Origin of the sequence: Mesorhizobium sp. CA15 (genome assembly GCF_020165215.1) — a bacterium.
Lineage (GTDB): Bacteria > Pseudomonadota > Alphaproteobacteria > Rhizobiales > Rhizobiaceae > Mesorhizobium.
The window spans coordinates 1-56,372 of sequence record NZ_JAIUHQ010000024.1; the positions used below are offsets into that span (position 1 = coordinate 1).

At 63.8% G+C, this 56,372-nt stretch carries 54 protein-coding genes (1 of these 54 running past the window's edge); 27 read left to right on the forward strand and 27 right to left on the reverse strand.

Going from position 1 to position 56,372, the window contains the following annotated elements; translation table 11 throughout:
- Positions 1-116: 116 nt before the first annotated feature.
- The 3 genes from LB515_RS25825 to LB515_RS25835 all read left to right on the forward strand — a co-directional run bounded on the left by LB515_RS25825 (position 117) and on the right by LB515_RS25835 (position 3,288).
- Positions 117-1,040 (forward strand): sulfite exporter TauE/SafE family protein, encoded by a 924-nt coding sequence (locus tag LB515_RS25825; protein ID WP_095765915.1) that lies wholly within the window; start codon positions 117-119, stop codon positions 1,038-1,040.
- A complete protein-coding gene (locus LB515_RS25830; RefSeq protein WP_095765916.1) occupies positions 1,040-1,831 on the forward strand; it encodes a TIGR02186 family protein in 792 nt (263 codons plus the stop codon). Before LB515_RS25825 ends, LB515_RS25830 begins: the two co-directional genes overlap by 1 nt.
- A gap of 200 nt (positions 1,832-2,031) precedes the next feature.
- Complete coding sequence (locus LB515_RS25835; protein ID WP_224709395.1) at positions 2,032-3,288, forward strand: Hsp70 family protein; 1,257 nt, start codon at positions 2,032-2,034, stop codon at positions 3,286-3,288.
- On the opposite strand, the gene LB515_RS25840 is transcribed toward LB515_RS25835, so the two are convergent.
- Positions 3,289-4,194: a LysR substrate-binding domain-containing protein gene (locus tag LB515_RS25840; protein ID WP_224709396.1), complete on the reverse strand. Its 906-nt coding sequence runs from the start codon at positions 4,192-4,194 to the stop codon at positions 3,289-3,291.
- Positions 4,195-4,317: 123 nt separating this feature from the next.
- On the opposite strand from LB515_RS25840, the gene LB515_RS25845 reads away from it, so the two are divergent.
- Genes LB515_RS25845 through LB515_RS25860 form a run of 4 tightly spaced genes read left to right on the forward strand, consistent with a single transcriptional unit; the run spans position 4,318 to position 9,075 of the window.
- Positions 4,318-4,476, forward strand: coding sequence for a hypothetical protein (locus LB515_RS25845; RefSeq protein ID WP_224523418.1), 159 nt, complete (start codon positions 4,318-4,320; stop codon positions 4,474-4,476).
- Entirely contained in the window at positions 4,473-7,403 is a 2,931-nt protein-coding gene (locus LB515_RS25850) for a molybdopterin oxidoreductase family protein (RefSeq protein WP_224709397.1), read from the forward strand. The genes LB515_RS25845 and LB515_RS25850 overlap by 4 nt, the downstream gene beginning before the upstream one ends.
- Complete coding sequence (locus LB515_RS25855) at positions 7,400-8,134, forward strand: 4Fe-4S dicluster domain-containing protein (RefSeq protein ID WP_224709398.1); 735 nt, start codon at positions 7,400-7,402, stop codon at positions 8,132-8,134. The genes LB515_RS25850 and LB515_RS25855 overlap by 4 nt, the downstream gene beginning before the upstream one ends.
- A gap of 2 nt (positions 8,135-8,136) precedes the next feature.
- A complete protein-coding gene (locus LB515_RS25860) occupies positions 8,137-9,075 on the forward strand; it encodes a dimethyl sulfoxide reductase anchor subunit family protein (RefSeq protein WP_224709399.1) in 939 nt (312 codons plus the stop codon).
- 3 nt (positions 9,076-9,078) lie between these two features.
- Here the strand turns inward: LB515_RS25860 and pdeM are convergent, their stop codons facing one another.
- The 5 genes from pdeM to LB515_RS25885 form a co-directional block, all read right to left on the reverse strand.
- Positions 9,079-9,795, reverse strand: a complete 717-nt coding sequence (pdeM, locus tag LB515_RS25865) for a ligase-associated DNA damage response endonuclease PdeM (RefSeq protein ID WP_224709400.1) — start codon at positions 9,793-9,795, stop codon at positions 9,079-9,081.
- An 18-nt stretch (positions 9,796-9,813) separates the two neighbouring features.
- On the reverse strand, positions 9,814-12,345 hold the full coding sequence (locus tag LB515_RS25870; protein WP_224709420.1) for a ligase-associated DNA damage response DEXH box helicase: 2,532 nt from the start codon (positions 12,343-12,345) through the stop codon (positions 9,814-9,816).
- A gap of 269 nt (positions 12,346-12,614) precedes the next feature.
- The gene (locus tag LB515_RS25875) at positions 12,615-13,475 is read right to left on the reverse strand and encodes a C40 family peptidase (RefSeq protein WP_224709401.1); all 861 of its coding nucleotides are present in this window, start codon (positions 13,473-13,475) and stop codon (positions 12,615-12,617) included.
- A gap of 37 nt (positions 13,476-13,512) precedes the next feature.
- Complete coding sequence (locus LB515_RS25880; RefSeq protein ID WP_040985896.1) at positions 13,513-13,863, reverse strand: MarR family winged helix-turn-helix transcriptional regulator; 351 nt, start codon at positions 13,861-13,863, stop codon at positions 13,513-13,515.
- A gap of 68 nt (positions 13,864-13,931) precedes the next feature.
- On the reverse strand, positions 13,932-15,296 hold the full coding sequence (locus LB515_RS25885; protein ID WP_224709402.1) for a leucyl aminopeptidase family protein: 1,365 nt from the start codon (positions 15,294-15,296) through the stop codon (positions 13,932-13,934).
- Positions 15,297-15,418: 122 nt separating this feature from the next.
- Here LB515_RS25885 and LB515_RS25890 point away from each other — a divergent pair, with 122 nt between their 5' ends.
- Entirely contained in the window at positions 15,419-16,246 is an 828-nt protein-coding gene (locus tag LB515_RS25890; RefSeq protein WP_224709403.1) for a tetratricopeptide repeat protein, read from the forward strand.
- Between the two features lie 151 nt (positions 16,247-16,397).
- Here LB515_RS25890 and LB515_RS25895 read toward each other — a convergent pair whose 3' ends face one another.
- The 9 genes from LB515_RS25895 to LB515_RS25935 form a co-directional block, all read right to left on the reverse strand.
- Complete coding sequence (locus LB515_RS25895) at positions 16,398-17,414, reverse strand: type II secretion system F family protein (RefSeq protein WP_140845674.1); 1,017 nt, start codon at positions 17,412-17,414, stop codon at positions 16,398-16,400.
- Between the two features lie 13 nt (positions 17,415-17,427).
- Positions 17,428-18,441: a type II secretion system F family protein gene (locus LB515_RS25900; protein ID WP_095765926.1), complete on the reverse strand. Its 1,014-nt coding sequence runs from the start codon at positions 18,439-18,441 to the stop codon at positions 17,428-17,430.
- Between the two features lie 155 nt (positions 18,442-18,596).
- Entirely contained in the window at positions 18,597-20,093 is a 1,497-nt protein-coding gene (locus tag LB515_RS25905; protein WP_224709404.1) for a CpaF family protein, read from the reverse strand.
- Positions 20,094-20,123: 30 nt separating this feature from the next.
- Positions 20,124-21,407 carry a CpaE family protein gene (locus LB515_RS25910; protein ID WP_176476963.1) on the reverse strand — a complete coding sequence of 428 codons (1,284 nt, stop codon included), beginning with the start codon at positions 21,405-21,407 and terminating at the stop codon, positions 20,124-20,126.
- A 45-nt stretch (positions 21,408-21,452) separates the two neighbouring features.
- A complete protein-coding gene (locus tag LB515_RS25915; RefSeq protein ID WP_224523399.1) occupies positions 21,453-22,184 on the reverse strand; it encodes a CpaD family pilus assembly protein in 732 nt (243 codons plus the stop codon).
- A 14-nt stretch (positions 22,185-22,198) separates the two neighbouring features.
- The gene (locus tag LB515_RS25920) at positions 22,199-23,734 is read right to left on the reverse strand and encodes a type II and III secretion system protein family protein (RefSeq protein WP_224709405.1); all 1,536 of its coding nucleotides are present in this window, start codon (positions 23,732-23,734) and stop codon (positions 22,199-22,201) included.
- The gene (gene cpaB / locus LB515_RS25925; protein ID WP_224709406.1) at positions 23,731-24,543 is read right to left on the reverse strand and encodes a Flp pilus assembly protein CpaB; all 813 of its coding nucleotides are present in this window, start codon (positions 24,541-24,543) and stop codon (positions 23,731-23,733) included. Before cpaB ends, LB515_RS25920 begins: the two co-directional genes overlap by 4 nt.
- A gap of 223 nt (positions 24,544-24,766) precedes the next feature.
- The gene (locus tag LB515_RS25930) at positions 24,767-25,285 is read right to left on the reverse strand and encodes a prepilin peptidase (protein ID WP_095765932.1); all 519 of its coding nucleotides are present in this window, start codon (positions 25,283-25,285) and stop codon (positions 24,767-24,769) included.
- 158 nt (positions 25,286-25,443) lie between these two features.
- A complete protein-coding gene (locus LB515_RS25935) occupies positions 25,444-25,623 on the reverse strand; it encodes a Flp family type IVb pilin (RefSeq protein ID WP_095765933.1) in 180 nt (59 codons plus the stop codon).
- A gap of 345 nt (positions 25,624-25,968) precedes the next feature.
- Here LB515_RS25935 and LB515_RS25940 point away from each other — a divergent pair, with 345 nt between their 5' ends.
- The 3 genes from LB515_RS25940 to LB515_RS25950 all read left to right on the forward strand — a co-directional run bounded on the left by LB515_RS25940 (position 25,969) and on the right by LB515_RS25950 (position 27,782).
- Positions 25,969-26,391, forward strand: coding sequence for a pilus assembly protein N-terminal domain-containing protein (locus LB515_RS25940; protein WP_224602962.1), 423 nt, complete (start codon positions 25,969-25,971; stop codon positions 26,389-26,391).
- Positions 26,392-26,533: 142 nt separating this feature from the next.
- Positions 26,534-27,127, forward strand: coding sequence for a TadE/TadG family type IV pilus assembly protein (locus tag LB515_RS25945; RefSeq protein ID WP_411909004.1), 594 nt, complete (start codon positions 26,534-26,536; stop codon positions 27,125-27,127).
- A 37-nt stretch (positions 27,128-27,164) separates the two neighbouring features.
- On the forward strand, positions 27,165-27,782 hold the full coding sequence (locus LB515_RS25950) for a TadE/TadG family type IV pilus assembly protein (protein WP_224709407.1): 618 nt from the start codon (positions 27,165-27,167) through the stop codon (positions 27,780-27,782).
- Positions 27,783-27,785: 3 nt separating this feature from the next.
- Here LB515_RS25950 and LB515_RS25955 read toward each other — a convergent pair whose 3' ends face one another.
- On the reverse strand, positions 27,786-28,724 hold the full coding sequence (locus LB515_RS25955; RefSeq protein WP_224709408.1) for a phosphate/phosphite/phosphonate ABC transporter substrate-binding protein: 939 nt from the start codon (positions 28,722-28,724) through the stop codon (positions 27,786-27,788).
- 134 nt (positions 28,725-28,858) lie between these two features.
- On the opposite strand from LB515_RS25955, the gene LB515_RS25960 reads away from it, so the two are divergent.
- The 5 genes from LB515_RS25960 to dnaA all read left to right on the forward strand — a co-directional run bounded on the left by LB515_RS25960 (position 28,859) and on the right by dnaA (position 34,652).
- Positions 28,859-30,097 carry a phosphopentomutase gene (locus LB515_RS25960; RefSeq protein ID WP_224709409.1) on the forward strand — a complete coding sequence of 413 codons (1,239 nt, stop codon included), beginning with the start codon at positions 28,859-28,861 and terminating at the stop codon, positions 30,095-30,097.
- Positions 30,090-30,980, forward strand: coding sequence for a bifunctional DNA-formamidopyrimidine glycosylase/DNA-(apurinic or apyrimidinic site) lyase (gene mutM / locus LB515_RS25965; protein ID WP_224631216.1), 891 nt, complete (start codon positions 30,090-30,092; stop codon positions 30,978-30,980). The genes LB515_RS25960 and mutM overlap by 8 nt, the downstream gene beginning before the upstream one ends.
- A gap of 46 nt (positions 30,981-31,026) precedes the next feature.
- The gene (locus LB515_RS25970; protein ID WP_224631217.1) at positions 31,027-31,800 is read left to right on the forward strand and encodes an enoyl-CoA hydratase; all 774 of its coding nucleotides are present in this window, start codon (positions 31,027-31,029) and stop codon (positions 31,798-31,800) included.
- 194 nt (positions 31,801-31,994) lie between these two features.
- Complete coding sequence (rpsT, locus tag LB515_RS25975; protein ID WP_095765940.1) at positions 31,995-32,261, forward strand: 30S ribosomal protein S20; 267 nt, start codon at positions 31,995-31,997, stop codon at positions 32,259-32,261.
- A gap of 843 nt (positions 32,262-33,104) precedes the next feature.
- Positions 33,105-34,652, forward strand: coding sequence for a chromosomal replication initiator protein DnaA (gene dnaA / locus LB515_RS25980; RefSeq protein WP_095765941.1), 1,548 nt, complete (start codon positions 33,105-33,107; stop codon positions 34,650-34,652).
- Here dnaA and LB515_RS25985 read toward each other — a convergent pair.
- Positions 34,636-34,854 carry a hypothetical protein gene (locus LB515_RS25985; protein ID WP_224709410.1) on the reverse strand — a complete coding sequence of 73 codons (219 nt, stop codon included), beginning with the start codon at positions 34,852-34,854 and terminating at the stop codon, positions 34,636-34,638. The two genes, dnaA and LB515_RS25985, sit on opposite strands and share 17 nt — an antisense overlap.
- Between LB515_RS25985 and dnaN the strand changes: the two genes are divergently transcribed.
- From dnaN to LB515_RS26015, 6 genes are all read left to right on the forward strand, one after another.
- Positions 34,853-35,971 (forward strand): DNA polymerase III subunit beta, encoded by a 1,119-nt coding sequence (gene dnaN, locus LB515_RS25990; protein ID WP_095765942.1) that lies wholly within the window; start codon positions 34,853-34,855, stop codon positions 35,969-35,971. The genes LB515_RS25985 and dnaN overlap by 2 nt on opposite strands.
- A gap of 83 nt (positions 35,972-36,054) precedes the next feature.
- Positions 36,055-37,215: a DNA replication/repair protein RecF gene (gene recF / locus LB515_RS25995; RefSeq protein ID WP_224709411.1), complete on the forward strand. Its 1,161-nt coding sequence runs from the start codon at positions 36,055-36,057 to the stop codon at positions 37,213-37,215.
- A gap of 91 nt (positions 37,216-37,306) precedes the next feature.
- Positions 37,307-38,062, forward strand: a complete 756-nt coding sequence (locus LB515_RS26000) for a molybdopterin-synthase adenylyltransferase MoeB (protein ID WP_224709412.1) — start codon at positions 37,307-37,309, stop codon at positions 38,060-38,062.
- A gap of 4 nt (positions 38,063-38,066) precedes the next feature.
- Positions 38,067-38,555 carry a GNAT family N-acetyltransferase gene (locus LB515_RS26005; protein WP_224603045.1) on the forward strand — a complete coding sequence of 163 codons (489 nt, stop codon included), beginning with the start codon at positions 38,067-38,069 and terminating at the stop codon, positions 38,553-38,555.
- Positions 38,552-39,805, forward strand: a complete 1,254-nt coding sequence (locus tag LB515_RS26010; RefSeq protein ID WP_224603047.1) for an aconitase X — start codon at positions 38,552-38,554, stop codon at positions 39,803-39,805. Before LB515_RS26005 ends, LB515_RS26010 begins: the two co-directional genes overlap by 4 nt.
- A complete protein-coding gene (locus LB515_RS26015; RefSeq protein ID WP_224603049.1) occupies positions 39,802-40,215 on the forward strand; it encodes an aconitase X swivel domain-containing protein in 414 nt (137 codons plus the stop codon). The genes LB515_RS26010 and LB515_RS26015 overlap by 4 nt, the downstream gene beginning before the upstream one ends.
- 7 nt (positions 40,216-40,222) lie before the next feature.
- On the opposite strand, the gene LB515_RS26020 is transcribed toward LB515_RS26015, so the two are convergent.
- Positions 40,223-41,224 carry a 2-hydroxyacid dehydrogenase gene (locus tag LB515_RS26020; protein ID WP_140546041.1) on the reverse strand — a complete coding sequence of 334 codons (1,002 nt, stop codon included), beginning with the start codon at positions 41,222-41,224 and terminating at the stop codon, positions 40,223-40,225.
- 270 nt (positions 41,225-41,494) lie between these two features.
- Between LB515_RS26020 and LB515_RS26025 the strand changes: the two genes are divergently transcribed.
- Entirely contained in the window at positions 41,495-42,052 is a 558-nt protein-coding gene (locus LB515_RS26025; RefSeq protein ID WP_224709413.1) for an SH3 domain-containing protein, read from the forward strand.
- Between the two features lie 140 nt (positions 42,053-42,192).
- Here the strand turns inward: LB515_RS26025 and LB515_RS26030 are convergent, their stop codons facing one another.
- Positions 42,193-42,573, reverse strand: a complete 381-nt coding sequence (locus LB515_RS26030; protein ID WP_224709414.1) for a DUF4260 family protein — start codon at positions 42,571-42,573, stop codon at positions 42,193-42,195.
- 9 nt (positions 42,574-42,582) lie between these two features.
- On the reverse strand, positions 42,583-43,014 hold the full coding sequence (gene irrA, locus LB515_RS26035; protein WP_095766194.1) for an iron response transcriptional regulator IrrA: 432 nt from the start codon (positions 43,012-43,014) through the stop codon (positions 42,583-42,585).
- A gap of 249 nt (positions 43,015-43,263) precedes the next feature.
- Between irrA and fabA the strand changes: the two genes are divergently transcribed.
- The 4 genes from fabA (at position 43,264) to LB515_RS26055 (ending at position 47,614) form a co-directional block, all read left to right on the forward strand.
- Positions 43,264-43,779 carry a 3-hydroxyacyl-[acyl-carrier-protein] dehydratase FabA gene (fabA, locus tag LB515_RS26040; protein WP_224709415.1) on the forward strand — a complete coding sequence of 172 codons (516 nt, stop codon included), beginning with the start codon at positions 43,264-43,266 and terminating at the stop codon, positions 43,777-43,779.
- A gap of 115 nt (positions 43,780-43,894) precedes the next feature.
- Positions 43,895-45,115 carry a beta-ketoacyl-ACP synthase I gene (gene fabB / locus LB515_RS26045; RefSeq protein ID WP_224709416.1) on the forward strand — a complete coding sequence of 407 codons (1,221 nt, stop codon included), beginning with the start codon at positions 43,895-43,897 and terminating at the stop codon, positions 45,113-45,115.
- Positions 45,116-45,145: 30 nt separating this feature from the next.
- A complete protein-coding gene (fabI, locus tag LB515_RS26050) occupies positions 45,146-45,958 on the forward strand; it encodes an enoyl-ACP reductase FabI (RefSeq protein ID WP_224548708.1) in 813 nt (270 codons plus the stop codon).
- 102 nt (positions 45,959-46,060) lie between these two features.
- On the forward strand, positions 46,061-47,614 hold the full coding sequence (locus LB515_RS26055) for a putative bifunctional diguanylate cyclase/phosphodiesterase (protein ID WP_224709417.1): 1,554 nt from the start codon (positions 46,061-46,063) through the stop codon (positions 47,612-47,614).
- A gap of 88 nt (positions 47,615-47,702) precedes the next feature.
- Here the strand turns inward: LB515_RS26055 and LB515_RS26060 are convergent, their stop codons facing one another.
- From LB515_RS26060 to infB, 7 genes are all read right to left on the reverse strand, one after another.
- The gene (locus LB515_RS26060; RefSeq protein ID WP_224709418.1) at positions 47,703-48,713 is read right to left on the reverse strand and encodes a class I SAM-dependent methyltransferase; all 1,011 of its coding nucleotides are present in this window, start codon (positions 48,711-48,713) and stop codon (positions 47,703-47,705) included.
- Between the two features lie 133 nt (positions 48,714-48,846).
- Complete coding sequence (gene pnp / locus LB515_RS26065) at positions 48,847-50,997, reverse strand: polyribonucleotide nucleotidyltransferase (RefSeq protein WP_095765957.1); 2,151 nt, start codon at positions 50,995-50,997, stop codon at positions 48,847-48,849.
- A gap of 381 nt (positions 50,998-51,378) precedes the next feature.
- Positions 51,379-51,648 carry a 30S ribosomal protein S15 gene (gene rpsO / locus LB515_RS26070; RefSeq protein ID WP_095765958.1) on the reverse strand — a complete coding sequence of 90 codons (270 nt, stop codon included), beginning with the start codon at positions 51,646-51,648 and terminating at the stop codon, positions 51,379-51,381.
- Between the two features lie 189 nt (positions 51,649-51,837).
- On the reverse strand, positions 51,838-52,932 hold the full coding sequence (corA, locus tag LB515_RS26075) for a magnesium/cobalt transporter CorA (RefSeq protein ID WP_095765959.1): 1,095 nt from the start codon (positions 52,930-52,932) through the stop codon (positions 51,838-51,840).
- Positions 52,933-53,038: 106 nt separating this feature from the next.
- Positions 53,039-53,998, reverse strand: coding sequence for a tRNA pseudouridine(55) synthase TruB (gene truB / locus LB515_RS26080; RefSeq protein WP_224523372.1), 960 nt, complete (start codon positions 53,996-53,998; stop codon positions 53,039-53,041).
- The gene (gene rbfA / locus LB515_RS26085; RefSeq protein ID WP_095765961.1) at positions 53,999-54,415 is read right to left on the reverse strand and encodes a 30S ribosome-binding factor RbfA; all 417 of its coding nucleotides are present in this window, start codon (positions 54,413-54,415) and stop codon (positions 53,999-54,001) included. It abuts the gene before it with no gap.
- A 123-nt stretch (positions 54,416-54,538) separates the two neighbouring features.
- Positions 54,539-56,372: the 3' portion of a translation initiation factor IF-2 gene (gene infB / locus LB515_RS26090; RefSeq protein WP_224523370.1), read on the reverse strand. The gene runs 734 nt beyond the window's last position; 1,834 of the gene's 2,568 nt are visible here — the last part of the coding sequence; its start codon lies beyond the right edge, outside the window; the stop codon is at positions 54,539-54,541.

The window sequence follows — 56,372 nt, forward strand, 5'->3', positions numbered from 1 at the left end:
CCCCCCCCCCCCCCCCCCCCCCCCCCCCCCCGGCGCAAGAAAAAATTGGCTTTTCGGTGCTTTACTGTCCGGGGACGGCACTGTGCGCCGGCAGACAAACTGATCGAGACAGACGGGTGGGCATCTATCTCCCGATCGCGGAAATTTCCGTCAACATCTTCGTGCTGCTCGCGATGGGCGCCGCGGTGGGTTTCCTGTCGGGCATGTTCGGGGTCGGCGGCGGCTTCCTGATCACGCCGCTTCTGATTTTCTACAACATCCCGCCGGCAATCGCCGTCGCCACCGGCGCAAACCAGGTCATCGCCTCCTCCTTCTCCGGCGCGCTTTCGCATTTCAAGCGCGGCACGCTCGACTTCAAGCTGGGCGGCGTGCTTTTGGCCGGCGGCATCGTCGGCTCGACGGCCGGTATCTTCGTCTTTGCGCTGTTGCGCCGGCTCGGCCAGCTGGACCTGTTCATCTCGCTGCTCTACGTCGTGCTGCTCGGCACGGTCGGCGGGCTGATGCTGTTCGAAAGCGTCAACGCGCTGCGCGCCAGCCGCAGCGGCGCCGCACCCGTGCTCAAGAAATCCGGACAGCACAACTGGATTCATCGGTTGCCGTTCAAGATGCGCTTCCGCGCCTCGAAGCTGTTCGTCAGCGTCATCCCGGTGCTTGGGCTCGGCGCCGGGATCGGCTTCCTGTCGTCGATCATGGGCGTCGGCGGCGGCTTCATCATGGTGCCGGCGCTGATCTATCTGCTCAAGGTGCCGACCAATGTCGTTATCGGCACCTCGCTGTTCCAGATCATCTTCACCTCGGCCTATACGACGCTGGTGCATGCCACGACCAACCAGACGGTCGACGTGATCCTGGCCTTCCTGCTGATGGCCGGCGGCGTCGCCGGCGCGCAATATGGCGCCAAGGCCGGCCAGAGGCTACGCGGCGAACAGCTGCGCGCCCTTTTGGCGATGCTGGTGCTGGCCGTCGCCATCCGCCTTGCCGCCGATCTCTTCGTGACGCCGCCCAATCTCTATTCTCTGTCCGCCGCGGGGCTCAACTGATGGCGGCGCGACGAGCATTTGCAGCCGCCGTCTCGTTGTCGATGCTCTTTGCCCTTTCCCCGGCGACGGCGCAGACGCCGCCCGCCGAAAGCATTCAGATCGGCCTGTCGACGGATGCCATTTCCATCACGGCGGGCTTCTCCGGCGCCGACCTGACGATCTTCGGATCGCTGGAGAATCCCGATCCGCTGATCGCGCGCCAGGGGCGCTACGACGTGATCGTCGTGCTCGAAGGGCCGCCAAGGCCGGTCGTCGTCCGGCGCAAGGACCGGGTGCTCGGCGTCTGGATCAATCTGGATTCGGAGACGTTCGAGAACGTGCCGGTTTCCTATTCCGTCGCGACGACGCGACCGCTGCAGGACATCGCCGAGCCCGCCAAATACAAGCAGCTCTCGCTGGGCGCGCAGAACCTCTACATGAAGCCCGCCGACGAGACCGACAGCCCGGCGACGATCGAGGAATTCACCGCCGCGCTCCGCGACCGCAAGGCAGCGACCGGCCTCTACAGCGAGAATGTCGGCGGCGTGCAATTCCTGTCGCAGAACCTGTTTCGCGCCACCGTGCGCCTCGCGCCCAACGTGCCGGTCGGAACCCATAAAGCCCGCGCGTTCCTGTTCAAGAGCGGCATGTTCGTCAAGGAAAGCTCGGCCCAGCTCGAAATCCGCAAATCCGGCTTCGAGCAATCGGTCTTCCGCGTCGCGCATGACGATTCGTTCCTCTACGGTGTGTTTGCGATATCGCTGGCCATGCTGACCGGCTGGCTGGGCCGGCTCATCTTCCGCAAGGACTGATGCTTCGGGAAGAATCGGAAGACCCGTTTTCCGTTCGAAACAGGGTTTCCCTTTTCCCGGTTTTGCGATACATCGCCGCCTCCCAGCCCTAGGGATAAGCACACACATTTCGACTTCGGCAGAGCGGTCCGGCACTCGGATGACGGCGCGCAACGCGTCGCCGACGATCTGCCGCCATGAAGCAAAGACAGGAGGCTGCGATGCGATCGGCATTCGGCGGCATCGATTTCGGCACGTCCAATTCGACCGTGGGCGTGATCCGCGACGGCCGGGCGCGGCTGGTGGCGCTGGAGGGCGAGCAGCCTACTCTGCCGAGCGCCGTGTTCTTCAACTTTGAGGACGGCTACACCTATTTCGGCCGCCGTGCGATCAGCGACTACACCGACAGCATCGAAGGCCGGCTGATGCGCTCGCTGAAGAGCGTGCTTGGCAGCTCGCTTGCCAACGAGAAGACGCGCATCAAGGCACGCCAGATCGGCTTCATCGACATCGTCGGCCTGTTCATCGACCACCTCAAGAAGCGGCTGGAAGAAGATGCCGGCGGTCCGGTCGACAACGTCGTGCTGGGCAGGCCCGTGCAATTCGTCGACGACGACGCGGCTGCCGATGCGAAGGCGCAAGGCGAACTTGAAAAGGCCGCCCGCGCGCAGGGCTTCAAGCACATCGCCTTCCAGTTCGAGCCGATCGCGGCGGCGCTCGACTACGAGCAGAAGGTTTCCCGCGAGGAGCTGGCGCTGATCGTCGACATGGGCGGCGGCACCTCCGATTTCTCGATCGTACGAGTCTCACCGGAGCGCGCCCGCTCGACCGACCGCAAGGCCGACATATTAGCCAACCGGGGCATCCATATCGGCGGCACCGATTTCGACCGGCTGCTCAGCATCGCCCATGTCATGCCCGAGCTCGGCTATCTGACGCGGACCAAGGACCACAAGCGGAACCTGCCCGCGGCCTACTTTATCGACCTTGCGACCTGGCAGCGCATCAACCTCGTCTACACCGCCAAGGCGATGAACGACCTGCGACAGATCCGCTACGAGGCCGAGCGGGCCGACCTCGTCGACCGCTTCATCCACGTCGTCGAGCATCGCTACGGCCATGCGATGGCGGGCTTGGTCGAAAGGGCCAAGATCGCGCTCACGGACCAAGCCTCGGCCGAAGTGAAGGTGTCGCTACCCGGCGCGCGCTTCGCGGCCGAGATCACACGCGCCGGCCTGGAGGAAACGATCAGCGGCGACATCGAACGCGTGGCCGCGACGGTCAAACACACGATCGCCGACGCGGGCATCCCTGCTTCGGCCATCACCGCCGTGTTCCTCACCGGCGGTTCGACCGCCATCCCGCTGGCGAAACGGCAGATTCTGGCGCTGGTGCCGCAGGCCGCGGTCATCGAAGGCGATATGTTCGGCTCGGTCGGCCTGGGCCTCGCGCTGGATGCGCAGCGCAAATATGCCTGATTATTCCGCGCGCGCCGAGGCATCCGCCTTGCCGGTGAGATGCGCCTTCAGCGCCATCTGCGCGAGGCTCGCCTGGCGGTCGCGGTGGGTGATCATGGCGAAGTCGCGCTTCGGCAATTCGACCGGCACGGCCCTGAGGCTGCCTTCCGCCAGGGAGCGCGCGACCACCAGTTCCGAGATGATCGTCGCCCCCGCGCCAGCCTCGACGGCCTGGCGCACCGCCTCGTTGCTGGGCAGGACGAGGAAAATCTGGAGCTCCGCCGGCGGGACCCCTTGGCTGAGCGCGAAATCCTCCAGCGCCTCGCGCGTGCCCGACCCGCCTTCCCTGATGATCCAGCGCAGCGCCCTGATGTCGAGGTTCCCCGCCCGCGTCATCGGGATTTCGGGATGCGCGCGCGCGACGACCAGCATCGGACGGTCTTCGTCGACCGTGGCGCGGCGCAGGATGTCGGACTCGGTGCGGCCCTCGACCAGTCCGAAATCGGCCCTGCCGTCCAGCACATTGGTCTCGACCTGCCTGGTGTTGCCGATTGTCACGCTGAGCTTCACGGCAGGATAGGCCTCGTGGAAGGACGCCAGGCGGCGCGGCAGCCAGTAGCTGGCGATGGTCTGACTGGCCGCGATCGACAGGCTGCCGGCGACGGTCTGCGAGACATCCTCCAGCACGCCACGGGCCGCCGCGGCGCGATCCAGAACCGCCTTCGCCTCCGGCAGGAAGCGGTGGCCGGTCTGGGCCAGCTCGATGTTGCGGCCGACCCGGTTGAACAGGCGCACGCCGTGCTGGCTTTCGAGCGCCCGGATGGCGGCCGACGCCGCCGACTGCGAGATGCCGAGCCGCTCGGCGGCCTTGGTCATATGGCCGTGCTCGGCGACGGCGACGAAGATGCGCAACTGATCGAGGGTCATGGCTAACTAAGAAGCAAAATCGATCGGAATTACAAGAGCTGCTTGTTAGACGCATCAATAGCTTTGTTCTAAGTTTTTGCAGGAAATTGGAAAAAACTGGTCGTCAGAGGCCAAGAGCGGGAAATGGCAGGGCGCTTCAAATCCCTATTCGCGCATTGGAGCCGCCGGCTGAAGCGGCAGCTCGCCGGTGAGCGCTATCATCCCGAGCTCCACTACATGCGCGGCCCCGGCCCCAAGACGAAGGCCAAGATGGCGAGCGGCAAGAGCGTTCGCGGATCATGAGCAGGGCCGAGCCGCGCGGCGCCAATTCCGCCCCCTCGCAACGGCCGCTGGCGGACAGCCGAGCGCCGGAGGAGGGCGATGGCGTCGAGACCTCGCCAAGCGTCTCCGACCGCATCGCCAAGACCACCTGCTACATGTGCGCCTGCCGCTGCGGCATCGACGTCCACATCAAGGACGGCAAGGTGCGCTACATCAACGGCAACAAGGACCATCCGGTGAACCGCGGCGTGATCTGCGGCAAGGGCAGCGCCGGCATCATGCAGCATTACAGCCCGGCGCGGCTGAAGAAGCCGTTGCTGCGCACAGGTCCGCGCGGCTCCGGCGAATTCCGCGAGATCGAGTGGGAGGAAGCGCTGACCATCGCCACCGAGAGGCTGTCGGCGATCCGCCGCACCGATCCGAGGAAGCTTGCCTTCTTCACCGGGCGCGACCAGTCGCAATCGCTGACCGGCTGGTGGGCGTCGAAGTTCGGCACGCCCAATTTCGCCGCACATGGCGGTTTCTGCTCCGTCAACATGGCGGCCGGCGGGCTCTATACGATCGGCGGCTCGTTCTGGGAGTTCGGCGAGCCCGACTGGGACAACACGAAATATTTTATGCTGTTCGGCGTCGCCGAGGACCACGATTCCAACCCGATCAAGATCGGCCTCGGCAAGCTCAAGGCGCGCGGGGCCAAGGTGGTTTCGATCAATCCCTGCCGCACCGGCTACAATGCCATCGCCGACGACTGGATCGGCATCAGGCCAGGCACGGACGGGCTGTTCGTTCTGGCGCTTGTCCATGAATTGCTCAAGGCCGGCCGCATCGACCTCGACTATCTGCTGCACTACACCAACGCGCCGGTGCTGGTCGTGCAGGAACCGGGGACCGCCGACGACGGGCTGTTCGTGCGAGACGGCGACGGCAATCCGCTTGCTTGGGACAGAGTGGCCAAGCAGCCGGTCAACGCAACCGACCCCGAAGCAAAACCGGCGCTGACCGGCAGCTATCAGATCGGCGGACAGCGCTGTGTGCCTGTGTTCCAGCTCATCGCCGAACGCTATCTTGACGAGACCTATTCGCCGGACGCGGTAGCGGCGCGCTGCGGCGTCACCGCCGACACGATCCGGCGGATCGCGGCGGAGCTGGCGCATGTCGCCTTCGAGCAGCCGATCGAGCTGCCGATCGCCTGGACCGATTGGGCCGGCCGGCGACACGAGACGATCAAGGGACGACCCGTCTCGATGCATGCCATGCGCGGCATCTCGGCCCATTCCAACGGTTTTCACACCTGCCGCGCCATCCACCTCCTGCAGGTGCTGCTCGGCACGGTGGACGTTCCGGGCGGCTTCCGCTTCAAGCCGCCCTACCCGCGCCCGGCGCCGCCGGAGCCGAAGCCATGCGGAAAAAATGTTCGGCCGATGACGCCGCTGGACGGCATGCCGCTCGGCTTCGTCTGCGGCCCGGACGATCTTCTCGTCGACGAGGCCGGCCGACCCACCCGCATCGACAAAGCCTATTCCTGGGAAGCACCCCTGGCCGCGCACGGGCTGATGCACTCGGTGATCCGCAATGCCTGGGCCGGCGATCCTTATCCGATCGACACACTGATGATGTACATGTCGAACATGGCGTGGAACTCGTCGATGAACACGGTCGAGACGATTGCCATGCTGACCGACAAGGACGAGGCGGGGGCCTACAAGATCCCCTTCATCATCTATTCCGACGCCTATTATTCCGAGACGGTGGCGTTCGCCGACCTGGTGCTGCCAGACACCACCTATCTCGAGCGGCATGACTGCATCAGCCTGCTCGACCGGCCGATCAGCCATGCGGACGGTCCGGGCGACGCCATCCGCCATCCCGTGGTGCAACCGGACCGCGACGTGCGGCCGTTCCAGTCGGTGCTGATCGAGCTCGGCGCGCGGCTTGGCCTGCCCGGCTTCGTCGACGAGGACGGTTCGGCGAAATACCGCGACTATGCCGATTATATCGTCAATCACGAACGCACCCCCGGCATCGGCCCTTTAGCCGGCTGGCGTGGCGAGAATGGCGACTCGATCGGCAGGGGCGATGTCAACCCCGACCAGCTGCAGCGGTACATCGACAATGGCGGCTTCTGGCACCACGATTTTTCCGACGACCAGCGCTATTACAAGATGGGCAACCGCGCTTATCTCGATTTCGCGGTCGAGATGGGTTTCATTTCCAAGGCCGAGCCTATCGTCTTCCAGCTCTACTCGGAGCCGATGCAGCGGTTCAGGCTTGCCGGGCGCGGCCATGGCGAGGTGCAGCCGCCGGACGCCGAGCGCGGCCGCATCGAGGCCTATATGGACCCGCTGCCCTTCTGGTACGCGCCCTTCGAGGACAGTACCGTCGACCTGCAAAAATATCCGCTGCATGCGCTGACGCAGCGGCCGATGCACATGTACCATTCCTGGGGCTCGCAAAATGCGTGGCTGCGGCAGATCACCAGCCAGAACCGGCTGTTCGTGCATAGGCAGACCGCCACCGAGCTTGGCCTTTCCGACGACGACTGGGTGTGGATCGAAAGCGCCAACGGAAGGGTGAAAGGCCAGATTAAGCTGATCGACGGCGTGAACCCGGATACGGTGTGGACCTGGAACGCGATCGGCAAGCGGCGCGGCAGCTGGGGCCTGAAGGACGATGCGGCGGAGAGCAATCGCGGATTCCTGCTCAACCATATCATCGGCGACCAGACGGCGGCCGATGCCAACGGCAAGCGCTATTCGAATTCCGATCCGGTCACCGGACAGGCCGCGTGGTTTGACGTGCGCGTGCGGATCGTCAAATGCGCGGCGCAAGAAGCCGGCTTGACGGAGCCGCAATTCGAGCGTTTCGCCCAGCCGCCGCATTTCGAGCCTTCGCCGGACGTGCTTCGCTTCGGCGCGGAATTCCGCATGAAGAGGGAAGCCGCCGAATGACCTGTCTTCCCGCTCGAACCGAGAAAAAACTCGGCCTCGTCATCGACCTCGACACCTGCGTCGGCTGCCAGGCCTGCGTCACCGCCTGCAAGGAGTGGAACACTGGCGGCCACATGGCGCCGCTGACCGACATCGATCCCTATGGCGGGCATGTCGACGGCGTCTGGTTCAACCGGGTGCATAGTTATGAGCACACGACGGAACAAGGCGGCCGCACGGTGAACTTCCCGCGCTCCTGCCTGCATTGCGAGCAGCCGGCCTGCGTCACCGTCTGCCCGACCGGCGCCTCCTACAAGCGCGCCTCGGACGGCATCGTGCTGGTCGACGAGGACAAGTGCATTGGCTGCAAATTGTGCAGTTGGGCCTGTCCTTACGGCGCGCGTGAATTCGACACCGATGTCGGCGTGATGAAGAAATGCACGCTGTGCGTCGACCGGATCTACAACGACAATCTGGCTGAGGAGGACCGGGTGCCCGCCTGTGTCGCCGCCTGCCCGACCAGCGCCCGGCATTTCGGCGATTTCGGCGATCCGGCCTCGGCGATTTCGCAGCTTGTCGAGGAGCGTGGCGGCGTCGCGCTGATGCCGGAGCTCGGCTACCAGCCGACCAACAGATATCTGCCGCCGCGCGCCCGCAGCCAACGCCCGGCGAAGGTGGACGCGCCGGCGCTGGAGCCGATCCGGGCCGAGGGCGGTTTCCTCGGCTGGATCGACCGCATGCTTTCGAACTGATCATGCATCCCGCCTTCTCGGTCGTCTTCTTCACCACTGCCACCGGCGCCGGCTACGGCCTGCTGGCACTGCTCGGCCTGCTTGGCGGATTTGGCGTGATCCCGGCCGATTTCTGGCTTGGCCTTGTCGGCATGGGGCTGGCGCTCGGCCTTGTTGTTGCAGGCCTGCTCTCCTCGACCGGCCATCTCGGCCGCCCTGAGCGAGCCTGGCGCGCTTTCTCGCAATGGCGCAGCTCGTGGCTGTCGCGCGAAGGCGTGGCGTCGGTCGCAACCTTCATTCCGGCCGCGCTGTTCGGCATAGGCTGGGTGCTTCTCGGGCAGAGCGGCGGATGGGTGGCGGTCGCCGGACTGCTGGCGGCGGCAGGCGCGGTCATGACAATCTGCACGACAGGCATGATCTATGCTTCGTTGAAGCCGATCGCGCAGTGGCACAGTCGCTATACTTTGCCGGCCTATCTCATCTTCGCGGCGATGACCGGTAGCGTTCTCGCCAACGCCTTACTCCAAGGATTCAGGCAAGGTTCGACGGCGATGCTGGCCTGGGCTCTGCTTGCCACGCTCGCCGGCTGGGGCTGGAAGCTTGCGACCTGGCGCTACAATGACCGGCTGGAAATCCCGACCACCGCCAACACAGCGACCGGCCTTGCCGGCGGCACGGTGCGTTCCATCGAGTGGCCGCATACCGAAGAGAACTACCTGCTGAAGGAAATGGGCTTTCGCATCGCGCGCAAGCATAGCGCCAAGCTGCGGCTGATCACGCAGGTGCTGGCATTCGCAGTGCCAGCCATTCTGCTGGCGATCGCGTACTTCCTACCAAGGCCCTTAAGCGCAATTGCATCCATGCTTGCAGCCGTCGCGCAACTCGCCGGCATGCTGGTCGAGCGCTGGCTGTTCTTCGCCGAGGCGAAGCATACGGTCACCCTCTATTATGGCAGGGAGTAAGCTTCAGCCCGGCCTGAGCATCGAGCCGGAGATAGCAAAAATGCGCTCGGCGCCCAGCATATAGGCCATCAGCGTCTCCAGCCGGAACAGGCCGGCATAGGCGCGGTCGAGCACGTTGAGCGAGCCGGTATAGGCGCCGAAGGCCGGCATGATCATGCGGCCGCCGTCGCCGGCAAAGCAGCGCCGCCTGACCGAGCGCCCGCGCTGGACGATGCGCGCGCACGGATGGAGATGGCCGGCGATCTCGCCCTCCACCCGGACCTTCGACGGCTCGTGACGGAAGAGCAGCGAGCCGATGGCGAGTTCCCGCACGGTCTCGCCTGGCAGGTCGGCTGGCGCATCCGGGTCGTGGTTGCCGGCGACCCAGAACCAATCGCGGCCGGCCATCATCGCCTCCAGCCTTTCGCGGAAACTCAGATGCATGCGCTCGGCACCGCCGCCGTCGTGGAAGGAATCACCCAAGCTGACGACGATCCGCGGCTGGTAATCGGCGATCACCGCCTGAAGCCGCAGCAAGGTCGCGCCTGTGTCATAGGGCGGGATCAGCGCGCCGCGCCTGGCGAAGGACGAACCTTTTTCGAGATGCAGGTCGGAGACCGCGAGCAGCCGCAGATCGGGGAAATAGAGCACGCCGCGCCGGTCGCAGACCGCGCGCTCGCCGGCGATGCCGACAGTGTCGGCCTCGGCGATCAGCGTTGCGCGCGACAGCGAAAAATTCATCCCCTCTTAGGCCTTCTTTCAGTCCGCCATCTCCGGCCCCATGGCCTCTTCGACGAGAGTGGCGGCATCCATCAGCAGCGTCTCGTCCGCCTCGCCATTCACCGGCATCTTGCCGATCTCGAGCATGATCGGCACGGCCAACGGCGATATCTGCTCAAGATTCTTATGCATGATTCGACCGCGGATGCGCGAGAGCATCTCGGCAAGTCTGCTGACATCGAGCAACCCGGTCGCGGCATCCGTACGGGTGGCCTGCAGCAGAATATGGTCGGGTTCATGGCTGCGCAACACGTCATAGATGAGGTCGGTCGAAACGGTCACCTGGCGGCCGCTTTTCTCCTTGCCCGGGTGGCGCTTTTCGATCAGTCCGGAAATCAGCGCGCAGTTGCGGAAGGTGCGCTTCAGCAGCCAGCTGTCGGCGAACCAGGCTTCGAGATCATCGCCCAGCATGTCCTGATCGAACAATGTGGCCAGCGACGGTTTTCTGTTCTTGAACATCCAGCCCATGTCAGCCAGCGACCAGATGGCCAGCGCATAATCGGTGGCGACGAAGCCGACCGGCTTGGCTCCCGCCCGATCCAGCCGGCGGGTGAGCAGCATGCCGAGTGTCTGATGCGCGAGCCTGCCCTCGAACGGATAGGCTACGAGGTAGTAGCGGTTGCCGCGTGGAAAAGTCTCGATCAACAGGTCGTCGCGTTTCGGCAAAACGGACTTGTCCGCCTGAAATCTTAACCAGTCAGCGACCTGCTCAGGCAGTTTCTTCCAACGTTGCGGGTCATCGAGCATGGCCCGCACCTGCTCGGCGAGATAGGTCGAAAGCGGGAATTTGCCACCGCCATAATAGGGCACCTTCGCGTCGCTGCCGGGCGCGTTCGAGACGAAGCACTCGTTCTCGCGAATGCCTTCGAAACGCAGGATCTTGCCACCGAACATGAAGGTGTCGCCGTGGGTCAAGGTCTCCAGAAACGCTTCCTCGATCTTTCCCAGCACCCTGCCGCCGCGCGAGGCCGCCCCTCTGCTGCCGGCCTGGACGTAGCGCACATTGAGCGCCGGCACTTCGATGATGGTGCCGACATTCAGCCTGTATTGCTGGGCGACGGCCGGATTTGAAACCCGCCATAAGCCTTCCTTGGTCTGACGGATGCGGGCATAGCGCTCGTAATTTCTCAGCGCGTAGCCGCCGGTGGCGACGAAGTCGATGACCCGATCGAATGTCGGCCTGTCCAGGCTGACGTAAGGCGCGGCCGTCCGTATCTCCTCGAAGAGCACATCGGCATGGAACGGCGCGCCGCAGGCGCAGCCCAGCACATGCTGGGCCAGCACGTCGAGCCCGCCATTGACCAGCGGCGGCGTGTCCTGGGCGCCGAGATAATTGGCATCGAGCGCCGCCCGGCATTCCAGCACCTCGAAACGGTTGGCCGGGATGAGAATCGCCTTTGAGGGCTCGTCCATACGATGGTTGGCACGGCCGATGCGCTGCGCGAGCCGGCTGGCGCCTTTCGGCGCACCGACATGCACGACCAGGTCGACATCGCCCCAGTCGATGCCGAGATCCAATGTCGAGGTGGCGACGATGGCGCGCAAGGCGTTTTCGCCCATGGCCTTCTCGACGCGGCGGCGCTGGGCGACATCAAGCGATCCGTGATGAAGCGCGATCGGCAGCGTGTCTTCATTGACGCGCCATAGCTCCTGGAACAACAGCTCGGCCTGGCTGCGCGTGTTGACGAACAGCAGCGTGGTCTTGTGCCGCTTGATCTCGCGGTAGATCTCAGGCGTGGCGTAGCGGGCGGAGTGACCGGCCCAGGGCACCCGCTCTTCCGAGTCGAGGATCGATATCTCGGGCTTCGCGCCGCCGGTCACGACGATGAGCTCGGACATGGCGCCTGGAGAAGCCTGGCTTACCAGCCAGCGACGCAACTCGTCCGGCTCGGCCACGGTCGCCGACAGGCCTATGGTCTGCAACCCGGGCACAAAAGCGCGCAATCGTGCAAGGCCAAGCGCCAGCAGATGCCCGCGCTTCGAGGTGACAAGCGAATGCAATTCGTCGAGCACGACATAGCGCAGGTCCTCGAAGAAGCGCTTTGCGTCGTTTGAAGCGATCAGCAAGGCGAGTTGCTCGGGCGTGGTGAGCAATATGTCGGGCGGCGCCAGTTTCTGCCGCTGGCGCTTATGCGAAGGCGTGTCGCCGGTGCGCGTCTCGATGGTGACAGGCAGGCCGATCTCCTCGACCGGCTTGCCGAGATTGCGCTCGATGTCGACGGCCAGCGCTTTCAGCGGCGAAATGTAGAGTGTGTGGATGCCGCGGCGGGCTTCGCCCGGCTTTCGCTTGGGACGGCTGGCCAGTTCGGTCAGCGAGGGCAGGAAGCCGGCCAATGTCTTGCCGGCGCCGGTCGGCGCGATCAGCAGCACCGACTGGCCGCTTTGAGCCTTCGACAGCAGCTCGAGCTGATGGACGCGCGGCGACCAGCCCTTTTCGCCGAACCATCTGACGAATGGCTCAGGCAGCAGGACGGCGGCATTCTGCTCGGCAAGGCGCGGCTGCTCGGTCACGCGCAAGAGGTAGCGCGGCAGCAAGCAATCGCCAAGGAAAATCGGAACAAAAGGGGATCAGCGCGATTCTTCCTTCCCCTCTTGTGGGGGAAGGTGGATTGCCGCGTAGCGGCAAGACGGATGAGGGGTGTTCCAGCGGAGTGAGACGCGGGGGCTTGGGACGACGATGAAGCTTGACGCCAAGCTACCCCTCACCCGGATTGCCATCCGATTTGTGAAGGACAAATCGGGGCAATCCGACGTCTCCCACAGGGGGAGAGGTGAAGGCGCTACGGCCTCCGAAACCCAGTCGGACCGCCATAAAGATAGCCGATGCGGTCGACAGCCTCTTTAAGGCCCTCGCGCGAGACCAGCATGGTGTGGCCGTTGGCGTGGATCATGTCTCTTTCGTCGGTCATGATCGCGACGTGGCCTTTCCAGAAGACGAGATCGCCGCGCCGGAGACCTGAATAGTCCGGACCCGGCTCAAACGGCGTGCCGATCGACGCCGCCTGCATATCGGAGTCGCGCAGGACATCCTTGCCCGTCATGCGCATCGCCAACTGCACGAGGCCGGAGCAATCGATGCCGAAGCCGGAGGCACCGCCCCAGAGATAAGGCGTGCCGAGGAAGCTTTCGGCGACCGTGACGTAATCCTTGGCCAGCTCGGCGATCGGCCGCAGATGGCGGGCGACGATCGCCTGGCCGGAGGGCAGCAGCGCATAATGCGTGCCGCGCGTTTCGGCCGAGCCGGTTACCGTCACTGTCGAGCCCATCGACAGCTGCCCGTTGATCGGAAAGCGCAGATCCGGTCCGGGATAGAGGAAGGTGCGCGGCACGGAGACGACATGCGTGGGCGCTTGTTCGCGTGCCCCAATCAGATTGTCGGCCACATAGCCGACATAACCGTCGCGCTCGGCCTGCACCCAGGCCCAGCCTTCCGCGTCCTCGAAAACGAGCACGTCGTCGCCGAACAGCGCCTGCGTGTTGACGCCCGCGTCGGGGCGCGGCGCCTTGCGCAGGTCGGCGACAGCGGCCGTGATCCGCGCCGGGCGGCCGGTGACGAAGCGGTCGGCGGCGACCTCGCCCTTCAGCCTCGCATCGGCAAGGTCGGAGCGGAAGGCATGAAGGCGGGCATCCCTGGCGGTCAAATCGATAATCCAGTCATATCAGATAAGGGCAATGAGGTCAGATGGGCAGTTCGTGCGCCCTGGCGACGATACCATCGCCGAAGCGCTCGACAAAGAGCGCGCCTTCCACCGTGCGCCGGATCAGCACGTTGCGCTTGTCGAGCTCGTCGCGGTGGCGCGAGACCAGCTTCAGCGCGCCCATCGTGTCCAGCGCCCGGGTGATGACCGGCTTGGTGACGTTGAGCTTGGCGGCCAGCCCGCGCACCGTATGGGGCGGCGGATCGAGATAGATGGTGAACAGGATAGCCGTCTGGCGCATGGTGAGATCGGGCTCGCCGTCGCGCACCTGCGCCAGCATCACCTGCTGCCACAGTCGCAAGGCCTGGCTCGGGCGCATCGAGATCGACATCGCCCAAGCATGCCGGCAAATTGTTTCGGTTCCGTTTCAGTGACGATCTGCCACCTTGGTCTTCCGGCCTAGGCAAATCGCTGCGTAATTATCCGCTCCAGCGCGCGAATGCCTTGCGCTTCGCCGCCGGTCAGGCCGTAGGGTCGGTCGGCCGGGTTCCAGGCGAAGATGTCGAAATGCGCCCAGCTGTCAGTCTTCTCGACAAAGCGCTTGAGGAAAAGCGCGGCGGTGATCGATCCGGCAAAGCCGTCCGTCGTCACATTGTTGATGTCGGCGATCTTCGAGGAAAGCTTTGCATCGTAGGGTCGCCACAAAGGCATGCGCCACAGTGGATCCTCGACCGCGACCGACGCCGCGGCCAGGTCGGCGGCAAGCGTCTCGTCGTTGGTGTAGAAAGGCGGCAGATCGGGCCCCAGCGCGACGCGGGCGGCTCCGGTCAGCGTCGCCATGTCGACCAGCAAAGCGGGCTGCTCCTCGTCGGCCAGCGCCAGCGCATCGGCCAGGATCAGCCTGCCTTCGGCGTCCGTGTTGCCGATTTCGACCGTGATGCCCTTGCGGCTCCTGAGCACGTCGCCGGGCCGGAAGGCATTGCCGGCGATCGAATTCTCGACGGCGGGGATCAGCACGCGCAGCCGGACATTCAGTCTCGCCGCCATGATCATGGCGGCGAGGCCCAGCACGCTGGCGGCGCCGCCCATGTCCTTCTTCATCAAAAGCATGCCCGACGACGGCTTGATGTCGAGGCCGCCGGTATCGAAGCAGACGCCCTTGCCGACCAGCGTCACCTTCGGCGCGTCGCCCGGTCCCCAAGTTATGTCGATAAGCCGCGGCGCGCCGGTCGAGGCCCGGCCGACGGCGTGGATCATCGGGAAATTCCGCATCAGGAGATCGTCGCCATGGATCACCGAGATATCGGCGCCATGGGCGGTCGCCAGTTTTCGGGCGGCTTCTTCCAATTCGACCGGACCGAGGTCGCTGGTCGGCGTGTTGACGAGGTCGCGTGTCAGAAACACGCTGTCGGCGACACGGCGGACATGCGCCGCGTCGGCGCCCTCCGGAAGCGCGAAGCGCAAAGCCTTGCCGGGCTTCTTGCCGTAGCGAGTAAAGACATAGCCGCCGAGGACAAGCGCGAGCGCCGCGAGATCGGGTTGCGCCGGGCGCGACGCGAAATGCCAGTCGCCCTCCGGCAACGCCCTTGCGAGCGCGCCGAGGGCAAGAACGCTCTCGCCATCGCCTGTGCCGAACAACGCGCCGGCAAGGCCGCCACCCTCGCCCGGCAAGACCAGCGTGCGCCCTGCTTCGCCAGAAAAACCGTTGGCCCTTGCCCAGGCGATGGCGGAGGGCGGCAGTGCCGCGGCTTCAAGGGCGTCCTTCGCCACCAGATAGACAGGCAAGGCGACTTCCGGCTTCTGCTCAACGAGTTCGACAGGCATGCGATGATCTCCGGCCGAACCGTTCGAGTCGGCGCTTCTTAACGGTCCGTTAGGGTTAACAGAATATTTCTGCCGGAGGGAAGACGGCCAGCCAATGGCCGCACAGGAATGGAGACCGGGCGATGCCGACCGAAGCGTTGAACCTTACAGCCAAGCGTCTGATCACCACGGCTTTCATGGCGGCGCTGGCGGCCAGCGTGGCGGGTTGCGGCAGCACCAGCAAGTTCACCACGGGCTCCATCTCCCGCTCCGACAACAGGCCGCTGGAAACGATGTCGTCCGGCGAATTGCGTACCGCCACGTCCAGGCTCGGCCAGTCCTATGCCCGCAATCCGGGCGACAAGCGCATCGCGATGAATTTCGCGGCGGCACTGCAGATGGATGGCGATGCCGACCAGTCTCTGGCGGTGATGCGCAAGCTGGCGATCGCCTATCCCAAGGATCGCGAGGTGCTTGCGGCCTATGGCAAGGCGCTCGCCGCCAACGGCCAGTTCGAACCGGCCCTCGATGCCGTGCGGCGCGCGCAGACGCCCGAATATCCGGACTGGAAGCTGGTGTCGGCGGAAGCCGCCATTCTCGACCAGATGGGACAGAAAGACGAAGCGCGGCAAGACTATCGCAAGGCGCTGGAACTGAAGCCGAACGAGCCTTCGGTGCTGTCCAATCTCGGCATGTCCTATGTGCTCGAAGGCGACCTGCGCACGGCAGAAACCTATATGCGCTCGGCCGCGCAGCAGCCCGGCGCCGACAGCAGGGTGCGGCAGAACCTCGCGCTGGTCGTCGGCCTGGAGGGCCGCTTCGACGAAGCCGAGAAGATCGCCTCGCAGGAACTGTCGCCCGAACAGGCGCAGGCCAACGTCGCCTACCTGCGCCAGATGCTTGCCCAGCAGAACGCCTGGAGCCAATTGAAGGATCAGGACAAGAACAAGGCGAAGGTCGCCACGAACTGACCGCGGACGGCATTGCCAATCGACCACCGTTGAAATCAAAAAAGCCGCGCGGATCCAGCGCGGCTTTTTTGATTTGAAGCGAACGGCCCTATCTCTTTGTTCTTACGCAATTCCGGGCGGAAAACCGCTCGACACTTTTCCTGGAATTGCTTTACTGGCTCGAGGAGCTGTGCTGGTCGCCGAAGATGCCGCGCTGGCTGACCTGGATGCCGGCCGGTCCCAGAATGATGGCGAACAGAACCGGCAGGAAGAACAGGATCATCGGCACGGTAAGCTTCGGCGGAAGTGCCGCGGCCTTCTTCTCGGCGGCGTTCATGCGCATGTCGCGGCTTTCCGAGGCGAGCACGCGTAGCGCGTGCGCCACCGGCGTGCCGTAGCGTTCGGCCTGGACCAGGGCCTGGGACACCGACTTTACCGATTCCAGGCCGGTGCGGCTTGCCAGGTTCTCATAGGCGTTCTTGCGGTCCTGCAGATAGGACAGCTCCGCATTGGTGAGCACGAATTCCTCGGCAAGCGCAACCGACTGCGTGCCGATCTCGTCGGCAACCCTGCGCAGGGCCGCTTCCACCGACATGCCGGATTCCACGCAGATCAGCATCAGGTCGAGCGCATCCGGCCACGCCAGCTGGATCGACTGCTTACGCTTGGTCGCGCGGTTGTTGACGTAGAGGATCGGCGCATAGAAGCCGCCATAGGCGACAACGACACAGACGAACAGCTTGATGAAGGCCGGCTGCTGCGGCAGGCCGCCGAGCATGAACAGATAGATGGCCGCCAAGGCAAAACCGACGAATGGCAGGACCAGGCGGAAAAAGAGGAAGCGCGTCAGCGGGTTCTGGCCGCGGAAGCCCGCGACCTTGAGCTTCTGGATCGTGCTTTCATCGGCAAGCGCCCGCCTGAGATCCAGGCGGTCGACGATGTTGCGCATGCCGATGGACTGTTCCTCGCGCAGGCCCTTGCGGCGGCGGTCGGCCTCGTTGGCCAACCGCGCACGCTGCTCGGCGCGCATTTTGTCGCGTTCGAGCGCCACGCTTTTCATGCGCGACTTGAGCGACGTGCCGCCGAACGCCGGCATGAGCGTGAAGACGGTCGCGAACACGGCGATGCCGACCAGCATCGCGATCAGGAAAGAAGGGTCGGTGAGTGTTTTGACGACCTGCTCTGTCACCGGATCCGCACCCCTACACCTCGAAGTTCATCATCTTGCGCATCACCAGGATGCCGATCGACATCCACACACCCGAGCAGCCGAGGATCAGGTTGCCGACGTTGGTGGTGAACAGCGGCATGATGTAGTTCGGGCTCGACAGATAGACGAGGAAGGCGACGACGAAGGGCAAGGCGCCGATGATGACGGCCGATGCCTTGGCTTCCATCGACAGCGCCTGGACCTTGGCCTTCATCTTCTTGCGGTCGCGCAGGACGCGCGAAAGGTTGCCCAGCGCCTCGGACAGGTTGCCGCCGGCCTGCGACTGAATCTGGATGACGATGCCGAAGAAGCCGGCTTCGCTGCACGGCATCGTCTCGGGCATGCGCATGGCGGCGTCGGGCACCGACATGCCCATCTGCTGGGAATCGACGATGCGGCGGAACTCGGACCGGACCGGTTCGGGCGATTCGTTGGCGATCAGGCGGATCGCATCGTTGAGCGGCAGGCCGGACTTGACCGCGCGCACGATGATGTCGAGCGCGTTCGGAAATTCTTCCAGGAAAGCCTTGGTGCGACGTGTGCGGCGAAACGACACGAACCAGCGCGGCAGGCCGAGGCCGCCCACCAGCAGGGCCCCGGGCAGCGCCCATAGAGGCGCGCCGAGGAAAAAGAGAACGGCCGTCAGGATGATCCCGCAGACAGCGGAATAGATATAGAAACGCTCGATTGGAACCTGCATGCCGGCTTGGCGGATCTGAACCTTCAGCGGCGGTTTCTTGACGTTGCGATCATTGGCCTTCTGCTTCTCGTCGAGCTGCTTCAGCGTGTCCTGAACATTTTTTCGCCGCTTGACCGCCTCCGCGGCGCGGTCGCGCGTCGCTTTCACCACCGACCGGTCCGTCTCGGCTGTCTTGATGGTCTGAAGCCGCTTGCCGGCCTGCTTCTCGTTGTCGATGCGCGTGAACAGGAAAGCATAGGCCACCGCGCCGGCGCTGAAGCCGGCAAGCACGATAAAAGCCAGTACGGTGGTGTCAATTCCGAACATCGACCGGGGTCCCTAGGGCATTTCGCCGTTCCAAGGAAACGGCGAACCGTCCTGTCTCTTTGCCTTGACGCAATTGCGGACGGAAAGTTACGGAGAAGTCACCGAACCCGACCGCATCACGCCTTTCCTGGAATTGCTTCCAACCTCCAGATGCATCAGTCAGCGCGTTTCTCCATCGCCTCGAGCGCATTGGCGAGGCGCTGCTCCTCGCCATAGTAGCGGGCGCGGTCCCAGAAATGCGGGCGGCCGATGCCTGTCGACACATGCTCGCCGACTAGCCGGCCGCCGGCGTCTTCACCCTTGATGTTATAGAGCACAAGATCCTGGGTGATGATGACGTCGCCTTCCATGCCGACCACTTCGGTGATGTGGGTGATGCGGCGTGAGCCATCGCGCAGGCGAGCCGCCTGGATGATCACGTCGATCGAGCCGACGACGATCTCACGCACCGTCCGCTGCGGCAGGGAATAGCCGCCCATGGCGATCATCGATTCGATACGATTGAGGCATTCGCGCGGGCTGTTCGAGTGGATCGTCCCCATCGAGCCGTCGTGACCGGTATTCATCGCCTGCAGCAGGTCGAACACCTCCGGTCCGCGCACTTCGCCGACGATGATCCGCTCCGGCCGCATGCGCAGGCAGTTCTTGACCAGGTCGCGCATGGTCACCTCGCCTTCGCCCTCCAGATTGGGCGGCCGGGTTTCGAGACGGACCACATGCGGCTGCTGCAGCTGTAGTTCCGCCGAATCCTCGCAGGTGATGACGCGCTCCTCGCGGTCGATGTAGTTGGTCAGACAGTTGAGCAGCGTCGTCTTGCCGGAGCCCGTGCCGCCCGAGATGACGACGTTGCAGCGGACGCGGCCTATGATCTTGAGGATTTCCGCGCCTTGCGGCGAGATGGCGCCGAACTTGACCAGTTGGTCCAGCGTCAGCTTGTCCTTCTTGAACTTGCGGATGGTGAGCGCGGTGCCGTCGATCGACAGCGGCGGCGCGATGACGTTGACGCGCGAGCCGTCGGGCAGGCGCGCGTCGCAGATCGGGCTCGATTCGTCGACGCGGCGGCCGACCTGGCTGACGATGCGCTGGCAGATGTTGAGCAGCTGCTGGTTGTCGCGGAAACGGACGCCGGTCTGTTCGACCTTGCCATTGACTTCGATGTAGACGTTCTTGGAGCCGTTGACCATGATGTCGGCTATGTCGTCGCGGGCAAGCAACGGCTCCAGCGGTCCATAGCCCAGAACGTCGTTGCAGATGTCCTCGAGCAGCTCTTCCTGCTCGGAGATTGACATCGCGAAGTTCTTGATCGCGATGATGTCGTTTACGATGTCGCGGATTTCTTCGCGCGCGCTTTCGGGATCGAGCTTGGCGAGCTGCGACAGGTCGATCGTGTCGATGAGCGCCGAAAACACCTGGCTTTTGGTGTCGTAATAGGTCTCGGAGCGCTCGCGCTGGACCCTTCTCGGCGGCTCCGGCGCCATAGGCGGCGCCTCGACGGGCCGGCGCGCCGGCGGCGTGGCCGGCGTGCCGGACGGCGGCGCGACCGGTCGTTCGGCCGTCATCGTCCCGGTTGGAGCGGCGGCGGGAGCGGATGCCGGCGGACGGAATTCGGGCGTTGCCCGGCTGCCGTCGTCTTTGCCTCTTTTACCAAACATGATCGACTACCCGATGCCGCTCAATCAGCGTCACTTCTTGTTGCGCGAGAGCTTGCCGAGGATCGAGCCCAGGCCTGCTTTCTTCCTTGTCTTGATTTCGCTGCGTCCGGTCAGCACATGCGCTATTTCATTGATGGTGGTCACGACCGGGCTCTTGGCGTCCATCTCGGAGAGCATGCGGCCGTTGTTGGCGGCATTGCCGAACAGCAGCGGTTCGAAGTTGATCACCGCCATCGGCGTGATGCCGAGCGGTTCGGCGAAATCGGACGCCGCGATCTCGGGCCGTTTCGGCACGCCCGCCTGGTTGATGATCAGCTTCGGCGGCGGATCGTTCGGACGCAGCCGCTTCAGCATGTCCACCATGTTCTTGGTGTTGCGAAGATTTGCGAGCTCTGGCGTGGCCGTGATGACGATCTCGTCCGCCTTGATCAGCGTGCTCTTGGTCCACCCGCTCCAGACGTGCGGGACATCGAGGACCAGCAGAGGCGCGCTGCGCTGCGCTGTCTCTATGATCTGCGCGAAGGCCTCGGACTCGAAATCGTAGACGCGCTCAAGCGTAGAGGGAGCTGCGAGCAACGACAGATGCTCGGCGCATTGCGCAAGCAGACGGTCGAGATAGACCTCGTCGACCCGCTCTGGTGAAAACACCGCCTCGGCGATGCCTTGCGCCGGATCCTGATCGAAATTGATGTTGGCGGTGCCGAAGGCGAGATCGAGATCGGCGATGACGACCTCGGACTTGAACAGGGAAGACATCGCCCAAGCGACATTGTGAGCGATGGTCGAGGAGCCGACGCCGCCCTTGGCGCCGATGAACGCGATCGAGCGGCCGATCGGCTCCGAATCCGGATCGACGAAGATCGACGACACGACACTGACGATGTCTGTCATCGAGACCGGCGCGATGACATATTCGGAAATGCCCGAACGGATCAGCTCGCGGTAGAGCCCGACATCGTTGTAGTGGCCGATAACCACCACCTTGGAGGACGGATCACAATATTCCGAGAGGTGGCCGAGCTGTTCGAGCAGCTGCTGCGGTTCGCTGCGCGATTCCAGCAGGATCAGGTTCGGTGTCGGCGCGGACTGGTAGAACTCGATCGCGGTCGGGATGCCGCCCATATGAACCTTGAGATGGGCCTTGGCCATCCGGCGATCCTCGCCGGCGCGCTCGACGGGGTTGGCGACCCCCTCGGTCTCGCAGAAGGCCTGGATTGAAATGCGCGGCACGGGGCGCAGCGCCTGCATGGCGGCGATGTCCTGCTGCGAAAGGTCGCCGGTTTCCGCGGGCGTGTCGTAGGCAAGATTGCTCATCGTCATGCTCTTTCCGTGACTGCTTTCTTCGTCGTCCGGCGCAACTCAGTAGGTTACTTCCGAATTGGCGAGGAACTCGTCCGAGATGCCCCTGCTCCGATAGATATCGATCACCGCGCCGCGATTTTCGGCGTCGATGTCGGACTGTTTGCGCGGCCCGATCAGATCGTTGGGATTGGCGATTTGAGCCGCGAGGTTGTTCTGATAGGAGCAGCCGAAGTCGGCGTAGTGCTTGTTCTGCGACGTCTCCAGGATGTCCTCGGGCCAACGCCCGCATTTGTCGGTCTGGGCCCTCACCGCGACGAAGGCGACGCGCACCGGCGCTGACGCCTCCGGCACCGCCGACTGATAGGATGTCATGACGATACGGTTGCGCTTGACGCCTGCTGCCATGGCGAGCCTGGCAAAATCGCGACCGGCGGCACGGGCGGCAAGCTCATTGGCGGACCCGGCCGGCATCGCGATCGTCAGCGCCGGCGCGGCGCTCTTGTCGTAGCGGTCGAGAAAACCGAGCAGCGTATCGCGCTGCGCACCGGTCATGCCGCGATCACCGGCGCCGACCGGCAGGTCGATCTTCTGGTTCTTCTCGGCAATGACGATCGGATGGGTCGTGCGGTAGTCGTCCGGGATCGACCCGACGGTTACGCTGTCGCGGTTGGCGCAACCTGCGAGCGACGCGGCAAGCATGACCGCCAATGCCGGGACCACCTGCCGACCGATCCTTGCGATACCGGATGCTGTCCGGACCGTCATGACCTTCGATGCTGACTTGGACATATCCGCATTCCCACTCATTTGTAGATGAAGCCCACGACACCGTGGTAGCGGCCGGCCGGCCTGTCGGTCTGCATGGTGCCGTAGACGCGGTTGACGCGGCCGAGAAACATGCCGGCGCCGTCGCTTGCCGCATTGAAGTTGTCGTCCGGCTTGGCCAGATCGTTGCGCGCCACCGGCCGCGTCAGATAGGGCGTGATGATGATGATGAGCTCGCTCTCGTTGCGCACAAAATCGCGGCTGCGGAACAGCGTGCCGAGGACGGGGATCTTGCCCAAGCCAGGGAACTGGCTGATAGCCTGGCGAACATCGTCGCGGACAAGGCCTGCGATCATCATCGAGCCGCCCGAAGGGAGCTCGACGGTGGTGTCGGCGAGACGCTTGCGAATAGAGAGAATGTTCGCGGCGGGAACGTTCTTTGAGCCGGTCGAAAATGCGGCGGAGCCTTCGGTCGTCGGCTCGGAAACCGCCGTCCGGACCTTCAGGCTGATGCGACCGGCGGACAGGACGACCGGTTGAAATTCCAGTCCGATGCCGTAATCGACCTTGTCGAGCTGGTACGTCAGCTTCGCAGGAATGCCTTTGGTGATGTCAGGATCGGTAATGGCCTGGCTGGAGACAATATTGTACTCGCCACCAACCTTGAATGTGGCTTTCTCGCCTGAAACTGCCGTCAAAGTCGGCTCGGCGAGCGTCTTCATCACCCCCGACTGTTCCATGGCGTTGACATAGGCCTGCAGCGAGGACGAGCCGATGTTAAATCCCGAATTGCTGAGGGGCTTGCCGAGCCCCATCGGGTTGTCGCCTGTCGACATCCAGCTGATGCCGTTGCTCTCGCCGCTGCCAAACATGTTGACGCCGAGCTGCTTCATCACCGAGCGGCTGACTTCGGCGACGGTCACCTTGAGCGTCACCTGGTCGTCGCCGATGATCTGCAAGAGGTTGACGATCTTGGAGGTCCGGCGCTCCTGGTCGGGATTGTTTATGTCGACGCCGCCATTGACCGAGCCGCCGGCGGCGGTCTGCGAATATTGGCCCGTCGTCGCTTCACCGCCGGACACGAAGATGGTGGCCAGGTCGACGGCACGCTTGGAATCGAGCGGCGTGTCGACCATGCCCGTCAGCACGACGTTGTCATTGAGAAGCTCGACCTTGATCTGCGAGGACGGGATGAAGCGCTTGAGATAGTCTTCCAGCCCTGCGACGTCGCGCTCGACGGCCAGATCCAGGCTGACGATCTGCTCGCCATTGGGGCCGAAGACGAAGATGTTGGTCTCGCCGACCGTCTTGCCGAACAGGTAGATGCGCCGCGCGGTGCGCGTCACGGCATCGGCAACCGCCGGATTGGCGACGAGGATATCATAGGCGTCGCTCGGCAAGTCGATGACAACGGATTTGTTGAGGCCGAGCTTGACGCGCTGCGTGGCAACGGAAGCCGACACGCCGGCTCCCGCGGCTTTGGCTTCGACCAGCCCCGGGGCGCCGGTGCCGAGCACGAAAAAAGCGATCGCCGCGGCGGCCAGGAAGGGCAGCAGTTTACCGTTCAGCCTCATTTCCTTGCTCCCACCTCGGAAACCTCGCCGGACTTGATCAGCCGCACGGTTCCGCGTCGGCCGTTGCCGTTGACCAGATAGTCGGCCTCGCCCGTATTCTTTTCATGGATGTCGGTGATCGGGCGCAGCGCCAGCGTCAGGCGGTCGGCCATCTGCTGCGCCACTGTGATGATTTCCGCCTGCTGCGGCGTCAGCTCCAGCGTCGCGGTCTGGCCGACTCTGGTCTTCTTGCCTTCCTCGTCTTCCTGGATGGTCTGGTCGATGGCCAGCACGCGGATGTTCTTGAGGATCGTCTCGGTGTTGAAGCCGCTGCCGCCGTTGCCGGTGTCGGAGCGGCGGGTCATGATGACGTCGACGAAGTCGTTGGGCAGGATGAAGCCGCCGGCGGACGTGTCGGCCGATATCGCGGTCGCGACGGCGCGCATGCCGGAAGGCAGGATCGACGACATGAAGCTCTGCCCCTCGCCGACCAGCTTGGAGCGCCGCAACGGCTCGCCGGTATACAAGGCTACGCGGGCGACCGAGCCCTTGAGCTTTTCGATCGCGTCAGGCTCGGCGGCGCGCGTGATGAAATTGGCGTTGACGCCATCGGCCGGCCATTCTTCCCAGCTGATGTTGTTGCCGAGCTGGCTGCCCATTGACACGTCACCGGAAAGCACCAGCACGTCCTGCAATGCGATCGCCGGCTGCTTGGGCGCATCGACAATGACCTGAGGCGGCGGCGCTACGACCATGTTCTTCGCCACGTAGCCCGCGCCACCCGCCGCGACCGCAGCCACGCCCAGAATAATCAATCGGGATGCTGGCATTCGTCCGAAACCCTTCGCCTCGTGGCAAACCACCTCGCCAGGCCGGACTTTGCAGCTGCAATCGTCAAAACAAGGTTAATGTAATGCTTACGATCGTGATTAATTTAAGGTTTACTCAAATTGGATTAAACGGTGCGCCGTTAACAGAAAAAGCGGCCGGGGCCGCCTTCCGATTCTGATAAAAGGCGGCCGCCTGGGATCGCCCACGCCGAGATCGCCGGGCCTATGTCGTGAGCCTCTCCAGCGCCCAGACCATCAGCGGCGAATCCGGGAAAGTGATCAGTCCGCCGGCGCCAAGCGCGATGCCATATGGGATGCCAACATTCTCGTCCGCGAAATGGCGCAGAAATCGGCTGTGGCCGGTGTACGTGACGAGCGGCGATTTCCGGTAGGCAAGGATTGCGAGGGTAAGCAGACCGCCGATGAAAGCCGACGTCACCAGATAGCCGACCAGGTTGATGTTGAGGCCCATCCACAGAGCGGTCGCGGCCAGAAGCTTGGCGTCGCCGCCGCCCATGCCGCCGAGCGCAAAAAGGCCGAAGGTCGTGGCAAGCACGAGGGCGCCGGCGGCGAAATGCCAGCCATAGGTTGCCCAGTCCATACCGGCGAGCGGCGCAACAAGCGCGAATGTCGCCACCAACAGCACGGGAACGCGGTTGGCGATCGTCATCGACAGCGTGTCCGAGATCGCAGCAAACAGCATGCAGAAAGGAAAAACGACGAAGATCACGGCTTCAAGCATGGATGCGGCCTGCCTGTGGCATGTTTTCAGCGTCATCCTAGGCGCGCTGGATTAACGATCGATGAGGCCGGACGATCAAATCGGCCGACTGCATAAAAAAGGGCCGCCAGCCGGCGGCCCTTTTTCTTTCTGTCGAAAAGGCGCGATACGCAGCCTTATTACGGAGCAGTGGCGCCGTTGAGGGTGGCGGCGATGTTGGCGAACTTGGCGTTCAGCGCGCCGCCGAGCTGGGTAGCACCAACCATGATGGCAAGCGCGATGAGAGCGGCGATCAGACCGTATTCGATGGCGGTCGCGCCGGATTCGTCCTTCACGAAACGTGCGATGAGATTAGACATTCGAGAGCTCCTACTCCACGTGTTACAGCACTACCGTCAACTTCTCTTCCGGGTTGATCGGATGGCGCAAATCTAGGGAGAAGCCGTTTCGATCGGCTTAATAAACAGCCTTACCGATTCCTTTCCGGTGGCGAACGCACTGCGTGGTTAACCGTGGCCTAAACATCGCCAGAGGTCCGAGTTCCCGAGAAACCGGCGCTTGTGCAATATTCCTAAAACAGTAAGCGCCATGGACGCATGGCGCATCGTGCAGGCGATCCTTAATCATGGCGGGCCCGGTTTAACCGTTACTTCACCAATCTCGTTCATGTTCCGTTGAAGAATCTGCCTGCCGGGAGCGCTTCAATGACATTGTCGAGATTGCTGTTTCCAGTCGCCGCGCTGCTGGCAACTGCTGCCTTGGTCATGCCGGCCAGGGCCGGCGCCGGTATTGAAGTCACCATGAACCAGGCCAAGATCGTCAAATTGTCACGCGGGGCCGACACGGTCGTCATCGGCAACCCGGCAATCGCCGATGCCTCCGTGCAGGACGCCTCGACCATCGTTCTCACCGGCAAGGGCTTCGGTGTCACCAATCTGGTCGTGCTCGACTCGGAAGGCAGCCCGATCATCGACGAACAGGTGACCGTCGTGCGACAAGCCGCCTCCTCGGTGCGCATCTACCGACGCGCCGAAGTCCAGACCATGTCCTGCACGCCCTATTGCGAGAGCGCGTTCAAGAGCGAGGCCGAGAAAACTTCCGAAGCCGAAATGAGCGCCGGGCACTGAGCTCTGCGAGGGCGCGAACCCACGGGCATTAAAGACGGCTTAAAGCTTGCCCGACGAATTTAACGATCATCAAAACCGGAACTCAATGGGTTATCGCTAACCTTACCGCCGGTACCGCCAAGGGGATCGGCAGGAAAGCAATATGAGCAAGGATGCCACATCCGGCGGCGGCATGGACAACAAGACGCGGGTCAAAGTCCGCCCCGGCTTCTTCAGCGACAGGCGCGGCAGCACGGCGATGGAATTCGCGATGCTCGCCATCCCGTTCGCGCTTCTCGTCTTCGCCATCCTCGAGAGCTGCATTTCGTTCGCCGGCCAGGAGGTGATGGCCAACGTCGCCGACGATGTCGCCCGCCAGCTGCGGACCGGGCAGTTGCAGAAGACGAACGTCACCGAAGCCTCCATCAAGCAGCTGATCTGCAGCAGGCTTGAGATCATGGTGGCCAAGGACTGCCCGGGATTGCTGGTGGATCTGCGCGAATATCCGAGTTTCGCCGACGCCGCCACGGCGGGCTTCAAGATCGTCAATGGCGATATCGTGCTGGTGCAAGGCACCAACTCGATGAATTTCACGGTGTCGCCCGGACTGGCGGAGTCCATCAACATGTTGCGGGTGTTTTACAAATGGCCGGTGATGACCGATTTCCTGGCCAAGTCGATGGCCAATCTGAAAGACGGCAACACACTGCATTTCGCATCGGTGACCTGGCAGAACGAGCCGTTCGACGACAATTGAGACTGCTCGACGGCTAAGCCGCGGCGTGGAGGACGATATGCATAGTGCGGGGGCACTCCGGGGCATTTCGGCGAAGGTGAAGCAGTTTTGCCGCGATCGCCGCGGCATCGCGGCGATCGAGTTCGCGTTCATCGTGCCGGTGCTCCTGATCATGTATTTCATCACGATGGAGGCCTCGCAGGCCATCGAGACCGGCAAGAAGGTCAGCCGCATCGGCAGCATGGTCGCGGACCTCGTCACGCAGCAGCAGGCCGTCGTGAAGGCTAACCTCGATGCAATGATGAAGATCGGCATATCGACGCTTCGGCCCTACAATCGCTCAAGTCCAACGATCATCATCACCGGCATACAGATATCCGACGAGGCGTCGCCGACAGTGAAGGTGGCGTGGTCGCGCAAGCTGGTGGGCAACACCTACAGCGTCGATGCCAGTCCCGGCGACACCACGACCGTCCCTTCGACGCTGAAAATCCGCAACACTTTCCTGGTCCGCGTGGAAAGCGACCTCGGCTATGTGCCCGTCATCGCCTGGAGCGAGAACAACAACCAGCAGAAGGCGCTTGGATTGTTGTCGACCTTCAGCCACATAAACATGAGCGAGACCTACTATCTCCGGCCTCGCCGGAGCCCAACGATCCCCTGCAGCGACTGCTGACGGTCAGTCCCGGCCGTCGGACGCCTGCCGCACAATGGCCGTGGCCATAGCGTAGTCCTTGGACGCCGCCGGCACAAAGCCACCGGTATGCGCGGCCTCCAGCAGATCGTATATGTCGGGCGTCTGGGACTTGAGATTGGTCAGGAAGACCGTCAGCCGGCGCTTTGCCTCGGGATCGATATCGTTGCGGACGGCGTGCGGGCCGTAGCGCAAGACGCCCGAGGTCCACAACACCCGAAGCGACGCCTCTGGGACGCCGGCAGCCTCCAGCCGCGCGACGGTGCCCCCGGAACGGGTGGATCGGCCGTCGGCATCGGCCGGTTCCCAGCCGAACAGGGCATCCGCTTCGCCGCCGGCGAGCATCGTCTCGGCCGCAGTGGCTGAAGCGGCGCGCGCCAGGAAGGGCGAACCCCGGGTGATGTTGACGCCTTCGGCCGGCAGCGCCGTCAGCGGCAGCAGCGCGCCGCCGGCATTTTCGGCCGGCGCTATCGCGATCCGGTGCGAAGCCATGGCGGCAAGGTCCGCAAGCCGGCCGTCGCGCGTCACCAGGACGGACCGGATGCCGACGGCGCCGTCGGTATCGACCGGCGCCACCAGCGGCTCGACGCAGCCGCAGCGCTCCGAGGCCGTGGCATAGGCGAGAGCGGAATAGATCGCATATTGCACGCGCCCGCTCGCCTGCGCCTCGATCAGCGCCGCGTAGTCGCGCGCAACGACGAACTCGACCGTCATGCCGAGCGCATTGGCATAGGCGTCGGTCAGGCGCGCGAGCCCCGGGACGGTGTTGCCGCCGCCTGGTTCGGCAACGATGCCGATGCGGAACGTGCCGATGTCGCCACGCCAGTCGGCGCGTGCCGGCGAGGAGGCGGCACCTAAGGCCGCGAGAGCGGCCGCGCACATCTTCACGGCTTGCCTTGTCGCGGTTTTGCCGCGCCTTGCCATACCTGCCACGCTCCCGCCCCGCATCCGCGCCTCGCCGCAACTATGGCGCCAAGCCGTTGCAGTTTGGTTTCCGATTTGCCAACGCCGCCGGGGAACCTTATGTCTGGCGATCAAGGCTGACAACAAAGATACCCATGGCGCGCGCGTTCCTGTTCGTTCTCGATTCTTTCGGCATCGGCGGCGCGGCCGACGCCGAACGCTATGGCGATGCCGGCGCCGACACGTTCGGACATATTTTTCAGGCCTGCGCCGATGGTCGTGGAGATCGGCAAGGTTTGCGCAAAGGGCCGCTCGCGGTGCCCAACATGATGTCGCTCGGACTTGGCCGGGCGGCGCAAACCGCGACGGGACTGAAAACCGGCATCGACGCGCCGCCGGTCGCCTCGGCCTTTCATGGAGCCGCACAGGAAGTGTCGAGCGGCAAGGACACGCCCTCCGGCCACTGGGAGATCGCCGGCCTGCCGGTGCGTTTCGACTGGGGCTATTTCCCCGATACGGTGCCCGCCTTTCCGGCCGACCTGACCGACGCCATCATCCGCGAGGGCAAGCTGCCGGGTATCCTCGGCAACTGCCATGCACCCGGAACCGAGATCATCGAGCGGCTCGGCGAAGAGCATATCCGCACCGGCAAGCCGATCTGCTACACGTCGGTCGATTCCGTGCTGCAGATCGCCGCGCATGAGACGCATTTCGGCCTGGAGCGGCTTTATGAGCTTTGCCTCACGGTGCGTCGGCTGGTCGAGCCGCTCAAGATCGGGCGGGTGATCGCTCGGCCATTCGTGGGCGAGACGCCGGCCACGTTCCAGCGCACCCACAATCGCCGCGATTATGCGGTGCCGCCGCCGGAGCCGACCCTGCTCGACCGGCTGACCGGGCGCGGCAACAAGGTCATCGCCGTCGGCAAGATCGGCGACATCTTCGCTCATCGCGGCATTTCGGAAGTGCGCAAGGCCGGCGGCAACATGGCAATGTTCGACAAGGCGCTCGGCGCGATGGACGATGCCGGCGACGGCGACCTGGTTTTTGCCAATTTTGTCGATTTCGATACCGAGTTCGGTCACCGGCGCGACGTCGCCGGCTATGCCGGAGCGCTCGAAGCGTTCGACCGCCGGCTGCCGGAGGCGCTGTCGCGGATAAGGCCTGGCGACCTGCTCATCCTCACGGCCGATCATGGCAACGATCCGACCTGGCGCGGCACCGACCATACGCGCGAACGCATTCCGGTGATCGGTATCGGGGCGGGACTGACGGGCGGCGACATCGGGCTCAGGCCGACCTTCGCCGATATCGGCGAGACCGTCGCGGACCACCTCGGCCTGGCTGCCGGTCGCCACGGAACATCGTTCCTTGCGATGATCGGCGGCCATGCCTGAGCTGCCCGAAGTCGAGACCGTCCGGCGCGGGCTGCAGCCGGTCCTGGAAGGGGCGCGGCTCGTCGAGGTCAAGGCGCGCAGGGCCGACCTTCGCTTTCCTTTCCCCGAACGCTTTTCGGAACGGCTTGCCGGCAAGACCGTTACGGCGCTTGGCCGGCGCGCCAAATACCTGACGATGCATATCGAAAACGGTCCGGTTCTCATCTGCCATCTCGGCATGTCGGGGTCGTTCCGGATCGAAGCCGCGGAAAGCAGCGACGTCCCCGGCGCCTTCCACCACGACCGCTCGAAAAGCGTGGCGCACGACCATGTCGTGTTCGACGTCATCTCTCCGAGGGACGAGCGCTCCCGCGTCATCTTCAACGACCCGCGCCGCTTCGGCTTCATGCTGTTTGCCGAAGGAGCGCCGGACACGCATCCGATGCTGGCGGGGCTCGGCATCGAGCCAACTGGCAACGCGCTTGACGGTCCCCTGCTCGCCTCGCTGTTGAAGGGTCGCAGATCGCCGCTCAAGGCAGCGCTGCTCGACCAGCGGCTGATCGCCGGACTCGGCAACATATACGTGGCTGAGGCCTTGTGGCGCGCCGGCCTCTCGCCGCTGCGCGAAGCCGGCACCATCGCCGGGTCGGCCAAGAAGGCGAAAGAGCAAAGCGCGCGCCTTGCCGAAGCGATCCGCTCGGTCATCGCCGATGCGATCGCCGCCGGCGGCTCCTCGCTGCGCGACTATGTCCAGGCCGACGGGTCGCTCGGCTATTTCCAGCATTCCTTCGCAGTCTACGATCGCGAGGGGGAACCATGCCCGAAGCCGGGCTGCCGCGGCCACATCGAGCGCATCGTGCAAAGCGGCCGCTCGACCTTCTATTGCCGGACCTGTCAGCGGTAAGCTAGGAACGTATCGATCGTCCCACTGCCGCGGAAGGAAGCGAACCATGGCCTATGAAACCGTTATCGTGGAAACACGCGGCAAGGTCGGGCTGATCACGCTGAACCGGCCTAAGGCGCTCAATGCGCTGAATTCGCAGGTCCTTGCGGAGGTCGTGGCGGCCGCGCGCGCGTTCGATGCCGATCCCGAGATCGGCGCGATGGTGCTTACAGGGTCGGAGAAGGCATTTGCCGCCGGCGCCGACATCAAGGAAATGCAGGCGATGTCCTTCGCCGACGCCTACACGCAGGACTTCTTCGTCGGCTGGGAGGAATTCACGCGCACGCGCAAGCCCATCATCGCGGCGGTCGCGGGCTATGCGCTCGGCGGCGGCTGCGAATTGGCCATGATGTGCGACTTCATCATCGCCGGCGACAATGCCAAGTTCGGCCAGCCCGAAATCACGCTCGGCGTCATGCCGGGCATGGGCGGCTCGCAGCGGCTGACCCGCTTCGTCGGCAAGTCGAAAGCGATGGACATGTGCCTGACCGGGCGGATGATGGATGCTGCCGAAGCCGAGCGCAGCGGACTGGTCTCGCGGGTGGTGCCGGTCGCCGAGCTCGCCGAGGAGGCGCTGAAGGCGGCGGCCAAGATCGCCGAGTTCTCGCTGCCGTCGGTGATGATGACCAAGGAGGCCGTCAACCGCGCCTACGAGACGACGCTCGCCGAAGGGCTGCGCTTCGAGCGCCGCCTGTTCCATTCGCTGTTCGCGCTCGACGATCAGAAGGAAGGCATGGCCGCGTTTGTGGAGAAGCGGAAGCCGAATTTCACCAACCGCTAGAGCATGATGCCGAATGACTGAAGGCGGGTCACGACGTGACGCGCTTTCAGTCTCCAAAAAGACCGCCAAGTGGCGTTGACGCGCCGGAAAAGCTGAACTATAAGCCGCACCAACCGAGGCGGCCTGTGGCTGCCCGTTTGTTTTTTGCGCCCTGCGGCACCCGCTGGCGCCCACCAGATCGGAAGAGAGGCATCATGGCCAATACGTCTTCGGCCAAAAAGGCAACGCGTAAGATCGCCCGCCGGGCGGCGATCAACAAGAACCGTCGCTCGCGTGTCCGCACTTATGTGCGCCAGGTCGAAGAGGCGCTGGCCGCCGGCGACAAGGCCGCGGCGGTGGCAGCCTTCAAGGCGGCGGAGCCTGAATTGATGCGCGCCGCCACCAAGGGTGTCGTTCACAAGAACACGGCTTCCCGCAAGGTTTCGCGGCTGGCCCAGCGGGTCAAGACGCTGTCGGCCTGACCGACTATTCCTTACTCCATCGATGTTGAACCCGGTCGCATAGACCGGGTTTTTTTCGTTTGCCGGCAAGTACTTAAAAAAATTGCTCGTGAGCAACGCTCGCGACGTGATTCCAACGCCAGTAATGTTTTGCCGGCATATTCAACGCCGCTGACAGCGGAACGCCCTCCCCGCGGCAACTGCCTAAATTTGCCTGGCAAAAAATCCGCAGTTTTTTCAGAGACTTACAGCCGGTCGTCCACAGCTTGTTCAGCTCAAGGTCGAGCGGCGGGGGAGAAGTAGCTGTCAAGACAATTATTTCAGAATATTTCGTTTCGGGCGACCTTTTTCATATTCGCCGGAAAAGGGTTTGAATCACAATGGCTTTGTCAAAACGTGCCGGCGCAGCTCCCGATTTTGAGCCCCGTCCGGTAACCAGATTCGTTAAAAAACCGTTAGATGTGGCCTTGCCCTATCCACAGCGATTTCGGTAATGTCCATCCATCGAAGGGACGGGCTCTAGCCCCTGACCCAGCCTGAATCGGCCAGCACAAAATGGCGGAATTCATGACGTGGAGCAATTCCGCGTACGGCTTGGTTTGTCTCTTCGGTGCGGGTAGGGGACTGGCGTAATTGTACATGGCAGTCGATGTCTCGCCGGCGTTTTCGCCGGAGGGTGAGGTATTGACTTGTCTTTGTCGGAGGCCGGCGTGCGGAGCCGGCAGCTGGTCCCTTGCGCGAGTTGCGACGATCGTTGCCGGCGGCGGCAATGGCATCGCGACTGAATGAGGGTCGCCGGACCAAGGATGCAGGAGGCGCATCCCCGGCGGAAAAAGGGTACGAGAAGACAAAGGGACTTTGATCATGCAGAGCGGCATTGAAAGGGAGATAGCGGGCGAGCTCCCATTTCCAGCAACTTTTGTCGGAGGGGGCGACGTGGCGGTATCCAGCGACGCGGAACAGAAGTTCGAACGGGTCAAGGCCCAGCTGAAGGCGCGTCTCGGAGCTGAGGTCTATTCGAGCTGGTTCGGTCGCATGAAGGTCGCCGAGGCTTCCCGCGGCGTCGTTCGCATCTCCGTGCCTACAGCCTTCCTGCGGTCCTGGATCAACGGCCATTACCTCGAGCTTATCGCGGAGCTCTGGCGGCATGAGGATGCGGACGTCCTCAAGATCGAGATCGTCGTGCGCACCGCAACGCGCCAGGGGCGCAATCCTGTCGAGCCCGAGATCGCGCCGGCGCGCAAGATGACCAAGCAGACGCATACCGCGCTTGCCAACGGCACCGCGAGCGCCGGGCGTGTGGAGCAACGGGCGCCGGCGCCCCGCCAGGGCGTGTCAGCGGAACCGGAGTTCCGCCACAATGTGCTGGGGTCGCCGCTTGACCCGCGTTACACATTCTCCTCCTTCATCGAAGGGCCGTCGAACAGGGTGGCCTTCGCAGCGGCCAGGGCGGTGGCGGAATCGCAGTCGAGCGCGGTGCGTTTCAACCCGCTTTTCCTGCACGCGACCGTCGGGCTCGGCAAGACGCACCTCCTGCAAGCGATCGCCGCGGAATCGCTGCGGCAAAACCCGAAGTCGCGGGTCGTCTACCTGACGGCGGAATATTTCATGTGGCGCTTCGCCACCGCGATCCGCGACAACAACGCGCTGACGCTGAAGGAGCAGCTGCGCGATATCGATCTCTTGATCATCGACGACATGCAGTTCTTGCAGGGCAAGTCGATCCAGCACGAATTCTGCCATCTCATCAATATGCTGCTCGACAGCGCCAAGCAGGTGGTGGTCGCGGCCGACCGGCCGCCCTCGGAACTGGAATCGCTGGAGCCGCGCGTGCGTTCGCGCCTCAATGGCGGCGTGGCGCTGGAAATGTCGGCGCCGGATTTCGCCATGCGGCTCGGCATGCTGAAACTGCGCCGCGCCAGCACCAAGACCGATGACACCTCGCTGGATATCTCGGACGAGATCCTGGAGCATGTCGCGCGCACGGTGACCGGCAGCGGGCGCGAGCTCGAAGGCGCCTTCAACCAGCTTCTGTTCCGCCAGTCCTTCGAGCCGCAGATCACCATCGACCGCATCGACGAGATCCTCGGCCACATCTACCGCTCCGGCGAGCCGAAGCGGGTGCGCATCGAGGACATCCAGCGCATCGTGGCGCGCCACTACAACGTGTCGAAGACCGAGCTTCTGTCCAATCGGCGCACGCGCACGATCGTCAAGCCGCGGCAAGTTGCGATGTATCTGTCGAAAGTGATGACACCGCGCTCATTGCCGGAGATCGGGCGGCGGTTCGGCGGCCGCGACCACACGACCGTGCTGCATGCCGTGCGTAAGATCGAGGACCTTTCGGGCGGGGACAACACGCTGGCGCAGGAACTGGAACTGCTCAGAAGGCTGATCAACGACCAAGCCTGAAGGAGCGCACAAACAGCCGGCGGCACGCTTCGCCGGCTTTATCCCCAGAAAGCCCGCGCTGCCGGTCGGAACCGGTGCCGCGGGCTTGCCTTTGCAGGCTTTTTACTGTCAGCTTACGGAGATTCTGGAAGCCTTTCAGAGCTTTCACGGGATGCCGCCTGCCGGTGACCTGTTCATTCTTGAAGCGAGCCTGTTTCGTCATGCGTGTTATCCTGGAACGGTCAAATCTCTTGAAGTCCCTCAACCACGTCCATCGCGTGGTCGAGCGGCGCAACACCATACCGATCCTGTCCAACGTGCTGCTCAGCGCCGAGGGCGCCAGCCTCGAGATGAAGGCGACCGACCTCGACCTCGAAGTGACGGAGGCGACGCCCGCCAAAGTCGAGCGCGGCGGCGCGACGACGGTGCCGGCGCATCTGCTCTACGACATCGTGCGCAAGCTTTCCGACGGCGCAGAGGTAATGCTGAAGACGGACGAGGACGGCAATGCGATGACCGTCACCTCCGGCCGTTCGAGCTTTCGCCTGCAGTGCCTGCCGCAATCCGACTTCCCGGAGCTTTCGGCCGGTTCGTTCTCGCATATCTTCCGGCTGGAATCGGCGGCGCTCAAAGGGCTGATCGACAAGACGCAATTCGCCATCTCCACCGAAGAGACGCGCTATTATCTCAATGGCATCTTCCTGCACACGCATGAGGTCGGCGGCAAATTGAAGCTGCGCTCGGTGGCGACCGACGGGCATCGCCTGGCGCGGGCCGAGATCGACGCGCCGGCAGGCTCCGAAGGCATGCCCGGCATCATCATTCCGCGCAAGACGGTGAGCGAGCTGCAGAAGCTGGTCGACGATCCCGACGTGGCGGTGACCACGGAGCTGTCGGACACCAAGATCCGCTTCACCATCGGCAGCGTCGTTTTGACCTCGAAGCTGATCGACGGCACCTTCCCCGATTATCAGCGCGTTATCCCGACCGGCAACGACAAGAAGCTGATCATCGACCGGCAGAGCTTCGCTGCGGCGGTAGACCGCGTTTCGACCATTTCCTCCGAACGCGGCCGGGCGGTGAAGCTTTCGATCAATGACGGCCAGGTGACGCTCGCAGTCAACAATCCGGATTCGGGCAGCGCCACCGAGGAACTGGCGGCCGACTACTCGTCGGACCCGATCGAGATCGGCTTCAACGCCAAATATCTGCTCGACGTCGCGGCCCAGCTCACCGGCACGGAGGCGAAATTCATGCTGGCCGATGCCGGCTCGCCGACGCTGATCCACGATATGGCCGACGAAACGGCCCTCTACGTGCTGATGCCGATGCGGGTCTAGGCTCAGTCACCTTGACGCAATTCCGGACGGAAAACCGCTGTGCACTTTTCCTGGAATTGCTCTGACGGACCCGGTGTGTTGCCGTGAACCCGGATGCGAGACAACTTCGTCAGCAAAGCTATGTAAGTAAGCTTATACTTACGAATTTTCGCAATTACGCGACGCTGTCGCTCGAGCTCGCGCCCGGCGCGGTGGTGCTGTCAGGCGACAATGGCGCCGGCAAGACCAATCTCCTGGAAGCGATCTCGTTGCTGACGCCGGGCCGCGGCCTGCGCCGCGCGCCCTATGGCGATGTGGCGCGCGAAGGCGGCGATGGCGGCTTCGCCTTGCATGCGCGCATCGAGGGGCCGGAAGGCCAGGTCGAGATCGGAACCGGAATTTCCGGCGGAGACGCCGCCGGCGAAGGCGGCAGGAAGGTGCGGATCAACGGCGCGCCGGCGCGATCGGCCGAGGATATGCTGGAATGGCTGCGGGTCGTGTGGCTGACACCGGCGATGGACGGGCTGTTTCCAGGGCCGGCGGCGGACCGCCGCCGCTTCCTCGACCGGCTGGTGCTGGCGATTGATCCTGGCCATGGCCAGCGCGCGCTCGACTATGAGAAAGCCATGCGCGGCCGTAACCGATTGCTTACCGAAGGCTCCCGCGACGGCGCCTGGTTCGACGCGATCGAGACGCAGATGGCCGAGACCGGGGTGGCGATCGCCGCGGCGCGGGCCGAGCTGGTGCGGCTGCTTTCCGCCATGATCGACAGATTGCCTGGCAGCGGACCGTTTCCGCAGGCCGACATCAGCCTTGCCGGCGACCTGGAGAGCGAGGTTGCCGTCGCGCCGGCCGTCGATGTCGAGGAGCGCTTCCGCCGCACGCTTGCCAATGGCCGCGAGCGCGATCGCGCCGCCGGCCGCACGCTGGACGGCCCGCATCGTTCCGATCTCGTGGTGCGGCACCGGCCGAAGTCGATGCCGGCCGAGCTTTGCTCGACCGGCGAGCAGAAGGCGCTGCTGGTCGGCATCGTGCTGTCGCATGCCAGGCTGACCGGCGAGATGTCGGGACTGACGCCGATCCTTCTGCTGGACGAGATCGCCGCGCATCTCGACGCGGGCCGGCGCGCGGCGCTGTTTTCCATCCTGGAAGAGCTGAACTGCCAGGCCTTCATGACCGGCACCGATGCCGCCTTGTTCTCCAGCCTTGCCGGCCGGGCGCAGTTCCTGACCGTCGATCACGGCAACGTCGAGCCGACCGGCTGACCTTTGAAGCGAGTTCTGCACCTGCGTATACGCGACAAGGCCGCGCCTTGCGCTTACTGACAAGGCCTCGCCACGGCGATATGGTCCAGCCATGACCGATGCCGCGCTGACCGACGAAGAGCTCGAACGCTATGCCCGCCACATCGTGCTGCCGGAGATCGGCGGGCCGGGCCAGCAGAAGCTGAAACGGGCACGGGTGCTGGTGATCGGTGCCGGCGGGCTCGGCGCGCCGGTGCTCGAATATCTTGCCGCCGCCGGCGTCGGCACACTCGGCATCGTCGATGACGACACCGTCTCCTTGTCCAACCTGCAACGGCAGGTGATCCATGGCAGCGACAGGGTCGGCATGGCCAAGACCGACAGCGCGCGGGAAGCGATCATGCGCATCAACCCCAACGTCACGGTGGAATCGCATCGCCTGAGGTTGACGGAGGAGAATGCCCCTGCCCTCGTCGCCCACTACGATATCGTCGTCGACGGCTCCGATAATTTCGAAACGCGCTACGCGGTCGCCGATGCCTGCGCGGACGAGAAGAAACCCCTCGTCACGGCGGCCGTCGGGCGCTTCGACGGCTCGGTGACGGTGCTGAAGCCGTTCGAGGCTGGCGCCGACGGCAAGCGCAATCCGAGCTATCGCGACCTGTTTCCGGAAGCGCCGCCCGAAGGGCTGGTGCCGTCCTGCGCCGTTGCCGGCATCCTCGGCGCGCTGACGGGCGTCATCGGCACGCTGGAGGCGATGGAAGCGATCAAGCTGATTACCGGCATAGGCGAGCCGCTGATAGGCCGGCTGCTGCTCTATGACGGGCTCACGGCCCGCTTCGACACCATCCGCTACAAGGCCGTCTGAGCGCATGGACCAGAACGTCGGCATCTCCATAACCGGCCTTCCAGCGGATTTCGATCGGTGGGACGACCTGCTCGCGCTGATCCGGCGCGCCTTTGCCTATATGGACGGCGTCATCGACCCGCCCTCCTCGGCGCATCTTTTGACCGCCGAGGCGCTTGCCGCGAAGGCGAAGCGGGAGACCGGGTTTCTGGCCGTCGAGAATGGCCGCATCGTCGGCTGCGTCTTCGCGCTGGAACGGGCGCGGGATTTCTATGTCGGCAAGCTAGCGGTCGAGGCGCGGCTCCAGGGCCAAGGCATCGGAACCCGGCTGATGCGGGCGGTCGAGGATCTCGCCCACGAACGCGGCAAGGATGCGATCGAGCTGCAGACCCGCATCGAACTGACGACAAACCATGCAGCCTTCGCCCGGCTCGGCTTTCGCGAGACCGCGCGCACGGCGCATGAGGGCTATGACAGGCCGACCTCCATCACCATGCGCAAGGTGCTGTCTTGAGCCTTTCGCTCAGCCCGCAAGAACAGGCGATCGCCTCCAAGCAGGACGGCGCGGGCATGGCGATGCGCATCCTCGCCGAAAGCGCTCGCCTGCTCGGCGCACCGCGGCTGATCCCGATCGCCTCCACCCATATCGATGGCGCGCTGTATCACGGCGATTCCGGCACGCTGTTCGCCGAAAGACTGGTCGAAGGCGGCGCGAAGGTCGCGGTACGCTCGACACTCAATGTGGGGGCACTCGACCTGATGGGTTGTTCGCGTATCCGCCTGAAAGAGCCGCAGCGCGGCATGGCGCGGCGGATGATGGAGGCCTATCGCAAGCTGGGCTGCGAGCAGAGCTGGACCTGCGCCCCCTACCAGGCCGGACACAGGCCCGCGCTGGGCAGCGACGTGGCCTGGGGCGAGTCCAACGCGGTCGTCTTCTGCAATTCGGTGCTGGGCGCGCGGACCAACCGCTATGGCGATTTCCTGGACATTGCCTGCGCCATCACCGGCCGCGCGCCGGATTACGGCCTGCACCGGCCTGACAATCGCCGCGCGCGTCTCGTTTTCGACGTCTCGGGCCTCTCGCCATCCTTCCTTGCCTCGGAGATCGCCTGGCCGGTGCTGGGCAGCCTCTATGGCCGCGAGGTGGGCAATGCGATCGGCGTCGTCACCGGCGTGACGGATAATCCCGGCGAAGACGCGCTGAAAGCCTTCGGCGCGGCGGCCGCATCGTCCGGTGCGGTCGGCCTGTTCCACATTGCCGGCGTGACGCCCGAGGCTCCAGACGCCGAAGCCATTCTGGCCAGGCCGGAGCCGGAAGCGGTGATCCGCGTGACGCCCGACATGGTGGCGACGGCGCGCGCGGGCCTGTCGACCGCGGCCGCGACCAAGACCATCGATGCGGTGGCGATCGGCAGCCCGCATCTGTCGCACGCCGAGTTCGACAACCTGGAGCGGCTGATCGCCGGACGGCGGCTCGCGGTGCCGATCTACGCCTGCACCGGCCGCCATGCGCTTGCCCTGCTGGAGCAGAACGGCCGGCGAAAACGGCTCGAAGCGAGCGGGGTCGTCATCGTCGCCGATACATGTGTGGTGGTGACGCCGATCATGCCGGAGCTCGGCAATGGCGTGCTGATGACCAATTCGGGCAAGTTCGCGCATTACGCGCCGGGCAACACCGGCTATGCGGTGCTCTACGCCTCGCTCGCCGACTGCGTCGAAAGCGCGGTCCTCGGCAAGCCGGTCTTCACGGATATCGCGGCATGAGCGCGAGGGCCGAAATCCTGGTGCCGGGCAAGGCGGGCGAAGGCGACGCGCTGGTGCTGACTGCGCCGATCAGCTTCTGGGGCGGCGTCGACCCCAGGACCGGGCGTATCGCCGACGTTCGCCACCCGCAACATGGCGAAGTCATCGCCGGCCGGGTTCTGTTCCTGCCGGGCACGATCGGCTCGTCATCCGCTTCGGCGGTGCTGATGGAGCTCGTCCACAACGGCCGCGCGCCGGTCGCCCTGGTGCTGCACGAGCCGGACGCCATCCTGCTGCTCGGCCTGATCGTAGCCCGTGAGATGGGCTGGGAAACGCCGATGGCGGTGAGGCTCGAACGCGGCGCGTTCGACAACTACCGCGGAGCCGCCGTCACGGTCGCTTCGGACGGCGCAGTGAGCGCCGCCGTCTAAAGCTTTTTCAGGTCCTGAGCGGCAGGACACGATCCGGCGGACGGTGGCCATCGAAGAAGGCGCGGATGTTGATGATCACCTTCTCGCCCATGTCGATGCGGCCCTCGAGCGTGGCCGAGCCCATATGCGGCAACAGCACCACCTTGCCCTTGGCGGCGAGCTTCAACAGCTTGCTGTTCAGCGCCGGCTCATGCTCGTAGACGTCGAGGCCGGCGCCGGCGATCTTGCCGTCATGGATGAGCTTGATCAGCGATTCCTCGTCGATGATATCGCCGCGCGCGGTGTTGACGAGGTAGGCCGAAGGCTGCATCAGCGCGAGCCGACGGCCGGACAAAAGGTGGAACGTCGCCGGCGTCGACGGGCAATTGACCGAGATGATGTCCATGCGGGCCAGCATCTGGTCGAGGCTTTCCCAGTAGGTCGCCTCCAGTTCCTCCTCGACCGCCGGCAGCACGCGGTGCCGGTTGTGATAGTGGATCGAGAGGCCGAAGGCCTTGGCCCGCCTGGCGACCGCCGTGCCGATGCGGCCCATGCCAACGATGCCGAGACGTTTGCCCCAGATGCGCCGGCCGAGCATCCAGGTTGGCGACCAGCCGGCCCATTTCTTGTCACCCGTCAGCACATTGGCGCCTTCGGCCAGCCTGCGCGGCACGGCGAGCATCAGCGCCATGGTCATGTCGGCGGTGTCTTCGGTGAGCACGTTCGGCGTGTTGGTGACGGTGATGCCTTTCTTGGCGGCCGCCGCGACATCGATCTTGTCGACGCCGTTGCCGAAATTCGCGATCAGCTTGAGGTTTTCGCCGGCCTGGGCGATCAGCGCGGCATCGATATGGTCGGTGATGGTGGGGACCAGCACATCGGCTTCCTTGACCGCCGCGACCAGCTCCGGCTGCGTCATCGGCCGGTCCTCGACATTCAGCCTTGCGTCGAACAGCTCGCGCATGCGCGTTTCGACCGGATCGGGCAGCTTGCGCGTGATGACGACGAGGGGCCGTTTTTTGCCTGCCATTTTATCCCCGAAGCTTCTTCGATCAGGATGACGTTTCGTCGAATCGTCATCCTGATCCTACTCTTTGTAGGAGCATGATCTTTTCCGAAAACCGGTTCCCACTTTTCGGGATCATGCTCTCGAAACCGATCTCGTTGAGACCTCTTTAACCAAGACCGGCGAAACTTGCAGCCAGTCGCGGCATCAGTCCACTCCTGTAACAAGCGGTGCCGCCGAAGACAAAGAAAAAGGGGCGCTCATCCGCACGGACCGGCGCCGAAAGGAACGAAAGTGTCTGGTTTCGCGTCACTTCGCCTGGCCTTCAGCGCAGCTATTCTCGGCGCCCTGCTTTGCACGCCGCAGGCATTCGCGCAAAGCGCGGCCGCGCCGGCGCAAACCATAACGCTTGGCCCGAGCGGGCTGCCGCTGCCGCGTTTCGTCAGCCTCAAGCCGGCCCGGGTCAACTCGCGCGTCGGCCCAGGCGCCAACTATTCCGTCAACTGGATGTATCTGAAGGCCGGCCTGCCGATGGAAGTCATCCAGGAATTCGACACATGGCGCCGCGTGCGCGACGCCGACGGCTCGGAAGGCTGGATCAACCAGTCGCTGCTCTCCGGCCGCCGCACCGCGATCGTCGCGCCCTGGCAGCGCGGCAAGGGCGGGCGAATCAACCTGCTCGACGAGCCCGACAAGGATGCCGATGTCGTCGCCATCATCGAGCCGGGCGTGATCGGCTCGATCAAGAAATGCGACGGTCAATGGTGCGAGATGACCTTCGACGGCCACACCGGCTGGATGGCGCAGTCGCAGGTGTGGGGCGCTTATCCCGGCGAGAAGGTCAAGAACTAGGCTGTGTCGATATTCAGGTGAGGCCGGTCTGCGAATGCCGGCTTTCTGCGCTTCCGGTGCTCACGTACTTTAAGTACGCTCCGCTCCGGTTCTCGAAAACCGCCTTTCTCGACTCGGCCTGACCTGAATCTCAACACAGCCTAACTGGACACACCGTCCTGCTGGCGGCCGATGCGGCCGAGATGCGTCTCCTGAAAACCGGTAGGCAACTTGAGGCCGTAGCCGAGGGCACGGTCGATTGCGATGTGCGCGATCCAGATCAGCGCCACGGCGGTGGTGATCGGGCCGGCGAGCAACGCGCCCGCAAGCAGCAGGACGAGCGGGGCGATCAGGATATGCAAGGCGTTGTAGGTGATGGCGCCGACGCTTGGCCCGGCGAGGTAGCCCAGCATCGACAGGTCCGGCGCGAGGATGAGCAGCGCAAGCAGCCACCAGGAAAAGCCGGAGATTGCATAGCAAACGATAGCCAACGCGGCGACGGTGACCCATTCAAACCGGACAATCAAATCGACGGGCCGCATCACCACGGATCAGTTGCCGCGCTTCGGGCGAAGCCTCACGACGATGTCCACATTGGCGATCTCCATGCCTTCCGGAGGCGCCGGCAGATTGGAGACGGTCACCGGTCCGCTCTCGATGTCGAAAATCCGGTTCTCGCCCTCGACGTAGAAGTGATGGTGGTCGGAGGTGTTGGTGTCGAAATAAGTTTTCGAGCCTTCGACCGCCAGGATGCGCAGCAGTCCGGCCTGGGTGAACTGGTGGAGCGCGTTATAGACCGTCGCCAGCGAAACCGGCACGCCGGCGGCGATCGCCTCTTCGTGCAGTTCCTCGGCCGAAAGGTGGCGGTCGCCCTTGGCGAAAAGCAGGTCGGCCAGCGCAATGCGCTGGCGCGTCGGCCTCAGGCCGGCTTCGCGAACCCGCTTGTCCACAGCGACATTTTCCTTCCTGTAGCCCGAATCCATCTCTTCGCGTCGAAGCTTTGCTGCCCAGCCCACCAACAGGTCCAGAATGGCGAAAAGACGTCAAAAGCCAAAACCGGACATCAGCCGACATATATTCTGTAGTCCGAATGCGATCAATAGCGCGCATTGACCCGGGCAGGCGCACGGGTTAAGCGCAAACGCCGGTTTCCGGCCGCAAACAGAGTGTGTTAGGAAACCAACGAGAAGGGCGCCCTGCCGCCCGCGAAAGAACACGGGGACAGAAATTTGATGGCGGATCAAAAGTCCAGCTACGATTACGAGGAACTGCTTGCCTGCGCCCGCGGCGAGCTGTTCGGCCCGGGCAATGCCCAACTGCCCTACCCGCCGATGCTGATGTTCGACCGCATCACCGAGATCAGCGAGACCGGCGGCGCTTTCGACAAGGGCTTCATCCGCGCCGAGTTCGACATCAAGCCGGACCTGTGGTTCTTCGCCTGCCACTTCATCGGCAACCCGATCATGCCGGGCTGCCTCGGCCTCGACGCCATGTGGCAGTTGACCGGCTTCTATCTCGGCTGGCTGGGCGAACCGGGCAAAGGCATGGCGCTTTCGACGGGCGAGGTGAAGTTCAAGGGCATGGTGACGCCGTCGGTGAAGAAGGTCGAATATGGCATCGACTTCAAGCGCGTGATGCGCGGCCGCCTGGTGCTCGGCATCGCCGATGGGTGGCTCAAGGCGGATGGCGAACCCATATATGGGGCTACGGATCTGAAGGTCGGCCTGTCCAAGCAGCCGGCCGCCTGACCGTTTTCCGCCACGGCGCCCGCGTAGCCAACGGATGCCACGTCAGTTTGTTTGCGTATGATCAAGGGCGAAGCCGGTTAGGTCTTTCGCCCGAATACGCGGGAAGGAGTTGCGAATGAGACGGGTCGTAGTGACAGGGCTCGGCATTGTGTCCTCGATCGGCAACAATGCCAATGAGGTGCAGAGCTCGCTTTACGATGCAAAATCAGGCATCAGCTTTTCCAATTCCTTCGCCGAACACGGCTTCCGCTGCCAGGTCTGGGGCGCGCCGACGCTCGATCCCACCCCGATGATCGACCGCCGCGCCATGCGCTTCCTGAGCCAAGGCGCCGCCTGGAATCACGTCGCCATGGACCAAGCGATCGCCGATGCCGGCTTAAGCGAAGGCGACATCACCAATGAGCGGACCGGCATCGTGATGGGTTCCGGCGGGCCCTCGACCCGCACCATCGTCGAAGCCGCCGAAACCACGATCAAGAACAACAGCCCCAAGCGTATCGGCCCGTTCGCCGTGCCGAAAGCCATGTCGTCGACGGCGTCGGCCACCTTGGCCACATGGTTCAAGATCCACGGCGTCAATTATTCGATCTCGTCGGCCTGCTCGACCTCCGCGCATTGCATAGGCAATGCCTATGAGCTCATCCAGTGGGGCAAGCAGGACGTGATGTTTGCCGGCGGCCACGAGGACCTCGACTGGACCATGTCTGACCTGTTCGACGCCATGGGCGCCATGTCGTCGAAGTTCAACGACAACGCATCGGCCGCTTCTCGCGCCTATGACGTCAACCGCGACGGTTTCGTCATCGCCGGCGGCGCCGGCGTGCTGGTGCTGGAGGAGCTGGAGCACGCCAAGGCGCGCGGCGCCAAGATCTACGCCGAGGTCGTCGGGTACGGCGCGACTTCCGACGGCTACGACATGGTCGCACCTTCGGGGGAAGGCGCGATCCGCTGCATGCGCCAGGCGCTTGCCACGGTGTCTTCGCCGGTTGACTACATCAACACCCACGGCACCTCGACGCCGGTCGGCGATTCCAAGGAAATGGGCGCCATCCGCGAGGTGTTCGGCGACAAGATGCCTTACATCACCTCGACCAAATCGCTCACCGGCCATTCGCTGGGCGCAGCCGGCGTGCAGGAATCGATCTATTCGATCCTGATGATGCAGGGCGGTTTCATCGGCGAGAGCGCCCATATCGAGGAGCTCGATCCGGAATTCGAGGGCATGCCGATCGTGCGCAAGCGTATCAACGACGCCAGGATCGACACCGTCCTGTCCAACTCCTTCGGTTTCGGCGGCACCAACGCAACGCTGATTTTCCAGCGCTATTCCGCATAAGACCAGCGTTTTTCATAAGGATTGCCAGGCATGGAAGGGTTGATGAAGGGCAAGCGCGGGCTTGTCATGGGTGTTGCCAACGACCATTCGATTGCCTGGGGCATCGCCAAGAAGCTGTCGGAACACGGGGCCGAGCTCGCTTTCACCTATCAGGGCGACGCCTTCGGGCGGCGGGTCAAGCCGCTGGCCGAGAAAGTGGGAGCCTCGCTGATCGTGCCTTGCGATGTCGAGGACAGCGCCTCGGTCAGCGCGACCTTCGAGACCCTCGACAAGGCCTGGGGCGGGCTGGATTTCGTGGTGCACGCCATCGGCTTTTCCGACAAGAACGAGCTGAAGGGCCTTTATGCCGACACCAGCCGCGACAACTTCGTGCGCACCATGGTGATCTCCTGCTATTCCTTCACCGAGATCGCCCGCAACGCCGCCGCGTTGATGGGCAATGGCGGCTCGATGATCACGCTCACCTATGCCGGCTCGGTCAGGGTGATGCCGAACTACAACGTCATGGGCGTCGCCAAAGCCGGGCTGGAAGCCAGCGTGCGCTACCTGGCCAACGACTACGGCCCGCGCGGCATCAGGGTGAACGGCATCTCGGCCGGGCCGGTGCGGACGCTGGCCGGCTCCGGCGTGTCCGATGCCCGCCACATGTTCTCCTACCAGCAGCGCAACTCGCCTTTGCGGCGCACCGTGACCATCGACGAAGTCGGCGGCTCGGCGCTTTACCTGCTTTCCGATCTGTCGTCTGGCGTCACCGGTGAAATCCACTATGTCGATTCCGGCTATCACATCGTTTCGATGCCGGCACTGGAGGAATTGAAGCAGAACGACGGCACGCGGGAATAGTTCGCGGCGGCGACAGTAGCGCTCCAGTAAAATTGGATTCATCGGCGGAAACTCATTTTAAGGAGATATCCGCTATAAGGCCCCGCAATCTGGGGACAATGCATGCCTGCAGTCAGCAATCCCAAACGGACTCCGCTGTTCCGGCTGATCACCATCGCCAGCTCGGGCATGGGCAGTTTCATCCTTGGACTGTGGGGGCTGAGGTTCGGCTTCGGCGACGGCATGGCCGGCATGCCGGCCGAAACGATGGCGGGCGTCATTGCCGCTCTCTGCGCCCTTGCCGCCGGCGGAGCAGCACTCTCGTTCTTTGCCGGGGTCGACGAATCGGCGGCCTATGTCTTCAAGGAAACCCATTTCGACAAGCTGACCGGCCTTTTGTCGCGCCAGGCCATGGTCGGCAAGATAGCCGAGGCCGCCTCTGGGACGATCCGAACCGGCGAGCCGGTATTCTTGATCGACATCGATATCGACCGCTTCAAGCACATCAACGACGCCATCGGCTACAGCCAGGGCGACGAACTGATCTGCGCCTTCACCAGCAGGCTGACGGAGAATATGCCAGAGGATGCGGTGATCGGCCGTATCGGCGCCGGCGAATTTGCGGTGCTTTTGCCGGACCGCCAGATCAGGGGCTCGATCGAGCGGCTGATCGAGAAGCTCATCAACGAGATGATGGAGCCCTATCAGTTGCAGACGCATCTGCAGTCGGTCAGCCTGTCGGTCGGCATCGTGGCGATGCCAAAGGACGGCGTCGACCCGGTCCTGGTCCTGCGCCGCTCGAACCTGGCGCTGCAGAACGCGCGCGCCAGCGGCATCGGCAACTGGTCTGTCTTCAACGCCGACATGGGCCGCGTTGCGGACTATCGGCAATGGATCGAGTCGGAGCTGAAGACCGCTTTCGACCGAGGCGTCTTCAGTCTTCACTACCAGCCGCAGCTCGACCTGCCGAGCGGCCGCATCGTCGGTTATGAGGCGCTGATCCGCTGGAAGCACCCGGAGCGCGGCATGATCCCGCCGATGGAATTCATTCCGATCGCCGAGGAAACCGGCATGATCAATCCGATCGGCGAGTGGGTGCTGCGCAAGGCCTGCAGCGACGCCCGGTACCTGCCGGAGGAATGCTTCGTCGCCGTCAACATCTCGCCTGTCCAGTTCATGACCAGGGATTTCGTCGGCATCGTGCGGGAGGTGATGGAATCGACCGGCATCAAGCCCTCACGGCTGGAACTCGAGGTCACCGAGACGGCGATGATGCAGGACCGCGACCGCGCCGCAGCCATCCTGGAACAGCTTGCCGAGATGGGTATCTCTGTGGCCGTCGACGATTTCGGCACAGGCTATTCCAATTTGAGCTACCTGATCGATTTCTCCTTCGGCAAGCTGAAGATCGACCGTTCCTTCGTCAGCCGCATCGACACCGATTCCAGCTCCGGCGCGATCGTGTCGACCATTGTCGGCCTGTCACGGGCGCTGGGCGTGGGCATCATCGCCGAGGGCGTAGAGACCGAGAACCAGGCCACCCTGCTCCGAGCGGCCGGCTGCGAGGTTGTGCAGGGCTATCTGTTCGGCCGGCCGGCGCCGCTCAAGGTCGAGCTTGGCGAAGCGCGGTCCGCCTTCGGCACGCACGAGCCGGCCCGCATCGTCAGCCTGCAATAGAACAAGTATTCTTCCCGCCGCGATTGTGGATCCAAGGCTACGGCGAAGGCGCCGAATCCACCCCGCTGCACGCTTTTCCTTGATTGCTTCAGCGGCGCGCCGAAAACACCTTGAACATGCCATCGCGGGCGATCTCGGCATGGCTGGCGAAGGCCGCCGAGAGCGCCTGTTCGTAAGGCAGCTGGCGGTTGGCGACCATGAACAGGCGGCCGCCCGGTCTCAGCGCCTTCGACGCGGCGCGGATCATGCCGGAACCGATCTCCGGCTCGGACGCGCGGCCGCGGTGAAAGGGTGGGTTCATGACGATCGCGTCGTAGCGCCGTTCGACCGCCTCGGTGAGCAGATCGGTCCAGAAGAAACGCGGCTCGATGGCGCCGCCGTGGACGTTCAACCTGGCTGCTTCCAGGGCCTCAAAGTCCGCTTCGTAGAGATCGACTGCGGTGAGGCCTTGCGGGCGCAGCAGGATTTCCACCGCCAGATAACCCCAGCCGGCGCAGAAATCAGCGACATTGCCTTTGAGATCGTCAGGCAGGTTCGCGGCCAGCAGTTTCGAACCGGCATCGATCCGATCGAAGGAGAACATGCCAGGCCCGGTCTTGAAACCGCCTTCGATGATCAAATCGGGGTTGCCGGCGCGCAGCGTCGCGGCCGTCTCCGCGCCGGCTCGCTTGAACCAGAAGGCAACGCCGTGATGTTTCGGCAAATGGCCTTCGAGCGGCACCAGGACGTTGATCCGCTTGCGCAGGCTGTCGATGCCGCCCTCCTTGCCGCCGGCAACGACAACCAGCCCGCCCGGCTGGACGCGTTCTATTGCCTCGGCGACACGCTGCTCGTTCTGGCCGCGATGGCGGCCCGCAAGCACCAACGCCAGGTCGAAGGCGGTATCCTCAGCGCGCGGCGTGACCGCGTAGCCGGACGCCTGCAGCGTTCGAAAATGTGGCCGAAAGCCTTGCACGAGATGCAGCGCCGCCTCGAAGCCGGCGGGCAAGCGGAAGCCGGGCTCGGCGCCGAGAAACAGGACACGGGCATCCTTTCGCGGCAAAGGCAGGGCCTCGGCCTCGAACGGGTAGAACAGCGTCTTCAGCGGCTCCGCGGCCATTCACCTGCTCCGTAGGACCCTTTGTCCGACGCAATTCCGGACGAAAACGGTTGCCGCTTTCCTGGGAACTGCCCTGAAACAAAACGGGCGCGACCTCGCGGCGCGCCCGTCTTAAATTATCCGGTCAAACCGATCAGGCGGCGTCTTCCTCGCCGTCCGACTTCTTCTTGTCCTGGACGATTTCCTTGCCGGTCGCCTGGTCGACGACCTTCATCGACAGGCGGACCTTGCCGCGCTCGTCGAAGCCCATCAACTTGACCCAAACCTTGTCGCCTTCCTTGACGACGTCCGAGGTCTTGGCGACGCGCTCATTGGCGAGCTGCGAGATATGGACGAGACCGTCGCGCGGGCCGAAGAAATTGACGAACGCGCCGAAGTCGGCCGTCTTGACGACGGTGCCTTCATAGATCTCGCCGACTTCCGGCTCGGCGACGATGGTGTGGATCCACTTCTTCGCCGCTTCGATCTCCTTGGCATTCGCCGAAGCGATCTTGACCGTGCCGTCGTCCTCGATGTTGATCTTGGCGCCGGTCTTCTCGACGATCTCGCGAATCACCTTGCCGCCGGAACCGATGACGTCGCGGATCTTGTCGGTCGGGATATGCATGACCTCGATGCGCGGCGCGAATTCGCCAAGCTCGGCGCGGGCGCCGGACAGCGCATGCGCCATCTCGCCGAGAATATGCAGGCGGCCGTCCTTGGCCTGGGCAAGCGCGATGCCCATGATCTCCTCAGTGATGCCATCGATCTTGATGTCCATCTGCAGCGAGGTGACGCCGTTGGCGGTGCCGGCGACCTTGAAGTCCATGTCGCCGAGGTGGTCCTCGTCACCGAGGATGTCGGAGAGCACCGCAAAGCGCTCACCTTCCTTGATCAGGCCCATGGCGATGCCGGCGACCGGCTTTGCCAGCGGCACGCCGGCATCCATCAGCGCCAGCGAGGTGCCGCAGACGGTCGCCATCGAGGACGAGCCGTTGGACTCGGTGATCTCCGAAACGACGCGCAGCGTGTAGGGGAACTGGTCCGCGCTCGGCAGCATCGGCCGGATGGCGCGCCAGGCGAGCTTGCCGTGGCCGATCTCGCGGCGGCCCGGCGAACCCATGCGGCCCGTCTCGCCGACGGAATAGGGCGGGAAGTTGTAGTGAAGGAGGAACTTCTCCTTGTACATGCCGGTCAGCGAATCGACATACTGCTCGTCCTCGCCGGTGCCGAGCGTGGCAACGACCAGCGCCTGGGTTTCGCCGCGTGTGAACAGCGCCGAACCATGGGTGCGCGCCAGGACGCCGACTTCGGAGACGATCTTGCGGACCGTCTTCAGGTCGCGGCCGTCAATGCGCGAGCCGGTGTCGAGGATGTTCCAGCGCACGACCTTGGCCTGGAGTTCCTTGAACACCGAGCCGATCTGCTCGGAAGTGTATTTGGCCTCTTCGCCTTCGGCCGGCGCAAACGCGGCCTTGACCTTCGACTTGACGGCGTCGACGGCGGCATAGCGCTTCTGCTTGTCGGTGATCTTGTAGGCCTCGCGAAGCTCGTCGCCGACGATCTTCAGCATCTCGGCTTCAAGCGCTGAGTAATCCGGCGCGGTGAAGTCGCGCGGCTCCTTGGCGGCGACCTCGGCCAGCTTGATGATCGCGTCGATCACAGGCTGGAAGCTCTTGTGGCCGAACACGACGGCGCCGAGCATCAGTTCCTCGGAGAGTTCCTTGGCCTCGGATTCGACCATAAGCACGGCGTCGCCGGTGCCGGCGACGACGAGGTCGAGCTTGGATTCCTGCATTTCGTCGATATGCGGGTTGAGCACATATTCGCCGTTGATGTAGCCCACGCGGGCGCCGCCGATCGGGCCCATGAACGGCACGCCGGAAAGCGTGAGCGCAGCGGAGGTGGCCACGATCGACAGAATATCGGGATCGTTCTCGAGATCATGCTGGACGACGGTGACGACGATCTGGGTATCGTTCTTGTAGCCGTCGGCGAAAAGCGGGCGGATCGGGCGGTCGATCAGGCGGGAAACCAGCGTTTCCTTTTCGCTCGGGCGGCCCTCACGCTTGAAGTAGCCGCCCGGGATCTTGCCGGCGGCGTAGGTCTTTTCCTGGTAGTTAACGGTAAGCGGGAAGAAATCGAGGCCGGGCTTCGGCTCCTTCATCGAAACGACGGTGGCGAGAACGACGGTCTCGCCATAGGTGGCGAGCACCGCGCCGTCAGCCTGGCGCGCGATCTTGCCGGTTTCCAGGATGAGCGGACGGCCGCCCCATTCGATTTCCACTTTGTGTTGATTGAACATGTCTTGTCCTTCATATGCGGAAAGGGCCGCGCCGTCCTAACGGTCACGGGTTCTCCCTTTCCTGGCTTCCTTCGGGCAGCCACGGGCAAGACAACGGGAGGCTCGTAGGTCCGGCTCATAAGCCGAGCGAGCATCCTGCAATCCTGCCCCATGACCGTCCATGGGGCGGTTCCGAATGGCCCTCTGCGCGTCCGGAACCGTGTTTGGCCGACCGATCGGCCGGCTTTTGCGCATGACGCCGGAAACCGCTGTTTCCGGAACGCGCCTTGCGCGAACGCGAATTTCTAGAGCGCGCCGCGCTCCGGCATTATCGTACCGGATCGACCGATGCGCCAATGCGCGACCGGCGGGCCCTCCGAGGAAGACCCGCCGGTCAATTCGTCAGCGACGCAGACCGAGCTTGTCGATCAGCGTCTGATAGCGCCCGTCATCCTTGCGCTTGAGGTAGTCAAGCAGGCTGCGGCGCTGGGAGACCAGAGCAAGCAGGCCACGGCGGGAATGGTTATCCTTCTTGTGGTCCTTGAAGTGCTCGGTCAGGTTCTTGATGCGCTCGGAAAGAATGGCAACCTGGACTTCCGGGGATCCGGTGTCGCCCTTGGCGGTTGCGAATTCGGTCATCAATTCCTTCTTGCGGTCGGCAGTAATCGACATCGTGCTTTTCCTTATCTGTTGGAGGAAACGGGACGCCCACAGCCGGGATGTCGTCCAGCAGGGGCCAGTGCAAGCGACGCGTCAGGGCGCGAAGCTGCGGCGCATATAGTCCAATTCCGGAATAAACACCAGCCCAAATGTCAAGCCGGCTTGTCGCAGGTCTTGCCACGAAAACAAAGGGTTCAGCGGCTATAGCCACTTCTTCCATTTGAAGAAGAAGATCAGTCCGGCGGCGACAAGCGCCATGAACAGAATTGCCACCGGATAACCGTAATAGGCTTTCAGCTCCGGCATGTTCCAGGGCGAGCTTTGCGGATCGAAATTCATCCCCCAGACGCCGACCAGGAAGGTCAGCGGCATGAAGATCACCGAGACGATCGTCAAATAGGAAATGACGTCATTGGTGCGGGCCTGGGTCAGCGAGACATGCATCTCGATCAGGCCGGTGAGCATGTCGCGCTGGTTCTCGACCAGCTCGATCAGACGCAGCGAATGGTCGAGCGTGTCATTGAAGAAGATCTTGGTCTCCGCCTTCACGAAGGCCACGTCGTTGCGGATCAGCGTCGCCAGCGTGTCGCGCATCGGCCACAGCACGCCTTTGAGCACGTTGGCGTCACGCCGCAATTCATGCAGCTGCCGCATCTGGTGCTTGTGCGGCTTATTCAGCATCTCGTCCTCGATGCCGTCGACCAATTCGCTCGCCGCCTCGATCGGTGGGAAATAGCTGTCGACGATGGCATCGATCAGCGCATAGGCAAGATAGTCGGCCCCGCGCGAGCGCAGGCGGTTGGGCATCGCGGCCGCAATGCGCTTGCGCACCGGATCGAACGGATCGCCTTCGCGCTCCTGGAACGTGACGACGAAATTGCCGCCGAAGAACAACGCGATCTGCTCGTAGCGATGCGAGGTGACATCGTCGATCATGCGCATGACGACGAAGGCATGATCCTCGAAGAAATCCACCTTGGGCCGCTGTCCGGTGTTGACGACGTCCTCCAGTGCCAGCGGATGCAGGCTGAAGATGCGGCCGATCTCCTCGATCAGCGGGATATTGGCAAGTCCGGTGCAATCCAGCCAGACGACAGGCCATTTCTCGCAATGCGCGTTGAGATCGTCGATCGAGGCATTGTCGATTGTTTTGTATTTCTCGGGCGAGATCAGCGTCAGCCGGAGTTCGCTGCGCCGCGCCGCCGGATCGGCGATAAGCGTGCCTGGCGACGCCCCAACCGGCGGCCGGCGGGTTTTCAGCGGTTCCCGCTTCTTGCCTGCATCGGCCTTGGCCATGAGATATCCTCGGGACTCAGCATTCGGCCTAGATTAGAGCAATTCCAGCAAAAGTGCGCAGCGGTTTCCCGTCCGGAATTGCGTAAATACAAATACTTACACCGGATTACCCGACAAAGACCCGCTTGGGCTTGAACATGCCCTGCTCGATGGCGCCGATAGCGACGAGCTTGCCGCGCGCGGTGGCGCAGGCCTCCTCGGCCTCGACCGGCGCGTCGCGGCCGCGAATGATGACGGGATTGCCGAGGCGGATCTTCGTCGCCGCGTCGTCGCTGACCGCGACCTGCGGCAGGCAGTCGAGCGCCGCCGCCGTTTCGACAAGCAGCGCATCAATGGCGCTGAAATCGACCGGGGCGTCCATTTCATCGGATTTGTCGTCATCCTTTTCGCCAAAGCGGGCCGCTTCCAGCTCGGCGACAGTGACGAAATCCTCCGGCGTGAACGGCTCGACCTCGACGCGGCGCAATTCGGCGACGTGGCCGAAGCAGCCGAGATCGCGGCCCATGTCGCGGGCCAGCGAGCGCACATAGGTGCCCTTGCCGCATTCGACCTCGAAGACAGTTTTGTCGGCACCATGTTCGACAATGTCCAAACGGCCGATTTCAATTTCCCGCGCGGGTATCTCGACCGTCTCGCCTTCACGGGCAAGGTCATAGGCGCGTTCGCCGGCGATCTTGATGGCCGAGAATTGCGGCGGCGTCTGCATGATGACGCCGGTGTATTTCGGCAGCAGCGCCCTCACCTCCGCCTCGTCCGGCCGACGGTCGGAATTGCTGGTCACCGGGCCTTCGAGGTCGTCGGTCGAGCGCTCTTCGCCCCAGGCGACGGTGAAGCGGTAGACCTTGGCGCCGTCCTGCACATAAGGAACGGTCTTGGTCGCCTCGCCGAGCGCGATCGGCAACATGCCGGAAGCCAGTGGATCGAGCGTGCCGGCATGGCCGGCCTTCTCGGCTTGAAACAGCCATTTGATCTTGGAAACCGCCTCGGTCGAGCCCATGCCGACCGGCTTGTCCAGCACCACCCAACCGGAGACCGGCCGCCCCTTCTTCTTACCGCGACGCGCCACCTATTCCTCGTCCTTGTCGTTGTTCTTGCCGTCACCGAGATCGCGTGCGACTTCGGGCGATTTCAGCAGTTCATTGATCTTCGCGAAATTGTCGAAGGACGTGTCCAGCCTAAAGCGAAACTCCGGCATGTACTTCATCTGCCTGAGCGCGCCGGAGACGCGGCCGCGGATGAATTTCGCGTGCCTGTTGAGCGCCTCGATCACGGCGCCGTCGTCCCCCGCGCCAAGCGGCGAGACGAAGGCGGTGGCGATCTTGAGATCGGGCGACATGCGCACCTCGGACACCGAGACGACGCTGTTCTCGATCACCGGATCGATGATCTCGCCGCGCTGCAAGGTTTCAGACAGGGCGTGACGCACCTGCTCGCCGACGCGCAGCATGCGCTGGGAGGGGCCTGACGGTGTCGAACGGGGCATTTTCTCTGGTCCTGAAATCGTGAAGCGCGGGATGGGACCGCGCCACATGTCTCAACATGCATGAGGGAACTGGGCGGCAGCCTTTCGGCCGCCGCCCGTTATTATTCGGCAAGTATACCCGAATTAGAGCGTTCTGGTTACCATCTCGACGCGGAAGCACTCGATGACGTCGCCGACACGCATGTCCTCGTAGTTCTGGAAGGCCATGCCGCATTCCTGGCCGCCCGGCACTTCCGCAACCTCGTCCTTGAAGCGCTTCAGCGTCTTCAGCGTGCCTTCGTGGATCACGACGTTGTCGCGGATCAGGCGAACACCCGCGCCACGCTCGACCTTGCCTTCGGTGACACGGCAGCCGGCGATCTTGCCGACCTTGGAGATGTCGAAGATCTCGAGGATCTCGGCATTGCCGATGAAGGTCTCGCGCCGCTCCGGCGAAAGCATGCCGGAAAGTGCCGCCTTCACGTCATCGACGAGGTTGTAGATGATCGAGTAGTAGCGGATCTCGATGCCGGCCGCGGCCGCGGCCGCACGCGCCTGCGCATTAGCGCGGACGTTGAAGCCGATGATCGCCGCTCCGGACGTCTCGGCGAGCGAGACATCGCTTTCGGTGATGCCGCCGGCGCCGGCATGGACGATGCGCGCGCGCACCTCGTCATTGCCGAGCTTTTCAAGCGCGGCATTGATCGCCTCGATCGAACCCTGCACGTCGCCCTTGATGACCAGCGGGAATTCCTTCAATCCGCTCGTCTGCAGCTGCGACATCATCTGCTCGAGCGAGCCGCGCTGGCCGGCATGCTTGGCCACTGCCTTGTCGCGCGCCAGGCGCTGGCGGTATTCGGTGATCTCACGGGCGCGCGCCTCGTTGTTGACGACGGCGAAGCGGTCGCCCGCCTGCGGCGTGCCCTGGAGGCCAAGCACCTCGACCGGCATTGCCGGCGGCGCTTCCGGCACATGCTCGCCGCGATCGTTGACGAGCGCGCGCACACGGCCCCACTCGTTGCCGGCGACGATGATGTCGCCCGGCATCAGCGTGCCGGTCTGCACCAGCACCGTGGCGACGGGACCGCGTCCCTTGTCCAGCTGCGCCTCGATGACCGCGCCTTCGGCGGTGCGGTCGGGATTGGCCTTGAGGTCGAGGACTTCGGACTGCAGCAGGATCGCTTCCAAGAGCTTGTCGAGATTGATGCCCTTGGTCGCCGAAACCTCGACGTCCAACACCTCACCGCCCATCGATTCCACGAACACTTCGTGGCGCAGCAGTTCGGTCCGCACCTTCTGCGGGTCGGCATCGCGCTTGTCGATCTTGTTGATGGCCACGATGATCGGCACGCCGGCCGCCTTCGCGTGGTTGATCGATTCGATCGTCTGCGGCATCACGCTGTCGTCGGCCGCCACCACCAACACCGCGATGTCGGTAACCTGCGCGCCACGGGCGCGCATGGCCGTAAAGGCCGCGTGGCCGGGCGTGTCGATGAAGGTGATCTTCTGACCGTTCTTCTCGATCTGGTAGGCACCGATATGCTGGGTGATGCCGCCGGCCTCGCCGGAGACGACATTGGCGTTGCGGATGGCATCGAGCAGCGAGGTCTTGCCGTGGTCGACATGGCCCATGATCGTCACGACCGGCGGACGCGACACAAGGTCTTCCGGGCGGTCGGCGATGTTGAACAGGCCTTCCTCGATGTCGGATTCGGCGACGCGGCGGACCGTGTGGCCGAATTCGGAGGCGACCAGTTCGGCCGTGTCGGCGTCGATGACGTCGCCTGGCTTGAGGATCTGGCCCTGCTTCATGAAGAACTTGACCACGTCCACGGCGCGCTCGGACATGCGTTGCGCCAGTTCCTGGATAGTGATGGTTTCGGGCAGGATCACTTCGCGCATGACTTTCTCGCGCGGCTCATTGTGAAGCGCGCGTTTGAATTTTTCCTGGCGGCGACGCATCGACGATAGCGAACGG

What these genes read in the sequence shown, in the direction of transcription:
- LB515_RS25910 (WP_176476963.1), bottom strand. Translation starts at nt 21,407, where the DNA reads ATGAGCAATCTTGCCTACGACACGCCCGCGGAAACCGGCGACCTTTCG.
- LB515_RS25880 (WP_040985896.1), bottom strand. Translation starts at nt 13,863, where the DNA reads ATGTCGATCTCGATGCGCCCGAGCCAGGCCTTGCGACTGTGGCAGCAG.
- LB515_RS25915 (WP_224523399.1), bottom strand. Translation starts at nt 22,184, where the DNA reads ATGTCCAAGTCAGCATCGAAGGTCATGACGGTCCGGACAGCATCCGGT.
- LB515_RS25950 (WP_224709407.1), top strand. Translation starts at nt 27,165, where the DNA reads ATGCATAGTGCGGGGGCACTCCGGGGCATTTCGGCGAAGGTGAAGCAG.
- LB515_RS25845 (WP_224523418.1), top strand. Translation starts at nt 4,318, where the DNA reads ATGGCAGGGCGCTTCAAATCCCTATTCGCGCATTGGAGCCGCCGGCTG.
- pnp (WP_095765957.1), bottom strand. Translation starts at nt 50,997, where the DNA reads ATGTTCAATCAACACAAAGTGGAAATCGAATGGGGCGGCCGTCCGCTC.
- LB515_RS25955 (WP_224709408.1), bottom strand. Translation starts at nt 28,724, where the DNA reads ATGGCAAGGCGCGGCAAAACCGCGACAAGGCAAGCCGTGAAGATGTGC.
- fabI (WP_224548708.1), top strand. Translation starts at nt 45,146, where the DNA reads ATGGAAGGGTTGATGAAGGGCAAGCGCGGGCTTGTCATGGGTGTTGCC.
- irrA (WP_095766194.1), bottom strand. Translation starts at nt 43,014, where the DNA reads ATGGATTCGGGCTACAGGAAGGAAAATGTCGCTGTGGACAAGCGGGTT.
- LB515_RS25935 (WP_095765933.1), bottom strand. Translation starts at nt 25,623, where the DNA reads ATGTCTAATCTCATCGCACGTTTCGTGAAGGACGAATCCGGCGCGACC.
- LB515_RS26005 (WP_224603045.1), top strand. Translation starts at nt 38,067, where the DNA reads ATGGACCAGAACGTCGGCATCTCCATAACCGGCCTTCCAGCGGATTTC.
- corA (WP_095765959.1), bottom strand. Translation starts at nt 52,932, where the DNA reads ATGGCCAAGGCCGATGCAGGCAAGAAGCGGGAACCGCTGAAAACCCGC.
- pdeM (WP_224709400.1), bottom strand. Translation starts at nt 9,795, where the DNA reads ATGAATTTTTCGCTGTCGCGCGCAACGCTGATCGCCGAGGCCGACACT.
- LB515_RS25970 (WP_224631217.1), top strand. Translation starts at nt 31,027, where the DNA reads ATGGCCTATGAAACCGTTATCGTGGAAACACGCGGCAAGGTCGGGCTG.
- rbfA (WP_095765961.1), bottom strand. Translation starts at nt 54,415, where the DNA reads ATGCCCCGTTCGACACCGTCAGGCCCCTCCCAGCGCATGCTGCGCGTC.
- LB515_RS26020 (WP_140546041.1), bottom strand. Translation starts at nt 41,224, where the DNA reads ATGGCAGGCAAAAAACGGCCCCTCGTCGTCATCACGCGCAAGCTGCCC.
- fabB (WP_224709416.1), top strand. Translation starts at nt 43,895, where the DNA reads ATGAGACGGGTCGTAGTGACAGGGCTCGGCATTGTGTCCTCGATCGGC.
- fabA (WP_224709415.1), top strand. Translation starts at nt 43,264, where the DNA reads ATGGCGGATCAAAAGTCCAGCTACGATTACGAGGAACTGCTTGCCTGC.
- dnaN (WP_095765942.1), top strand. Translation starts at nt 34,853, where the DNA reads ATGCGTGTTATCCTGGAACGGTCAAATCTCTTGAAGTCCCTCAACCAC.
- LB515_RS25920 (WP_224709405.1), bottom strand. Translation starts at nt 23,734, where the DNA reads ATGAGGCTGAACGGTAAACTGCTGCCCTTCCTGGCCGCCGCGGCGATC.
- LB515_RS25985 (WP_224709410.1), bottom strand. Translation starts at nt 34,854, where the DNA reads ATGACGAAACAGGCTCGCTTCAAGAATGAACAGGTCACCGGCAGGCGG.
- LB515_RS25940 (WP_224602962.1), top strand. Translation starts at nt 25,969, where the DNA reads ATGACATTGTCGAGATTGCTGTTTCCAGTCGCCGCGCTGCTGGCAACT.
- cpaB (WP_224709406.1), bottom strand. Translation starts at nt 24,543, where the DNA reads ATGCCAGCATCCCGATTGATTATTCTGGGCGTGGCTGCGGTCGCGGCG.
- LB515_RS26030 (WP_224709414.1), bottom strand. Translation starts at nt 42,573, where the DNA reads ATGCGGCCCGTCGATTTGATTGTCCGGTTTGAATGGGTCACCGTCGCC.
- mutM (WP_224631216.1), top strand. Translation starts at nt 30,090, where the DNA reads ATGCCTGAGCTGCCCGAAGTCGAGACCGTCCGGCGCGGGCTGCAGCCG.
- LB515_RS26015 (WP_224603049.1), top strand. Translation starts at nt 39,802, where the DNA reads ATGAGCGCGAGGGCCGAAATCCTGGTGCCGGGCAAGGCGGGCGAAGGC.
- LB515_RS25900 (WP_095765926.1), bottom strand. Translation starts at nt 18,441, where the DNA reads ATGTTCGGAATTGACACCACCGTACTGGCTTTTATCGTGCTTGCCGGC.
- LB515_RS25850 (WP_224709397.1), top strand. Translation starts at nt 4,473, where the DNA reads ATGAGCAGGGCCGAGCCGCGCGGCGCCAATTCCGCCCCCTCGCAACGG.
- LB515_RS25855 (WP_224709398.1), top strand. Translation starts at nt 7,400, where the DNA reads ATGACCTGTCTTCCCGCTCGAACCGAGAAAAAACTCGGCCTCGTCATC.
- LB515_RS25835 (WP_224709395.1), top strand. Translation starts at nt 2,032, where the DNA reads ATGCGATCGGCATTCGGCGGCATCGATTTCGGCACGTCCAATTCGACC.
- LB515_RS25960 (WP_224709409.1), top strand. Translation starts at nt 28,859, where the DNA reads ATGGCGCGCGCGTTCCTGTTCGTTCTCGATTCTTTCGGCATCGGCGGC.
- LB515_RS25930 (WP_095765932.1), bottom strand. Translation starts at nt 25,285, where the DNA reads ATGCTTGAAGCCGTGATCTTCGTCGTTTTTCCTTTCTGCATGCTGTTT.
- LB515_RS25860 (WP_224709399.1), top strand. Translation starts at nt 8,137, where the DNA reads ATGCATCCCGCCTTCTCGGTCGTCTTCTTCACCACTGCCACCGGCGCC.
- LB515_RS25945 (WP_411909004.1), top strand. Translation starts at nt 26,534, where the DNA reads ATGAGCAAGGATGCCACATCCGGCGGCGGCATGGACAACAAGACGCGG.
- LB515_RS26055 (WP_224709417.1), top strand. Translation starts at nt 46,061, where the DNA reads ATGCCTGCAGTCAGCAATCCCAAACGGACTCCGCTGTTCCGGCTGATC.
- LB515_RS25830 (WP_095765916.1), top strand. Translation starts at nt 1,040, where the DNA reads ATGGCGGCGCGACGAGCATTTGCAGCCGCCGTCTCGTTGTCGATGCTC.
- dnaA (WP_095765941.1), top strand. Translation starts at nt 33,105, where the DNA reads ATGCAGAGCGGCATTGAAAGGGAGATAGCGGGCGAGCTCCCATTTCCA.
- LB515_RS26000 (WP_224709412.1), top strand. Translation starts at nt 37,307, where the DNA reads ATGACCGATGCCGCGCTGACCGACGAAGAGCTCGAACGCTATGCCCGC.
- LB515_RS25905 (WP_224709404.1), bottom strand. Translation starts at nt 20,093, where the DNA reads ATGTTTGGTAAAAGAGGCAAAGACGACGGCAGCCGGGCAACGCCCGAA.
- rpsT (WP_095765940.1), top strand. Translation starts at nt 31,995, where the DNA reads ATGGCCAATACGTCTTCGGCCAAAAAGGCAACGCGTAAGATCGCCCGC.
- LB515_RS26060 (WP_224709418.1), bottom strand. Translation starts at nt 48,713, where the DNA reads ATGGCCGCGGAGCCGCTGAAGACGCTGTTCTACCCGTTCGAGGCCGAG.
- LB515_RS25890 (WP_224709403.1), top strand. Translation starts at nt 15,419, where the DNA reads ATGCCGACCGAAGCGTTGAACCTTACAGCCAAGCGTCTGATCACCACG.
- rpsO (WP_095765958.1), bottom strand. Translation starts at nt 51,648, where the DNA reads ATGTCGATTACTGCCGACCGCAAGAAGGAATTGATGACCGAATTCGCA.
- LB515_RS25840 (WP_224709396.1), bottom strand. Translation starts at nt 4,194, where the DNA reads ATGACCCTCGATCAGTTGCGCATCTTCGTCGCCGTCGCCGAGCACGGC.
- LB515_RS25885 (WP_224709402.1), bottom strand. Translation starts at nt 15,296, where the DNA reads ATGCCTGTCGAACTCGTTGAGCAGAAGCCGGAAGTCGCCTTGCCTGTC.